This is a genomic window from Undibacterium sp., from assembly GCF_030683615.1.
Taxonomy (GTDB): Bacteria; Pseudomonadota; Gammaproteobacteria; order Burkholderiales; family Burkholderiaceae_D; genus Undibacterium; species Undibacterium umbellatum.
The window spans coordinates 113,235-170,905 of sequence record NZ_JAUXQE010000005.1 but is presented as its reverse complement, the minus strand read 5'-3'; the positions used below and the strand labels follow the sequence as shown (position 1 = coordinate 170,905).

Annotated in this window: 49 protein-coding genes (2 of these 49 cut by a window edge); 23 read left to right on the top strand and 26 right to left on the bottom strand. The window is 48.9% G+C overall.

Annotated elements, in window-relative coordinates:
* From Q8K39_RS02085 to Q8K39_RS02060, 6 genes are all read right to left on the bottom strand, one after another.
* Window positions 1-246 carry the 5' portion of a hypothetical protein gene (locus tag Q8K39_RS02085; RefSeq protein ID WP_305258111.1) on the bottom strand. It extends 159 nt beyond the left edge of the window, so only the first 246 of its 405 coding nucleotides appear in the window; its start codon is at window positions 244-246; its stop codon lies off the left edge, out of view.
* A gap of 259 nt (window positions 247-505) precedes the next feature.
* Window positions 506-958, bottom strand: a complete 453-nt coding sequence (locus Q8K39_RS02080; protein ID WP_305258110.1) for a DIP1984 family protein — start codon at window positions 956-958, stop codon at window positions 506-508.
* 13 nt (window positions 959-971) lie between these two features.
* Window positions 972-2,003 carry an RNA 3'-terminal phosphate cyclase gene (gene rtcA / locus Q8K39_RS02075; protein WP_305258109.1) on the bottom strand — a complete coding sequence of 344 codons (1,032 nt, stop codon included), beginning with the start codon at window positions 2,001-2,003 and terminating at the stop codon, window positions 972-974.
* Between the two features lie 181 nt (window positions 2,004-2,184).
* Window positions 2,185-3,420: an RtcB family protein gene (locus Q8K39_RS02070; RefSeq protein ID WP_305258108.1), complete on the bottom strand. Its 1,236-nt coding sequence runs from the start codon at window positions 3,418-3,420 to the stop codon at window positions 2,185-2,187.
* A 356-nt stretch (window positions 3,421-3,776) separates the two neighbouring features.
* Window positions 3,777-4,151: a zinc-ribbon domain containing protein gene (locus Q8K39_RS02065; protein ID WP_305258107.1), complete on the bottom strand. Its 375-nt coding sequence runs from the start codon at window positions 4,149-4,151 to the stop codon at window positions 3,777-3,779.
* 667 nt (window positions 4,152-4,818) lie between these two features.
* Window positions 4,819-6,384, bottom strand: coding sequence for an RNA-binding protein (locus Q8K39_RS02060; RefSeq protein WP_305258106.1), 1,566 nt, complete (start codon window positions 6,382-6,384; stop codon window positions 4,819-4,821).
* Between the two features lie 223 nt (window positions 6,385-6,607).
* Between Q8K39_RS02060 and rtcR the strand changes: the two genes are divergently transcribed.
* From rtcR to Q8K39_RS02045, 3 genes are all read left to right on the top strand, one after another.
* Window positions 6,608-8,212 carry an RNA repair transcriptional activator RtcR gene (gene rtcR, locus Q8K39_RS02055; RefSeq protein WP_305258221.1) on the top strand — a complete coding sequence of 535 codons (1,605 nt, stop codon included), beginning with the start codon at window positions 6,608-6,610 and terminating at the stop codon, window positions 8,210-8,212.
* Window positions 8,213-8,404: 192 nt separating this feature from the next.
* Window positions 8,405-9,196 carry a DNA/RNA non-specific endonuclease gene (locus Q8K39_RS02050; protein WP_370868541.1) on the top strand — a complete coding sequence of 264 codons (792 nt, stop codon included), beginning with the start codon at window positions 8,405-8,407 and terminating at the stop codon, window positions 9,194-9,196.
* 239 nt (window positions 9,197-9,435) lie between these two features.
* The gene (locus tag Q8K39_RS02045; RefSeq protein ID WP_305258104.1) at window positions 9,436-10,665 is read left to right on the top strand and encodes a Yip1 family protein; all 1,230 of its coding nucleotides are present in this window, start codon (window positions 9,436-9,438) and stop codon (window positions 10,663-10,665) included.
* A 137-nt stretch (window positions 10,666-10,802) separates the two neighbouring features.
* Here Q8K39_RS02045 and Q8K39_RS02040 read toward each other — a convergent pair whose 3' ends face one another.
* Window positions 10,803-11,390: a sterol desaturase family protein gene (locus Q8K39_RS02040; RefSeq protein WP_305258102.1), complete on the bottom strand. Its 588-nt coding sequence runs from the start codon at window positions 11,388-11,390 to the stop codon at window positions 10,803-10,805.
* Between the two features lie 327 nt (window positions 11,391-11,717).
* On the opposite strand from Q8K39_RS02040, the gene Q8K39_RS02035 reads away from it, so the two are divergent.
* Window positions 11,718-12,758 (top strand): OmpA family protein, encoded by a 1,041-nt coding sequence (locus Q8K39_RS02035; protein ID WP_305258101.1) that lies wholly within the window; start codon window positions 11,718-11,720, stop codon window positions 12,756-12,758.
* Window positions 12,759-12,855: 97 nt separating this feature from the next.
* Here the strand turns inward: Q8K39_RS02035 and Q8K39_RS02030 are convergent, their stop codons facing one another.
* Together Q8K39_RS02030 and Q8K39_RS02025 are read right to left on the bottom strand one after the other, a co-directional pair.
* Window positions 12,856-13,167 carry a BON domain-containing protein gene (locus Q8K39_RS02030; protein ID WP_305258100.1) on the bottom strand — a complete coding sequence of 104 codons (312 nt, stop codon included), beginning with the start codon at window positions 13,165-13,167 and terminating at the stop codon, window positions 12,856-12,858.
* A gap of 95 nt (window positions 13,168-13,262) precedes the next feature.
* The gene (locus tag Q8K39_RS02025) at window positions 13,263-13,805 is read right to left on the bottom strand and encodes a hypothetical protein (RefSeq protein ID WP_305258099.1); all 543 of its coding nucleotides are present in this window, start codon (window positions 13,803-13,805) and stop codon (window positions 13,263-13,265) included.
* Window positions 13,806-14,119: 314 nt separating this feature from the next.
* On the opposite strand from Q8K39_RS02025, the gene Q8K39_RS02020 reads away from it, so the two are divergent.
* From Q8K39_RS02020 to cls, 6 genes are all read left to right on the top strand, one after another.
* A complete protein-coding gene (locus tag Q8K39_RS02020) occupies window positions 14,120-14,587 on the top strand; it encodes a hypothetical protein (RefSeq protein ID WP_305258098.1) in 468 nt (155 codons plus the stop codon).
* 39 nt (window positions 14,588-14,626) lie between these two features.
* Complete coding sequence (locus tag Q8K39_RS02015) at window positions 14,627-14,923, top strand: hypothetical protein (RefSeq protein WP_305258097.1); 297 nt, start codon at window positions 14,627-14,629, stop codon at window positions 14,921-14,923.
* A 92-nt stretch (window positions 14,924-15,015) separates the two neighbouring features.
* Complete coding sequence (locus tag Q8K39_RS02010) at window positions 15,016-15,168, top strand: DUF3309 family protein (protein ID WP_186957034.1); 153 nt, start codon at window positions 15,016-15,018, stop codon at window positions 15,166-15,168.
* A 32-nt stretch (window positions 15,169-15,200) separates the two neighbouring features.
* On the top strand, window positions 15,201-15,527 hold the full coding sequence (locus Q8K39_RS02005; RefSeq protein ID WP_186957033.1) for a hypothetical protein: 327 nt from the start codon (window positions 15,201-15,203) through the stop codon (window positions 15,525-15,527).
* Window positions 15,528-15,546: 19 nt separating this feature from the next.
* Window positions 15,547-16,602 carry an NAD(P)-dependent alcohol dehydrogenase gene (locus tag Q8K39_RS02000; protein ID WP_305258096.1) on the top strand — a complete coding sequence of 352 codons (1,056 nt, stop codon included), beginning with the start codon at window positions 15,547-15,549 and terminating at the stop codon, window positions 16,600-16,602.
* A 73-nt stretch (window positions 16,603-16,675) separates the two neighbouring features.
* A complete protein-coding gene (gene cls, locus Q8K39_RS01995; protein WP_305258095.1) occupies window positions 16,676-18,049 on the top strand; it encodes a cardiolipin synthase in 1,374 nt (457 codons plus the stop codon).
* A gap of 34 nt (window positions 18,050-18,083) precedes the next feature.
* On the opposite strand, the gene Q8K39_RS01990 is transcribed toward cls, so the two are convergent.
* The 4 genes from Q8K39_RS01990 to Q8K39_RS01975 form a co-directional block, all read right to left on the bottom strand.
* Complete coding sequence (locus Q8K39_RS01990) at window positions 18,084-18,275, bottom strand: hypothetical protein (protein ID WP_186957031.1); 192 nt, start codon at window positions 18,273-18,275, stop codon at window positions 18,084-18,086.
* Between the two features lie 99 nt (window positions 18,276-18,374).
* Window positions 18,375-18,950, bottom strand: a complete 576-nt coding sequence (locus tag Q8K39_RS01985; protein WP_186957030.1) for a BON domain-containing protein — start codon at window positions 18,948-18,950, stop codon at window positions 18,375-18,377.
* Window positions 18,951-18,984: 34 nt separating this feature from the next.
* Window positions 18,985-19,917, bottom strand: coding sequence for an OmpA family protein (locus tag Q8K39_RS01980; RefSeq protein WP_305258094.1), 933 nt, complete (start codon window positions 19,915-19,917; stop codon window positions 18,985-18,987).
* 102 nt (window positions 19,918-20,019) lie between these two features.
* Window positions 20,020-20,409 (bottom strand): DUF4398 domain-containing protein, encoded by a 390-nt coding sequence (locus tag Q8K39_RS01975; RefSeq protein WP_305258093.1) that lies wholly within the window; start codon window positions 20,407-20,409, stop codon window positions 20,020-20,022.
* Between the two features lie 333 nt (window positions 20,410-20,742).
* On the opposite strand from Q8K39_RS01975, the gene Q8K39_RS01970 reads away from it, so the two are divergent.
* A complete protein-coding gene (locus Q8K39_RS01970; RefSeq protein WP_370868540.1) occupies window positions 20,743-29,508 on the top strand; it encodes a GH36-type glycosyl hydrolase domain-containing protein in 8,766 nt (2,921 codons plus the stop codon).
* A 97-nt stretch (window positions 29,509-29,605) separates the two neighbouring features.
* On the opposite strand, the gene Q8K39_RS01965 is transcribed toward Q8K39_RS01970, so the two are convergent.
* Window positions 29,606-30,412 carry a beta/gamma crystallin-related protein gene (locus Q8K39_RS01965; protein ID WP_305258092.1) on the bottom strand — a complete coding sequence of 269 codons (807 nt, stop codon included), beginning with the start codon at window positions 30,410-30,412 and terminating at the stop codon, window positions 29,606-29,608.
* A 337-nt stretch (window positions 30,413-30,749) separates the two neighbouring features.
* Here Q8K39_RS01965 and Q8K39_RS01960 point away from each other — a divergent pair, with 337 nt between their 5' ends.
* From Q8K39_RS01960 to Q8K39_RS01945, 4 genes are all read left to right on the top strand, one after another.
* Window positions 30,750-31,064 (top strand): four-helix bundle copper-binding protein, encoded by a 315-nt coding sequence (locus Q8K39_RS01960; RefSeq protein ID WP_305258091.1) that lies wholly within the window; start codon window positions 30,750-30,752, stop codon window positions 31,062-31,064.
* Window positions 31,065-31,211: 147 nt separating this feature from the next.
* Window positions 31,212-32,786: an oleate hydratase gene (locus Q8K39_RS01955; protein ID WP_370868539.1), complete on the top strand. Its 1,575-nt coding sequence runs from the start codon at window positions 31,212-31,214 to the stop codon at window positions 32,784-32,786.
* Between the two features lie 738 nt (window positions 32,787-33,524).
* On the top strand, window positions 33,525-34,577 hold the full coding sequence (locus Q8K39_RS01950) for a sensor domain-containing diguanylate cyclase (RefSeq protein ID WP_305258089.1): 1,053 nt from the start codon (window positions 33,525-33,527) through the stop codon (window positions 34,575-34,577).
* Between the two features lie 172 nt (window positions 34,578-34,749).
* Window positions 34,750-35,007 (top strand): hypothetical protein, encoded by a 258-nt coding sequence (locus Q8K39_RS01945; protein ID WP_186957024.1) that lies wholly within the window; start codon window positions 34,750-34,752, stop codon window positions 35,005-35,007.
* Window positions 35,008-35,107: 100 nt separating this feature from the next.
* Here Q8K39_RS01945 and Q8K39_RS01940 read toward each other — a convergent pair whose 3' ends face one another.
* Entirely contained in the window at window positions 35,108-35,611 is a 504-nt protein-coding gene (locus Q8K39_RS01940) for a PTS sugar transporter subunit IIA (protein ID WP_305258088.1), read from the bottom strand.
* Between the two features lie 332 nt (window positions 35,612-35,943).
* Here Q8K39_RS01940 and Q8K39_RS01935 point away from each other — a divergent pair, with 332 nt between their 5' ends.
* Window positions 35,944-36,141: a hypothetical protein gene (locus Q8K39_RS01935; protein WP_305258087.1), complete on the top strand. Its 198-nt coding sequence runs from the start codon at window positions 35,944-35,946 to the stop codon at window positions 36,139-36,141.
* Window positions 36,142-36,372: 231 nt separating this feature from the next.
* Window positions 36,373-37,005, top strand: a complete 633-nt coding sequence (locus Q8K39_RS01930) for a transglycosylase SLT domain-containing protein (protein ID WP_305258086.1) — start codon at window positions 36,373-36,375, stop codon at window positions 37,003-37,005.
* Between the two features lie 386 nt (window positions 37,006-37,391).
* Here Q8K39_RS01930 and pstS read toward each other — a convergent pair whose 3' ends face one another.
* The 4 genes from pstS to Q8K39_RS01910 all read right to left on the bottom strand — a co-directional run bounded on the left by pstS (window position 37,392) and on the right by Q8K39_RS01910 (window position 43,928).
* Complete coding sequence (gene pstS / locus Q8K39_RS01925; RefSeq protein WP_305258085.1) at window positions 37,392-38,564, bottom strand: phosphate ABC transporter substrate-binding protein PstS; 1,173 nt, start codon at window positions 38,562-38,564, stop codon at window positions 37,392-37,394.
* Between the two features lie 87 nt (window positions 38,565-38,651).
* On the bottom strand, window positions 38,652-40,703 hold the full coding sequence (locus Q8K39_RS01920; RefSeq protein WP_305258084.1) for a methyl-accepting chemotaxis protein: 2,052 nt from the start codon (window positions 40,701-40,703) through the stop codon (window positions 38,652-38,654).
* A 309-nt stretch (window positions 40,704-41,012) separates the two neighbouring features.
* Window positions 41,013-41,243, bottom strand: a complete 231-nt coding sequence (locus tag Q8K39_RS01915; protein ID WP_305258083.1) for a hypothetical protein — start codon at window positions 41,241-41,243, stop codon at window positions 41,013-41,015.
* A gap of 159 nt (window positions 41,244-41,402) precedes the next feature.
* Window positions 41,403-43,928, bottom strand: a complete 2,526-nt coding sequence (locus Q8K39_RS01910; protein WP_305258082.1) for an EAL domain-containing protein — start codon at window positions 43,926-43,928, stop codon at window positions 41,403-41,405.
* Window positions 43,929-45,284: 1,356 nt separating this feature from the next.
* Between Q8K39_RS01910 and Q8K39_RS01905 the strand changes: the two genes are divergently transcribed.
* Complete coding sequence (locus Q8K39_RS01905; protein WP_305258081.1) at window positions 45,285-45,677, top strand: hypothetical protein; 393 nt, start codon at window positions 45,285-45,287, stop codon at window positions 45,675-45,677.
* A gap of 186 nt (window positions 45,678-45,863) precedes the next feature.
* Entirely contained in the window at window positions 45,864-46,199 is a 336-nt protein-coding gene (locus Q8K39_RS01900) for a metalloregulator ArsR/SmtB family transcription factor (protein ID WP_186956132.1), read from the top strand.
* Between the two features lie 53 nt (window positions 46,200-46,252).
* On the opposite strand, the gene Q8K39_RS01895 is transcribed toward Q8K39_RS01900, so the two are convergent.
* The 6 genes from Q8K39_RS01895 to Q8K39_RS01870 form a co-directional block, all read right to left on the bottom strand.
* On the bottom strand, window positions 46,253-47,029 hold the full coding sequence (locus Q8K39_RS01895; RefSeq protein WP_305258080.1) for an enoyl-CoA hydratase: 777 nt from the start codon (window positions 47,027-47,029) through the stop codon (window positions 46,253-46,255).
* A 222-nt stretch (window positions 47,030-47,251) separates the two neighbouring features.
* Window positions 47,252-48,448 carry an acetyl-CoA C-acyltransferase gene (locus Q8K39_RS01890; RefSeq protein ID WP_305258079.1) on the bottom strand — a complete coding sequence of 399 codons (1,197 nt, stop codon included), beginning with the start codon at window positions 48,446-48,448 and terminating at the stop codon, window positions 47,252-47,254.
* A 15-nt stretch (window positions 48,449-48,463) separates the two neighbouring features.
* Window positions 48,464-50,851 (bottom strand): 3-hydroxyacyl-CoA dehydrogenase/enoyl-CoA hydratase family protein, encoded by a 2,388-nt coding sequence (locus Q8K39_RS01885; protein ID WP_305258078.1) that lies wholly within the window; start codon window positions 50,849-50,851, stop codon window positions 48,464-48,466.
* Between the two features lie 57 nt (window positions 50,852-50,908).
* On the bottom strand, window positions 50,909-52,699 hold the full coding sequence (locus Q8K39_RS01880) for an acyl-CoA dehydrogenase C-terminal domain-containing protein (RefSeq protein WP_305258077.1): 1,791 nt from the start codon (window positions 52,697-52,699) through the stop codon (window positions 50,909-50,911).
* A gap of 81 nt (window positions 52,700-52,780) precedes the next feature.
* Entirely contained in the window at window positions 52,781-53,383 is a 603-nt protein-coding gene (locus Q8K39_RS01875; RefSeq protein WP_162061746.1) for a TetR/AcrR family transcriptional regulator, read from the bottom strand.
* Between the two features lie 230 nt (window positions 53,384-53,613).
* Window positions 53,614-53,997 (bottom strand): RNA-binding S4 domain-containing protein, encoded by a 384-nt coding sequence (locus Q8K39_RS01870; protein ID WP_186956139.1) that lies wholly within the window; start codon window positions 53,995-53,997, stop codon window positions 53,614-53,616.
* 273 nt (window positions 53,998-54,270) lie between these two features.
* Between Q8K39_RS01870 and Q8K39_RS01865 the strand changes: the two genes are divergently transcribed.
* Genes Q8K39_RS01865 through Q8K39_RS01850 form a run of 4 tightly spaced genes read left to right on the top strand, consistent with a single transcriptional unit; the run spans window position 54,271 to window position 57,027 of the window.
* On the top strand, window positions 54,271-54,909 hold the full coding sequence (locus Q8K39_RS01865; RefSeq protein ID WP_186956140.1) for a TetR/AcrR family transcriptional regulator: 639 nt from the start codon (window positions 54,271-54,273) through the stop codon (window positions 54,907-54,909).
* A gap of 51 nt (window positions 54,910-54,960) precedes the next feature.
* Complete coding sequence (locus Q8K39_RS01860; protein ID WP_305258076.1) at window positions 54,961-55,401, top strand: AAA family ATPase; 441 nt, start codon at window positions 54,961-54,963, stop codon at window positions 55,399-55,401.
* Window positions 55,398-56,165, top strand: a complete 768-nt coding sequence (locus Q8K39_RS01855) for a tRNA(His) guanylyltransferase Thg1 family protein (protein ID WP_305258075.1) — start codon at window positions 55,398-55,400, stop codon at window positions 56,163-56,165. The genes Q8K39_RS01860 and Q8K39_RS01855 overlap by 4 nt, the downstream gene beginning before the upstream one ends.
* Window positions 56,155-57,027 (top strand): hypothetical protein, encoded by an 873-nt coding sequence (locus Q8K39_RS01850; RefSeq protein ID WP_305258074.1) that lies wholly within the window; start codon window positions 56,155-56,157, stop codon window positions 57,025-57,027. Before Q8K39_RS01855 ends, Q8K39_RS01850 begins: the two co-directional genes overlap by 11 nt.
* 11 nt (window positions 57,028-57,038) lie before the next feature.
* Here the strand turns inward: Q8K39_RS01850 and Q8K39_RS01845 are convergent, their stop codons facing one another.
* On the bottom strand, window positions 57,039-57,671 hold the 3' portion of the coding sequence (locus Q8K39_RS01845) for a DUF429 domain-containing protein (protein WP_305258073.1). The gene runs 168 nt beyond the window's last position; the window shows 633 of its 801 coding nt (coding positions 169-801); its start codon lies off the right edge, out of view; it ends in the stop codon at window positions 57,039-57,041.

The following is a 57,671-nucleotide window of genomic DNA, read 5'->3' as shown; positions in this document are numbered from 1 at the left end:
TTCAAACAGGCAGTATCCAGGCTCAAATACTTTACTTTGCCAATAAGGAATAAGATCGCCTTCGTCAAGAACTCGAAAACCTCTCGCCTCCTCAAAATGAATTTCTATCAAGGTACGCTTCTCATTAGTCTCATCAGTAGCAGCAACAACAATGCGAAGACCAGTAGCGCCGAGCGATAACTCACTAACGCCAGTGAACACTTTTCCTGAATACGATTTAGATTTTGGTTCGACAGTTATTTTCATGTTGAGAGAAATATACGTATAAGTACTTTTGACGCTCGATTCAAGGCATCGTAAATAAAAAAAATAAAATGGAACATAGCCAGCGTGTGGTGGTTAAGTTTGCAGTATGCAATTTCAACAGTGCGATGTGATGGGCTGAGTTGTCATTTGTTGGCGCTGCCCATCGCGCTCGGTCAGCGATCCCAGTATATTTTCCACCCCCTGTCATCGGGCCGGGGTTCCACGCTCGCTCTATGTTCCGAAAACTTTACAAGCTCAGCTACAACACTACCTGCCAGTTACTTTCCTGAATCTTCGCATTCAATTCGCGCAATTTCTTGGCCAGGTCTTCTGACTGCTTCTGCAATTTCTTCGCATCAAATACGGACACCCATTTTATTTCACGAGCACTATAGCGATCTGGTTCTTTCTGTGTTGATCCTATGGCTGCCTGCAACAAGCCATGGCGCTGTATCAAACTATCGCGCTCGGCGATGGCGGCTGTCAGGATACGGCCATCCGGCAACTTGTTGCTCATGTTCGCGGCATTAATCGCCAATACCAGTTTTTCCAGCTCTGTGGTCACGGCATAGGCTTCCAGCAATAGAGCCTCAGGATCTTCCTGTGGCGTATTGCCTTCTTGTACCAGTCCATTGCGCACTATCCGCTCACGCATGGATGCCAGTTTTTTCTGTAAATCGCCTCGCAATAACAAGGCTTCTGCAAGCTTCATCTTGTTCTCCTTTTTAATTTTGCTTCATCGTGCAGACGAAGCGCTTATCCTGTGGTGTAAACTCTGTACTCACAGGCAAGAACCGTCCAATCACATCCGCATTAGTCTTCGCATGTTGCGATATGACGCTGCATGTAAAACTTCCCCCACCCGCCAGGGCAAAGGGCAACATGACCTGGTCTGCCAGGTGCTCGCCCAGTGCTGCACCAGATGCGACATACTCACGCAATTCCTGCACAGTACGTTTGGCGACATTTTCTGCCTTGACGGCTTTTTCACCAAAACCGCAAAATACTTCGGTAATATGTTCATGCTCCAGAGTAATCAACAGTACATTGCCTGGCCCCTGGTCATTGCTCAGGCCACGTACCAGTAATTGATCGGCAGTCCAGCCCATGCCTGCGCCTACGCATTCAAGTTCACGTTTGGCGACATCGACAGGTACACCAGCGACAAAGCTTTCGGCGTAGCCTTTGATTCTTTCGCCACGTTCCAGCAAGTCCAGTTGCTTCAACTGCTTGCATGGGTGTATTTGGGCGATAACTTCACCACCACCAGCAGGGACGAAGCCGTAACGCTTCAATTCAAAACTGACATCTGCCCCCATTTGCTGCAATACACGGCCATAGGCCTTTTGCAAGAACTGTGCAGGCGGTGCCATGTCATTGTGAGTACCGCCAGTGATCTTGATGGTCGATGGTTTGTCGGCATAAAGCAAGGCAGGTATCAGGGTCTGCAACACCAGGGTACAACTACCGGCACTACCTATGGCGAACTGGTAAGTGCCGCCATAGATGCCCGATGGAATAAACTCCAGCGTAGTCGAACCCAGTTCTGCGCCAGTAACCTGCGCACTGCTGACGGCAGCAGCTGATTGCACTGCCACCAGATGCTGGCGCAGCAAACCAGGCTTGGCGCGGCCAGCACGGATATTGATGATACGAAACGGTTGCCCAGTAATCATGGACAGACTCAAAGACGTACGCAATATCTGTCCACCACCCTCACCCAAAGAGCCATCCAGCTCTATCAATTTCTTATTCATTATTTTTATTTTCAATTCAAACAAGTTCAAGACCATTAACCACAGAGGCACGGAGACACAGAGAAAGGCAGGAAAAAATCTTTTGGAAATTTGACTGTCTCGAATTTTATGAAAAAGAGATCCCTCTTGCTTTTCCTCTGTGTCTCTGTGCCTCTGTGTTGAGAGGTCTTGAATTTAAAAATCAACCCTTAACGCACACTACCTGCTTCAAAACGTGCACCACATCTACCAGCGCACTTTGGGCCAGCATTACGGCGTCGATGTCTTTATATGCCATAGGGATTTCATCAATAACATCGGCATCTTTACGGCATTCCACACCCTCGGTTGCGGCGATCTGATCGGCGACGGTGTATAGCTTTTTCGCGGCGGTACGGCTCATAGTACGTCCTGCACCGTGGCTGCAGCTATTGAAGCTTTCTTCATTTCCTTTACCACGCACGATGAAGCTTTTCGCGCCCATGGAACCAGGGATAATCCCCAATTCACCGGCACGCGCAGATACTGCACCTTTACGGGTTACCAATACATCTTTACCGAAGTGATGTTCTTTCTGCACATAGTTATGATGACAATTAACCGCCTCAACATGGGTCTCAAACGGTTTGCTGATCACAGTACGCACGGCAGCAATCAAGTTCTGCATCATCACTTCACGGTTCAAGCGGGCAAACTTCTGCGCCCACCCCACTGCCTGGATATAGTCCTTGTAATGCTCGGTACCTTCAGGCAGATAGGACAAATCCTGATCTGGCAAGTTAATGAAATGGGTACGCATATCCTGCTTGGCCAGTTCGATGAAATGGCTACCAATTGCATTACCTACACCACGTGAACCAGAATGCAACATGAACCATACTGCATTGGCTTCATCCAGGCATACTTCAACGAAGTGGTTACCACCACCCAAAGTCCCCAGGTGACGATAGTTATTGGTGTTTTTTAAACGCGGTGTCTTCAAGCAAATTTCATCGAAACCAACTTTCAACTCTGCCCAGGCATTATCCACAGCAGATGGTGGTGTTTCCCATGAACCCTTATCACGGCCTTTGAAGCTACGGGTCTTCGGTGACATACCATGCGGAATGGCTTTTTCTATCGCAGTACGCAAAGGACCCAGGTTATCAGGCAAATCATGAGCAAACAAAGTGGTCTTGGCAGCCATCATCCCGCAACCTATATCCACACCTACAGCAGCTGGGATCACCGCACCCAGGGTAGGTATCACGCTACCGATGGTAGAACCTTTACCCAGATGCACGTCTGGCATTACGGCTATATGTTTGTAGATGAAAGGCAAACGGGAAGTATTCGCCAATTGTTGCTTGGCTTCTTCTTCAACAGGAACACCTTTGGTCCACATTTTGATAGGACGGCCATCTTTGTACTGCACTACATCGTAATCTTCGTGTTTCATATTTTCTCTTTTTTCTTTTCAAATTGGGGTGGCGACAATATTGGGTGAAATGTATGTGGTTACCCACAGGTGCTCTACCAACTGAGCTACACGAAACCGAGATTTCGTGACGGGCTTCGAACCCGCGACAGCCTCATTAAAAGTGATGTAATTTCACCAGCATTCGCCTTAACTTTTACTTACTTACTCACCACACAAACTCTTTCATTTTCCATTACTTGCGGCGACAAGGGATGGTGAAACGGCACGGCCAGGAGTCTCTGTGAGGAGACAGTACCCAGGTTACACGAGACCGTTAATGCATCTCTTTCGCCGCTTAGGACCGTTGAATGTTCACCAGCATTCGCCTGAAAACTCTATTGTTTGTGTTTTTCTGCCAGGCCACTCAAATGGATGTCCCTGGCCTGCTTCTTTCTTTGTTGCTCTGTCTTGCGACAAGGTCGACATCGTACAGCGACGCTATTGATGTTTCCCTGCATAATCTCGTACCACCACTTCTGTTGCTTGGCCTTCCATATTTGCGCTGTGCCGCAATCCCTGCAGTTGAAGGCGTTGTCCACGTAAAACAAGGGTAACAAGCCATAAGTGTTATTGTGTCTTAGTGTCTCGCGATCCGTTGGAATCGCACCAGCCGGTATTGGCAAGACATAAAAATCAAAACTTTCTTTCATAGGAATGCGGGCGCGCCGCTTTTCCATGATTTCTGTCCGTCTTTGTTTTCCGCTTTTCATCACGTCCATACTTTAAAATAAACCCCGACAAGTGTTACCAGGACTTGCTGATCCATCCTTACGGCGTGAACCAGACTGGAGTCGAACCAATTTAACCGATGTAATCCTGATGGCATTCGGGTAAAACCTGTTTGAGCAACAAGACAAGATTTTGCTGTGACCTCGTCACTTTTGCAAAAAATGTAGTCACAGCTGCATTCTTGTACTGCTCAAAACCTTGACCAAATTTTGAACCACCACATGACAAGTGATAGATGTGAACACCCCATGTAGTCACATGAGCATTCATGTGGCATTCAAAAAACAAGCCCAATGACATTTATTGAATACGGCATGACAAGAATAGAGGGTGATATTACGTTTCAAATGTAATCACATCAGCATTCATGCCATATTCAAAACCTGTACTGCGACATCTGATTGCAGTATTGAGAAATACAGTACGACAAGGTTTGCTTGCGATTTTTTTGGATGTAATCACCAGCGCATTCGTACTGCATTTCAAACTCAAGACTACCTTCAAATGGTCTTTGAAGCACAGCATGACAAGATTTAAAGGTGATTTTACAGTTGGAGGTGTAATCACATTTGCATTCATGCTGTGTTCAAAAACTTTTACTACCTGGACTGGCGAAGCTGTTACTACATTTGCCCCGCCAGCGGTTCTCTAAATATCAATTGCCTTTACTTCACCTACCCAATGCTCTGCACTTAACTGACCAGCAGCAAAGGCAGCGATGATTTTGAATACAGCATCAGAAAAACCACCTACATTCAAAATATCATCTCTTTCTGCCGCCTGAGTCGTACCATATGGTGCGATGTCTATACACACCAGTTTGGCTTGTGGATTGCGTTGTTTGAACACATTCCATTCCGCCATGGTTGCAGTGGTACGACTACGGCTTGCATCCATCCAGGATTCATTGTCAGAGACAAAGATCACCAGGTCAGCCTGCGCCTTGCTCTTGTTCAACTGCACCAGTGGTGCACTGCAATTGGTTCCACCACCACCTATCGCTGCCAGTTTCTGCGCATTGGTCATCACGCTGTCACGTGGGTTCAAATCACATTTCACGACCTGGTTTTCAAACGGCAAAACCAGAGTAGACGGATTCTTGCGCAACATGGCAGCAGCAACCAGGGCAGCGATGTCTATGCAACGTACTGCTGTCGTTGCAGAGCCACGGTAACCGGTGGCTGCAGACGACATGGAACCGGACACGTCAGCACATACCACGACCTTGCCAAATATTTCTGGCACATTGCTCAAGGCAATTTCCATCGCATCTTGCAAGGCGTTCTTGATCGGCAACGGCACTTCTTCATTCGCTGCCTTGTAAGCCGCCATCAACTGGTAAGGAAATACCTTGGCTTTGGCAATCGCCTCTGCATTACTCAATTTAGCGGCGATCAAGTCCACCATGCCTGGCAAGGCATATACGCCATGCCGTGCAAAGGTGTTCAAGTTCATACGCAACATCTGCCAGCCAGCCTGACGGGCAATTTGTGCCCAGTCTTCTGTCGTTAAATCCATCGCTGTCAGCATCTGGAAAGGCACATCTGGCAAAGCCAGGCTGCGGTCTTTCTTGTATGCTTCAAACGCTGACACGACAGGTGGCAATGCTTCTGCCTTGTATGGTTTGCCTATCAACCAGGCGAAGAAGGCTTCACGCCATGCTTCTGTTGGCTTTGGATGCACCATTTTCACGACATCGGCCAGTGATGGTGTCGTACCCACCGCTGCTGACAGCAATTCTTTTTCGCTGGCAGTATTCAACCAGTTCTGCACCAGTTTTTTAGGACGTGAACCCAGCGACTTACGGCCTATCGCACCTGAACGCAGGATCTGCACAAAGTTACGCAGCATCTTGCCATTGTTCATCACACGCTTGAAAGTACGCGGCAACTCAACTGCATTACGCATGGTCAATGCTGCTACCAGCAGCGCTGGCATGTCTTTCATATAACCACGCTCACGGCAGTAAATCGCGGTTTGCGCAACGAACAAAGGTGTTACCTCTTTAGTCAAATCCAGCACTGTCGCCAGTTGCGCTTCTGCACTGGCGTAGTAAGTCGCGTTCAAACAACCAGTGGCTGCATATTGGGCCAACTTGTGTTCCGCAGTGAACTTGTAAGCGGCTACGCCAGAAAAATTTGTTGTATCTGTGACTGGCAAAAATTTGTTTGTCAGTGAGTTTTTTAAACTCTGGAACAAGTGTGTGTTAACCATTTCATTTCCTTTTTTCTTTATTCTTATCAAGAGCTGTTTATTTGCTCGCTCTTGCCCATCTCTATTGCAATGGGCGTGCCAGGTCTGCGCCAACGTCAAACGAAACGACTTAAGTTATTGATTTAAATAGATAAATATAGAACTCACAAGAAAACTATCGAAATGGCCGTCAAAACAAATTTCATATATAATTATCTTAATAGATAAATATTTATCCAAAATGATCAAGAAGAAAAAAGTCGTCATCGGTTTCATAGGCACACAACTCGATAGTGGCCGTGGCAGTGGTCGCTGGGAAAAATGGCGGCCCACGGTCGCTTTGACCCAGCACGAAGATATTGTCATCGATCGCATCGATTTGCTGTACAGCGGTCAGCATGAGCTATTGCTAGCACAATTAGAAAAAGACATTGCCGATACCTCACCCGAGACTAAGGTATGCGCGCATCAGTTAGATATACAAGATCCCTGGGATTTTGAAGAGGTGTATGGCTGCCTGTTTGACTTTGCCCGGTCCTACCCCTTTGATACAGATAAAGAAGAATACTGGGTGCACATCACCACCGGCACCCACGTGGCGCAAATTTGCCTGTTTCTGATGACAGAAGCCAGTTACCTGCCCGGCAAGCTCTTGCAAACTTCACCTCCACGGCGACAGACCAAGGCCAATTTTGGTGAGATGACCATCATTGATCTGGACTTGTCACGCTATGACCAGATTGCCCAGCGCTTTAGCCGCGAGCAGGAAGAAGGGGTGGCCTTCCTGAAGTCTGGCATTGCGACCCGCAATGCACGCTTCAATACCATGATCGATGAGATAGAGCGTGTCGCCATCAAGTCCAAGGCAGCAATTCTGTTGATGGGGCCGACTGGTGCGGGCAAATCCTTCCTGGCGCGGCGTATCTTTGAATTGAAAAAAGCCAGACACAGGCTGGAAGGCAAGTTTGTCGAAGTCAATTGCGCCACCCTGCGTGGTGATGGTGCGGGCTCCACCCTGTTTGGTCATATCAAGGGTTCGTTCACCGGTGCCATGTCAGACCGCCCCGGTTTGCTGAGAACGGCACACAAAGGCTTGCTCTTCCTTGATGAAATTGGTGAGCTGGGTCTGGATGAACAAGCAATGCTGCTCAAGGCAGTGGAAGAAAAACGCTTCTTCCCGGTTGGCGGTGACCATGAAGTACAAAGCGATTTCCAACTGGTTGCAGGCACCAATCGTGATCTGGGTAAGGAAGTGGCTGCGGGCCGCTTTCGTGAAGACTTGTATGCGCGTATCAATCTGTGGTCATATGAACTGCCTGGCCTGAGTGGCAGGGTCGAAGACATCGCGCCGAATATCGATTACCTTCTGTCGCAATACAGTGCGGAGAATGGGCAGATGGTGCGATTCAACAAAGAGGCAAAAGACAGTTATATGGAATTTGCCACTTCCCCTCAAGCAGTGTGGGCAGGCAACTTCCGCGATTTATCTGCATCAGTCACACGCATGGCCACGCTGGCCGATGCGGGACGTATCAATGATCAGAATGCCAGTGAAGAAATCAAGCGCCTGCAACGTCTGTGGTCTTATGCGCAGGAAAGCGGTGAAACAAATGAGCTGGATTTGCATGACTACCTCGATACTGAGCAATTGGCGCAACTGGATTTATTCGATGCCGTGCAATTACAGGCAGTGCTGGCAGTTTGCCTGCGCTCTAAAAACATGTCTGAAGCAGGCCGGAAACTGTTTGCTGCTTCCCGCAGCAACAAAGCCAATCCCAATGATGCAGACAGGCTTAAAAAATATCTCAACAAGTTTGGTTTGCACTGGGATGGATTAAGAGAACGATAGGGTCCCTATTTTATTGTTGAGCGGTTGGTGCAATTATCCAAGGTTTATAAGTTGCCTTGAGAGAAAACATATACACTTCGGGCCTTTCCCGCTTTACTCCGTCGCCTTGAGGCTTAATACAAACTTTCTAGTTCAGTGTTGATGTGGCCCTTGCCACAGAGTAGTCCCGGCCAGACATCAAAACGCACACTCATGATAAAAAAACTCGCAAAACTCAGCCCGATACTCGTTTTTGCTCTCATTAACCTGTCTTTTGTTGATCTTTCAAGTTTTGAAAATCTCTTCCTCGATTCGCCAACCCTGGGCACGGGGGACTTTGCCGGATGCCGTCAGTTTTTTGTAAAAGGACAAATTCCGACGCTAAGACATTCTGGGGACATGCGTCCGCGCGCCCTTTGTTTTTCAGCATTTGCGGTCATGCATTCAGGTAAAAGTCATACCCCCATCTATGTCGCTGAAAGGTTGAACCGTCAAATCATCTTGAAAGCCAGGGACAATGAGCGCAGCAACCAGTTCTATGCCGATGCCAGGTTGCCACGTGCAGAGAGGGCTGAACTCGACGATTACAAAGGTTCTGGCTATGACCGCGGCCATATGGCACCAGCTGCCGACATGATCGATAGCACCGCCATGGAACAAAGTTTCTCACTGGCCAACATGGTTCCGCAAGCGCCACTCAATAACCGGAAAACCTGGGCTGCCATAGAAAAAGCCACCCGCCAGTATGTCTTGCGTGCACAAGGCGATGTATATGTCATCACTGGACCGGTATATGGTCCACGCCCTCCGACAATAGGTAACAACAAGGTCTGGGTACCCAAATACCTTTACAAACTTGTATATGACCCCAATACCGGTCGCGCCTGGGCGCACTGGGTAGAAAACACCGACGATGCCCAGGTCAGCAAACCCATCAGTTATCAGGAACTGACGCAAAAGACGGGCATACAGTTCCTGCCCAATCTCAAACAACATGATATGTAATCGATGCGTCTTATCCAGGCCCAGCCTGGAGTTGACAATGCAGTCCGGTATTGCTGGCTAGCATGAAGAAATCACTTGGAAATCGCTATTTTTTGCCTTACTTGCAAAAAACTGTAATAAACTTAGCCACTTATCCAAAAGTCAAGTAGCCTGTTTTCGCATTAATTCCGTTTTATTGCCGCTTTTTCGTTTTCCACAGCATTTATCCATGTTTCACCTATTAACTGAAGGAAAAGTCCATGAATCTCATTGAACGTGCGAAAAATATCATCCTGACGCCACAAAAAGAATGGCTAGTCATTGAAGTAGAAAACACCGTCACGATAGACTTGTTCAAAAATTATGTTGCGCCTCTGGCTGCCATTCCTGCAGTCGCCAGCTTCATAGGCATGAGCATCATCGGTTTCAGCGTACCCATGCTTGGCACCATACGCTTGCCCATCATTGCAGGTATTTCAGCAATGGTGATGAGTTTTGTATTTGCTTTAATAGGCGTATATCTGATAGCCCTCTTGATTGATGCTCTGGCACCACAATTTGGCGCGACCAAAAACCCCGCGCAAGCCTTGAAAGTCGCCGCCTATTCTTTCACTCCGGCCTGGCTTGCTGGCATCCTGTCCCTTTTGCCTTCGCTAAGCATGCTGGGTGTGCTGGCGGGTTTGTATGGTATTTACCTGCTTTATCTGGGCTTGCCTGTGCTGATGAAGGTGCCTCAAGAGAAAGCTGCAGCTTACACCGCAGTTTCAGTCGTCTGCTCCATTCTGATCATGATTGTGTTTACGATGGTGGTAGGTTCTGTCGGTGGCGGTTCAATTTATGGCATGGGCGGCATGCCTACTGCAAGCCGTACATCTGAAACCGCCGGTACACTGAACGAGCTTGAAAAAATGGGCAAGAAGATGGAGGAAGCCAGCAAGAAAATGGACGATGCAAAAAAATCTGGCGACCCACAAGCAGAAATGAAAGCAGCAACCGAAGCCTTGGGAGTAGCCTTGGGCGGCAGCAGCCAGGCCGAAGTGGTTGACAAGGACAAGCTAAAAGCCTTGCTCCCTGAAACCATAGGCGATTTGAAACGGAACAGCCTGGAAGGTGAGAAATCGGCCATGGGTGAATTCAAGGTCGCCAAGGCCGAAGCTCGCTATGCCGATGAAAATAATCATCAGATTAAAATCAGCATCACTGATACAGGTGGCAGCAAAATGTTTGGTGCCATGTTCGCCTGGGGCATGATGGAGCAGGACAAGGAAACCGATGCTGGTTATGAAAAAATGGGAAAGGTCAATGGCCGTCCTACGCATGAAAGATTTCAAAAGGATGGTTCAACTGGTGAGTATAGCCTCCTGGTTGGCGGTCGCTTCCTCGTAGAAACCCGTGGCGAGAATGTCGACATGGCCACCATCAAGACCGCATCGGCAGCAGTTGCTTACGATAAACTGGAAGCGATGAAAAATGAGGGAGTAAAACAGTAAGCGTCGATATTCATGCAGCTATGCTGCACCTTAAAACTTTACCGTCAATAATGCATTGATAGCCAGAACTACCTATCAAACCTGTCCTGTTACTGCCTGCTTTTCACCTATCCGCAACAACCGCCCATCTGCGGGTGCTACTCCTCCGACATACTGTCTTTTCTGCCATTACTGCCCTTGCTTCCATTACTGCGAAAAACCACATCCCAGAAACTGGTACTGACACCAAAGCATACCGAATTTCCATCCGCATGATGATGACGTGCATGCCAGATCTTCCTTTGCTTCAACCAGGAATGCCTGGCCGGCCAGTGATGGGCAGCATGATGTGTGATGGTGTAAAACAAGTAGCCTCCCGTCAATCCCAAAGTCAGCGCGCTGGCACGTAATACGTCACCCAGCAAAAACGCCGGTGTAAACACCAGGAAGATAATCAAGGTCGTGCTTAATATGGTCGGTGTACCTATCAAAGCAGCCGGACGCGCGTGATGCAGTTCATGCCAGCGCTTGAACGGTTGCAGGCCATGAAGGATGAAGCGATGCAAAAAATATTCTATTCCGGTAGATGCAAACAACCCCGCCAACACAAATACCGCAACCTCCAATAAGCGTGCATAGGGAGTAAGCACGCTCAAAAAAATCAGTAAGCAAGTTACCGCGACGCCATACAGGACAAAGTCGGTCAAATAAGCTGCTTTACTATGCTCGAGAGAAAAAAATGCCATGCCCCTCCTGATAATGTTGAATTCAAGTCTTGATCTACTACAAGAATAAAACGATTTCCAATCCAGCTCCGTACGTAAGCACACACAGTCCTTCATGCAATCACCAGATGGACCTCCTGGCTGCATGACGATGAATATGGAAAGCTGACTAGCATCAGACCTCCACGTTGTTTCCCTGACCCTGCCCAGGAAGACGACATTTGTGCGCCAACGCACCGATGAAAATTCGCATTTCACTTAGTCTCCCAAACAGGAATTACTGTTCCAGTCACATTCCGGTTTTTGCAATACATCTCCCTCCTCTTTTCACATCCAGAAAGAATATTCATGAATAAATTACGCGCTATACCTGCCGCCCTGGCCTGCCTGTTTTTCGCTGGTGCGGGCAATGCCATGGCTGAAGATTACAACCCATCCTGGTATATCGGTGGCAGCATCCATGCGGCAGAGACTGATGAAACTTTCGGTGCGGGCAATCGCGGCTATGGCGTTGGGCTACGTCTGGGCAAGCCTTTGTCTGAAAGCTGGGATGCGCAAATCAATACCAATTACACGCGGGCGTCAGACAATGGCAAACGCTATCAGCAAAATGCTTTGGGAATAGACCTGCTCTATCTATTTTCGCGCAGCACAGTTCGCCCTTACCTGGTCATGGGTATTGCGGCAAACCGTGACAGGAGTAATGCAGGCTTAAAAAGTGGTGACAGCACGTCACCCGCGGCCAGCGGCGGCGTCGGTGTACAGCTCAGCTTGAACGATCAGTGGTCGGCCCAAGCAGAGTGGCGCAAGGTACATGGCTATTTGCATGGCAATGATTTTGGTTTTAGCCAGGCTAGCAATTCCCATCTTTCCGTTGGACTGAACTATAGCTTTGATAAACCAAAAGTGGCCGCCAGAACAGTCAGCTTCGCCCCTACACCACCACCCGAGCCGGTAATGGTACAAGCACCACCGCCAGCACCTGCGCCGGCTCCACCACCGCCTGTGTATCAAAAAATCACTTTGTCTGCGACAGAATTGTTTGCCTTTGATAGCGCAGTATTGAGCACGCCACAGCCAAAACTGGATGACATCGCTAATGCGCTGAATGCCAATATGCAGATCAATCAGGTTGTTATTACCGGGTATGCAGACCGCTTGGGTTCAGATAAATACAATTTGAATTTGTCCGAGCAGCGTGCCAATTCAGTCAAATCCTATCTAAACAACAAAGGCGTCGCTACACAAAGGTTGAATGCCATCGGCAAAGGTGAAAGCAATCCTGTCGTTGTCTGCAACAACAAAAAACGTGTCGATCTTATCGCCTGCCTGGAACCTAACCGCCGCGTTGAAATTGAACAATTTACTGTTGAACAGCGCGTCAGGTAAATGTAAATAGAAAAAAGAGAGCCAAGCTGGCTCTCTTTCTTATGGTCTCCAATGATGCTGTCAATTCACATCGACAACATCATTGGCAGAACAAATTTTACTTCAAACGCATATCGTTCTTCACAGAACGTACACCCTTGACATTGCGGGTAATGGCAACTGCTTTATCAATATTGGCATTGGAAGTCACAAAGCCACTGAGCTGCACTGTGCCTTTGAATGTTTCGACATTGATTTCCATGGATTTCAAAGTCGGTTCATTAAAAATTTCAGCTTTTACCTTGGTCGTGATGACGGAATCATCGACATATTCGCCAGTACCTTCACGTGTGGCTGTTGAAGCACAGCCAGCAATGACCAACAGAGAGGCGGTAAATATCATGGTCATCATGCGTTGAGCGATTTTCATTTTTTTCTTTCGAGAGATTGAGATTTAGAAACTACATTTATACATACAAGACCGCATATCGCTTGGCGCAAGAGCGGCTTTTCCTGACGTTAAAATTACTTGCCGAATTTGGATTTAGCTGCAACAACACAGTTATCCTTACCCTGACCGGTCAAGGCATCGCACTTTTCCAGCGCAACCTTGTATTCAGCTTTAACTTTGTCATCATTGGCATCAACGCGCGCATCGACAACTTTTTTATCTGCTTTTGCGTTTGCCAATGCGGCAACTTTATTCGAATTGGCTTGCTTGACGCATACGTCTTTTTCATTACCAGCCATGCTGCCGCATTTGGCTTTTTCCACATCATAGTCAGCGTTGGCGATATCTTTTCTGGCGCTGGTACGTGCCGCCACAGTATTTTTATACTCCGCAGTAGCGTTGGCCTCTGTATGAACGCGCGCTGCTTTTGCCTCTGCTATGCAGACATCTTTCGGATTGCCTGCGACGGTGTCACATCGGCTCTTGGCCAGTTTGAATTCTGTAGTGGCAGCGTCTTTAGCCGCTGTGTAAGCAACTTTCTTTTCGTCGGCAGCGGCCAAAGCTGCCGTGCTAAATGTGGCTGTGCAAACCAGGATCATAACTAAATTCTTATTCATATTTTTCCTCTTAAGTGTGAGTAACGAACGAAACTTATTGGACGAAGCTGATTTCGCCTCAACGATTGCTGCGTCGGAAAAGCCCGATGCCTGAGTGTGCTGCCTGCTCACGTGTCCATCTGTGCGGTATCGAACATTGGTCAATATATATTTATCAAGTCAAATTCTTTACAGAGTGTGCCAGCGCACAGATGTCAAACCAGGATTAGCATAAATTTGTAGTACTTGATCAGATAAAGCCATTCATCAAAAAATTTGGTCATCCTTTGGTTTACTGCCATTAGCGGTGAGCCTCATTTTTCAGGGAGCCAGACATGATCGCAAGCAATGACACTTTATTAGTGAGGAAATCATCGGCACGTCCCTCAACCAGGCACGGTGACTTCAAAAAGCCAGCCTTGGAAGACATCTCACTGATTCAGCGTTGGAGCAATGGCTATTATTCCGACACCAGCACGGGTACCGCTATAGGCATGGCGGTAGGCTGTATCCTAGGTGCGGTCAATGCAGCGCTTGCAGTCATGATTGCTCCATTTAACGTCCCCGTTCTTGGCTTGCTGGTGACGCATCCTTTGCAAGCGGCCTTGGTGGGTGCAGCACTGGGCATGATCATGGGTTCTGTCATCGGCTCTTTACTGGGTTGGGGAATATCCAGCCAAATAGTCGAGCAACTGGACACTGATCTTGATTCAAATACCAAATTTTGTCCGATATCCAGAGCCGATGACCAGCAAAAAGTTGATGCCTGGAAGGATCAACACGGTGAATACGCCAATATCTGACCCAGTGTCTATCTATTTTTTAACAAAGGGAGAAAAACCATGATGGCCAAACGCGAGGCTTATATAGCCAGTATCAAAGCTCAGCTGGATGAATTAAATATCAGCATGACAGTGATGGAAGCAAAAGTTGCAGCTTCAAAAGAAGCGATGAAAGAGCAATATGCCAAAGAAATACAAAAACTCCATGTGCAATCGCAGCAAGTGCGCGACAAGCTCGATGAAATCAAGTCGGCCAGCGAAAGCAACTGGGAAAGCATGATCAACACGACGGAAAAAGTGCGCGATGCTTTTGTCAACTCTTGCCACTATTTCAAAGCGCAATTAAAGGAAGATTGACATCCTTTCGCAAGCTGCAATCCGGACCAGAAACATCCATCAAGCTGATAAATACCTGCAGCCTTGCTTAAACTGACTTTATAGGCCACACCATGAGCACCATCTTACTCGTCATACTTATCCTGGTCCTGATTGGACTCTTTCCCTCGTGGCCGCATAGCCGCTCCTGGGGTTACGGCCCTAGCGGGGTTACCGGCCTCATTGTGATTATCCTTATCATTCTTTTGCTGACTGGTCGTTTGTAAAGCACTACGCATTTTCACTTTTTGGAGTTATCATGAAAACGACTAAACAAAGGTTGATAGCAGGAATTTTCTGTGCATTGTTCAGTAGTGGAGTCTTGAGCCCGGCGCTCGCTGCTGATGTAGACCCAACTACCATTGCTCAGCGCGGCGACCCTGAACGCTGGTATCAGGAAGAAACTACGCCCATGGCCTACTTCAAGACCTTAAAAAAGGAAGCGGAAGCCGTGCATCAGTTATCCGTAGTGGCCTGCAAACAAATGGATCGTACGCAACAAAATCAATGTCTGCGTGAAGCCAGAAATACAATGCAGCAAGATATGGCTGACGCCTACAGAAAGTCTGGTATCCGTCCACGTTAATGTCAGAAGAGGAAAAGCAATGTCTACCATGAAAGCCGCCGTCTACCTACGTCCAGGAAAAATTGCGATAGAAGAAAAACCCATCCCGGTTCCAGGGCCGGGTGAGGCGCTCATCAAAATTACCACGACGACGATTTGCGGCACAGATGTCCATATCCTCAAAGGCGAGTATCCAGTCAAACCAGGTTTGACCATAGGGCATGAACCAGTAGGCGTGATCGCCGCACTGGGGGCCGGGGTGAGCGGGTATGAAATTGGCCAGCGCGTTATCGTCGGCGCCATATCGCCTTGTGGACAATGCTATTCCTGCCTGGATGGACAGCATTCGCAATGCGGTGGCAAGCCAGCTGGTGGCTGGCGCTTTGGTAATACGATTGATGGCTGCCAGGCAGAGTACCTGTTGGTACCGTATGCCATGAGCAATCTGGAAGAAATACCTGACGGCCTTACAGATGAACAGGTCTTGATGTGCCCGGACATCATGAGCACAGGATTTGGCGGCGCTGAAAATGGTGATATCAAGATAGGAGATACCGTCGTCATCTTTGCCCAGGGACCAATCGGTTTGTGTGCAACTGCTGGTGCCAAACTACGCGGTGCCAGCCTGATTATTGCGGTGGATAGCGTGGCCAGTCGTTTGGAAATGGCAAGGGCATTAGGCGCAGACGTCACGATCGACTATACAACAACAGATCCCATGACAGAAATCATGCGCCTGACCCATGGTCGCGGCGTCGATGTGGCGATTGAAGCGCTGGGTACGCAAGTCACCTTCGAAAGCTGTTTGCGGGCATTAAAACCAGGCGGCCGATTATCCAGCCTGGGCGTGTACTCTGGCAAGCTGAGCTTACCACTGGATGCCTTTGCAGCTGGCCTGGGAGATCACAAAATCATTACCACATTGTGTCCAGGCGGCAAGGAGCGCATGCGCCGCCTGATGAATGTCGTGAAATCAGGACGAGTAAAACTGGACGCCATGGTCACCCATCGTTTCAAGCTGGATGATATAGAACAAGCCTATGACTTGTTCGCCAATCAGCGCGACGGTGTATTAAAGGTTGCAATTACCTGCTGACCTACCTTACTCAATAACAAGGACTCATATGGCCGTTCATCATGGAATACCATCTCATTCATTGATGACTTCCATGAGCGTGGCCGCAGTCGTCCTGCTCAATGGCTGCAGCTCACTGCCTGACATCAATTACCTCGAACCATCCCTTGATCAACCGCAAAAAACGGTGTTGGAAAAACCTACCATCAATAATGCCAAGGGTGAGTTGGCCATGTCAAAAGCCCAGGCTTTGATGCGGCAACGCTGGAAGAATTCAAGCACCGGCCTGGCGAATATGCAAGCCCTTGCGGCGCTGGAAGAAGCGGTCACTGGCAGCCCGCTGATTGCGGGAAATCAGGTAACTTTGTTATTCGATGGTCCGCAAACCATGGCGGCCATGATGGCTGCCATCAGACAGGCAAAAGACCACATCAATCTGGAAACCTATATCTTTGATCAGGATGAGCTGGGCATGGAATTCGCCAGGCTGCTCATGGAAAAACAACAGGCTGGCGTAGCCGTCAACATTATCTATGACAGTGTGGGCACTATAGGTACGCCACAAAGTTTTTTCGATAATATGAAAGCAGCAGGTATTCAGTTACTGGCCTTCAATCCCATCAACCCTGCCAGATTGCAAGGCCCATGGTCACCAAACCGGCGTGATCACAGAAAGATACTCATCGTCGATGGAGAAATTGCTTTTACTGGCGGTGTCAATATCAGCGCCAGCTATGCTAATAGCTCGCTATTCCGTTCCAAATCAAAAAAGCAGGGCAAAGTTGGCTGGCGTGACACGCATATCCAGATCACAGGCCCAGCTGTGGCGGCATTGCAAGGGGTTTTTCTTGATACCTGGTTGAACGCCGGTCACCAGCCACCAGCGGGCACACTGTATTTCCCAGTGCTGAAAGACCAGGGCAATAAAATGCTACGCGTGCTGGCGAGCGAGCCTGAAGGTAATCCCGCCATTTATAAAGCTTACCTGTTGGCGATACAAGAAGCCAGAGACAGCATCCACATCACGTCTGCCTATTTCGTACCGGATGCCCAGATATTAAGAGCAATGATTGCTGCTGCCCAGCGTGGTGTAGATGTGAAGATCATCATGCCTGGCGTGACTGACAGTGGTTTGGTATTTCATGCTGGACAATCGTTTTATACTGAAATGTTGAAGGGTGGTATCAAAGTCTATGAATTGAATATCGCCGTGCTGCATGCAAAAACTGCCGTGATAGACCAGGTGTGGTCAACCGTAGGGTCCACCAATATTGATACCCGCAGTTTCTTGCACAATAGAGAAGTCAATGTGGTCGTCATTGACACCGAGTTTGCCGTGTCTATGGAAAACGCATTCAAAGAAGATTTGCGTCTCTCCACCCAGGTCACTTTGGAAACCTGGCAACAACGTCCGCAAATCAACAAACTGAAGGAATGGCTGGCCAGACGCTTTGAATATTGGTTATGAGCTTGCGATCATCATTTTCTTTCTGATCAGATGATCACTTTTTATGATCAGATTCAGGTAATTTTTCTACTATGGGCGGGGTAATATTGATTGCTACCGGATCACTAGCGGGAAAACTCTCATCCAGTGCCTCATCCAGGGTATCTTCTTTCTTTTCTATTACTTTCTTCTTTTCTTCTGGCGTGGGTTTGACTGGAACTGGTTTTTCGTTCAATGGATCACTCATGATGTATTTCCCTGACGTTTGTAGAACTCCTTTACCTTGCATTGACCTATCAAATAAGTCAAGGCAAGGAAATGAGTGCGCCACGCTTAATGGCACTATCTATTTTTTTATCTTCAGATTATTGATGACACTCTCCACCCCGGAGATGCCCTTGGCAATCTCCTGAGCATGCGTTGCCTGTACTTCACTGTCGACAAAGCCACTCAGTTGGACCTCACCTTTGCGAGTGACTACAGCAACATCCATGCTTTTCATTTGCGTGTCTGACAGCATGGCAGCCTTAACCTCTGCGGTAATGACACTGTCATCGATCTTGTTGCCGACAGTTTGCTTGCCATCTTTCAAGACTAGCTTATTGTCGACTTTTTTAACACCTTCTACAGCCATGGCTACGGTAGTGCTGCGATCAATTTGTATCTGGTTGTCAGCAAACCCACTGATCAATACTTCACCTTTGCGGGTTTCGATCTTCACGTCCATGCTCTTGACCAGTTCATCAGCCATCAAGGCCGATTTGACCTTGGTGGTGACGACTGAATCATCAATTTCCACACCGATGGTCGTGGCCGCATTTGGCCCATTGGTATCTGGCGCTTTATTACAGGCAGCCAAGGGCAACAGCAGGGATATCGATAAAGCCGGGATAATGAAATTTTTGCGACGAAGGTAGTTCATGATTTTTCCTTTCATTTATTGAAGACTGAAGTAATCAGCGCGGTAATACCTTGCCATTGACGTCAGACAAGATGATCTCTACCCGACGGTTCAACTGACGGTTCTGCGCCGTATTGTTTTCAGTGACCGGAAAGGTTTCGCCATATCCTTTGGTCTCGATGCGGTCCCGCGACACACCCATCAAGACCAGGGCACTGCGCACGGCGCCAGCACGACGTTCTGACAGGTCCTGGTTATGCGCTTGTGTGCCAGTATTGTCGGTATGTCCTTCAATCAAGACTGTCCTTTGCATATTGTTTTGCAAAACAGTTGCCAGTTTTTGTACAGTGCGCATGCCATCCGGGTTCAATTTGGATTGATCGACACCAAACAAAACATCGCCCAACGTGATGACGATGCCGCGCGTGGTAGTCTTGGCTTGCAAGTCAGCCAACTGTGCTTCCAGAGCGGCATTGCGGTTTTGCATTTCCAGTGCTCTGGCTTGTTCTTCAGCTGCTTTTCTTTGGGCATCGCCTGCCTCGCCTTGAGCTATCTGTGCTGCCAGCCTGGCCTGTTCTGCTTGTGCCTTGGCTTGATCGGCTTGCATTTTTGCCTTGTCAGCTTCATTGGTACGCTGCTCCAGACGGATCTGATCACGGGCTTTGGCGGCATCGGCAACACTGGCTTCTGCCAGTTTTTGTTTACTTAACTCTTGTGCCGTTGCGATTTTTCGTTTTGCCAGATAAGCCAGTCGATCAATTTTTTCTGAGCTTTCATTATCTTTGGCCGCATTGTTGGCATCATCCATGGCAACCCCTGCCTGCCGCATTTCCAAAGGTGCCAGGCTCAGGACATTAGGGTTATTTTGCGCTGCCTGATAGTCCATACGCGTCTGGTCCAGCAGGCTGGTGGTTTTTGGAGTCGTGCTACAGGCTGCCAACAGCATTGCTGTCAATAGTAAGGCAGGTGTAAAGATTTTCTTGATCATGATAATTCCCTGTTGTGTAGTTCAAACCTTGCCCCGTTTATGCTCAACTAGTGGCTTGACTGGTGGCTTGGCTTGTTGCTCAATTGCTGAATAGTTGATGACTTATTTGGTCGTGTTTGTGTTTGCGCGTTCCAACTCTTCGCGCAAGATGCGTATATCGTCTTGCAGAGCATTGGCTGCTTTTTCTGCCTTGGCAGAATTGGCTTTGGCTTGTGCCAGCTTGGCGTCGGCCTGCGCCTGGGTAGCCAGCTCACTGGCCAGTTTGTAGTCCTTGGCTTGCATGGCCTTGTTTGCCTGGGCCATTTTTTCGCGGGCAGCATTCATTTCTACCGGTGCAAATTCAGTGCCACCTGCCACCGCAGCATTGTCAACAGCCGCTTTGGAAACCGCGACCTCGGCGGTTGCTGGTGTTTTCATGCTGCTGCAGCCCAGCATCAGGAGCATACCCGCGCTACATACAGCAAACATGCCACTCTTCAAGTTCTTATTCATGGTTTTCTCCGGTAAATTTAAAAGCGCAATCCATGCAGACTGCGCAGTTGTTGCCTAAGCCGCCTTTATATCTTCAGCACTGGGGGGTGGTCTGTACGTTGCCGCACATTTCCAAAGAATGATCATGCCTTCGGCCATAGGGCTATGTGCGCTAACGAACGTACAAAATCATGCTGATGTTTTAGTATCAAAACACTGCCTTTCCCATAGATCACGCCATCCTGTTTACGCTCAGATGTTTGCCTCATACAGATATCCAGGAAATGCCTGGCGACGGTGGATACACCTGTTGCTCGCTGGCAAATTCCAAATTAAAAGAAAGAAGTGTGAGAATTGAATTCAGCCAAAGATATGCTGTCATCCAGCTTGCATCATATAAAGAATGCCCTGAAGTACGGTCAGTTGCGCTTGCGCACCTATGCCGCGCAAACGGCAGCAGAGTTGCCATTGCGGGCAGACTTGTACAGTGCGCTGCAAATGGAACAGCATGGGCGGATACTCGCAAATAGCCATAAACTGAGTTCTATTTTTGGGCAAGACCAGCTTTTGTCACGCCTGGCAGATAATCAAGACGTGATCATGAATGCCTGCACCTTATTGACAGAAGCCATCAAGGATGGGCGGCCAGTGACACCCGCTGCAGCCTGGTTGCTGGACAATTTTTACCTGATAGAAGAGCAGATACGCACAGCCAAACGCCACTTACCTAAAAACTACAGCAAAGAGCTGCCAAGGCTGTTGCGCGGTAGCTCTGCCGGCCGACCCAGGGTATACGACATTGCGCTGGAAACGATCTCACATGGTGACGGCAGGGTTGATCCTGAAAACCTGAGTCGTTTCATCAGCGCCTATCAACTGGTGTCAGTGTTAAAACTGGGTGAACTATGGGCCATCCCCATTATGCTGCGGCTGGCCCTTTTAGAAAACTTGCGCCGCGTCGCCACCAATCTGACGATGACCCACAATCACCGCAATCTGGCAGCCAAATGGGCAGAGGATATGGTCGAAACTGCCGAGAAAGATCCCAGCAATCTAATCTTGCTGGTGGCTGACATGTCGCGCTCACAACCGCCACTTGACAGCTCTTTCGTGGCAGAAATGCTCAGGCGCTTGCAAGGTCAGGGGCCTGCTTTGGCCCTGCCTTTGAACTGGTTGTCACAACGTCTGGCAGAGACCGGACAAACCATAGAACATCTGGTCCATCAGGATTCGCAACAACAGGCTGCGGATCAGATTTCCATCAGTAACAGCATAGGCAGCTTGCGTTTGCTGTCATCCATGGACTGGCGCGAATTCGTGGAAAACATGAGCGTCGTGGATCGCTGTCTGCGCGATGATCCTGCATGCATCTATGCGCGCATGGATTTCGCCACACGTGATCTGTACCGTCATGCAGTGGAAAAAATTGCCAAGGGCAGCAGTTTCTCAGAAGCCGATGTGGCCCACAATGCCTTGCGATTTTCCCGTGAGGCCGCCATCCAGCATGGTCAGGCTGCACGCAAGGCGCATATAGGTTATTTCCTGATAGGAAAGGGCGTCGCAGAACTGGAACGTTCAGCAGCCATGCAACATCCATTGCCGGAGGCCATCAAGCATGCAGCGCGCAATTCTGCCTTGAGCATTTATCTGGGCAGCATCAGCATCGTGAGCCTGCTGACAACGGGATTGCTCCTTAGCCAGACCAGGCACATAGTGATCAATCCATATCTACTGGCTTGTTTCATCATTGCCTGCCTGCTTGCCAGCAGCCAGTTTGCCTTGTCCATGGTGAACTGGCTGGCGACTTTTATTGCCTTGCCACGTCCTTTGCCGCGCATGGACTTTTCAACAGGGATACCGCTGGAATCCAGTACCCTGGTGGTAGTCCCCACCATGCTGTTCAACCCGCAAAATATCGACGCTCTGTGTGAAGCCATGGAAGTACGTTTCCTGGCGAATAATGATGCCAATCTGCGTTTTTGTCTGTTGACTGATTTTGCCGATGCTGAACAGGAAACTTTGCCAGGCGATGAAGAGTTATTGACGCATGTCAGCCATGCCATTCTGGCGCTGAACAAAAAATATCCACGCCCGGACGGTGACAATTTCCTGGTCATGCACAGGCCAAGGATATGGAATCCGCAAGAAAAAATCTGGATGGCCTATGAACGCAAGCGCGGCAAACTAGGCTCGTTGAATGCCTATCTGCGCGGTGCAGGCGTTGATGCATTCATGCGTATCATCGGCAATACGTCTGGCCTGGAGCATATGAAATATGTCATTACTCTGGACACTGATACTGAATTGCCACGGGATACGGCACGCAAGTTTGTTGCCACCATGGCGCATCCACTCAACCGCGCCCACTACGATGAGAAACTGCAAAGAGTGACCGAAGGTTATGGCATCCTGCAACCACGCGTAGCCGTCGGACTCCCAGCCAGCGATGCCTCGTTCTATGAGCTGCTCTGCGGCGGCGAAGCTGGTATCGACCCTTACACCCGCAGCGTGTCAGATGTCTATCAGGATGTCTTCGATGAAGGGTCCTTCATCGGCAAGGGGATCTATGATATCGATGTATTTGAACTTGCCCTGAAAAACCGCATGCCAGAAAACCGCATACTCAGTCATGACTTGCTGGAAGGCTGCTACGCCCGTGCAGGCCTGCTGAGTGATGTACAGCTGTATGAAGAGTATCCTTCCAGTTATCTGGCAGATATGCGCCGTCGTCATCGCTGGATACGTGGCGACTGGCAAATCGCCTCCTGGTTGACACCCAAAGTACCTGGTCCCCGGGATGAGGCCAGCGGGCAATCCAGTCGACGCAGCAATTCATTATCTTTGCTGTCGCGCTGGAAGCTGCTGGACAATCTGCGTCGCAGCATGGTGCCACTTGCTCTTACCGCCTTTTTACTGATCGCATGGAGCAGTTTGCCTAACGCCTGGTTTTGGTCCGCTGCAGCTATCGGGTTTTTTCTCATTCCAGCGGCCAGCGCATTCTTGTTAAATCTCAGTCAGAAGCCGGATGATGTATTTTTTCGCCAGCATCTCTTATCGCTACTGCGCTCCAGCACCCAGCATTTCATCCATGCCTCTTTGAGCCTGATTTTTTTGCCATATGAAACGTGGATCAACCTTGATGCCATACTGCGCACCCAATGGCGTATACTGATTTCGCACAGGCACTTGCTGGAATGGAATCCGTCTACGCTCAGCAATCATCAGTTCAGGAACAGCTTGTGGAATAATTTCCGCAGTATGTGGATAGCACCTGTGTTTTCCATTTTCACATTCTTATTGCTGCAATATGTGAATCCCCTCGCCTTGCAGGCAGCTTTACCCGTGTTGTTGCTTTGGACAATTTCGCCACTCGTCGCTTATCAGATGAGTCGTGCCAAACAAAGGCGCGAATCACAATTAAGTGCGACGCAAGTAGAATTTTTGCAGGCAACCGCCCGTAAAACATGGTTGTTCTTCGAAACCTACGTCGGCCAGGAAGATAACTGGTTACCGCCTGATAATGTGCAGTTCCAGCCGGTAGGCATAGTCGCACACCGGACTTCACCGACGAATATAGGCCTGTCACTGCTGGCCAATCTGGTGGCTTATGATTTTGGCTACATCCCGGCTGGGCAATTCCTGCAACGCACACAAAATACCTTCACCAGTCTGAGCAAGCTGGAACGATATCAAGATCATTTTTACAACTGGTATGACACCAAAAGTCTGCAGCCTCTGTTGCCCTTGTACGTATCAACGGTGGATAGCGGCAATCTCGCAGGTCATTTGCTGACTCTGCGGCCGGGGCTGGCTGGCTTGAATGAGGCACCTATCTGCCAGCCACGCCTGTTTTGCGGTTTGCATGATACCTATTTATTGCTACGCAGCGCTGTTGGCGCGACTGTCGCAGACAAGCTAAAAGAATTTGAAACTGATCTTGATGTGCTGTGTCTGGGCGTACCAACATCGCTGATCGTCATTCACGATTGTCTGAAACGTTTGACACATCATGCTGACACCTATCTTTCCAGCGTGACTGTGGCTGCTGACAACGCCAGCCATATCTGGGCGAGCGCACTGAGCAAGCAAGCTCACGCGCAACTGGATGAACTGCTTTACCTTGCACCATGGCTTAACCTGCCCGATCCGACCAGCTGGATACATGCGTTTCCTGAGCTTGATCGCATCCCGAGTTTGCAGGGTGTGGCAACACTGGCTTATGCGCATGTCACTCCCAGAGAAGACAGTCTCTCGCTTGATCAGGCCACACAAATAGAAAACCACAATAATGACCTGACAACATTGCTCAAAGTTGCCAGCAAACGCGCTACTGAGCGTATCCTGCAGATTGAGCAACTGGTACTGCAAACCAGCGAATTTGCCAGAATGGAATATGAATTTCTCTATGATGCCAGCACGCATTTGCTGACTATAGGTTATAACGTCAATGAGCGCAGGCGTGATAGTGCCTGTTATGACTTGCTGGCATCAGAAGCCAGGCTGGCTACCTTTGTCGCCATTGCCCAGGGTCAAATCCCGCAAGAAAGCTGGTTTGCACTGGGACGCCAGTTGACCATCGCAGGTGGCGAGCCGATGTTGCTGTCCTGGAGCGGCTCGATGTTTGAGTATCTGATGCCCTTGCTGGTCATGCCAAATTTTCAAAACACTTTGCTTGAACAGACTTACCGTTCTGTTGTACAGCGCCAGATTGAATATGGACAACAGCGTGGCGTTGCCTGGGGAATTTCAGAATCTGGCTACAACACTTTCGATGCCCATTTGAATTATCAGTACCGTGCCTTTGGTGTCCCAGGTCTGGGCTTTAAACGGGGACTGGGTGATGATCTGGTCATCGCACCATATGCGTCCATGATGGCCCTGATGATCGCACCTGAACAAGCCTGCAGCAACCTGGAACAATTATCGGCCCAGGGATTTGAAGGTTTGTATGGTTTCTTCGAGGCGATAGACTACACACCTTCACGTTTGCCACGTGGGCAGACACATGCCTTGATACGCTCTTTCATGGTCCATCATCAGGGTATGGGTTTCTTGTCACTGGCTTATCTGCTGCTCGATCAGCCCTTGCAAAAGCGCTTTGAGTCAGACCCGCTGTTCCAGGCCACCATGTCGCTATTGCATGAACGCGTGCCCAAGGCCAGTGCCGTGTATTCCAACACAACTGAACTGGCTGATATACGCAGTGCAGGCAGTGGCCAGGAAATTCCTTTACGTGTCTTGCATCATGTGAATACCCGCACACCGGAAGTGCAATTGCTATCGAATGGCCGCTATCACGTCATGATCAGCAGTGTGGGCGGCAGCTATAGCCGCTGGAATGATCTGGCCATCACCCGCTGGAATGAAGACAGTACCCGCGATCACTGGGGTACTTTCTGCTACGTACGCGATGTCGGCAATGGTCGTTACTGGTCAACTGCATTCCAGCCTTGCCTGGTGAATTCACCAACCTATGAAGTGATTTTTTCTGAAGGCAGAGCAGAATTCCGCCGCAGTGATAATAATCTCGACATGCATACCGAGATCGTGGTCTCGCCAGAAGATGACATCGAATTGCGCCGTACCCGCATCGTCAACCGCTCACGTCATCGCCGCACCATAGACTTCACCAGCTATGCAGAAGTCGTGCTGGCACCGGCAGCCGCCGATGCCATGCATCCAGCTTTCAGCAAGCTGTTTGTAGAAACAGAAATTCTGAACGAGCAGCACGCGATTTTGTGTACCCGTCGCCCGCGTTCCATCGACGAGAAAATACCCAGCATGTTCCATCTGATGGCCTTGCATGGTGCCAGCATGGAAAGCGTTACCTACGAAACCGACAGAGCCCAATTCATAGGTCGTGGCAATACCCTGGAAGATCCCGCCGCCATGCGCGTCAGCCGTTTATCTGACAGCCAGGGTTCGGTGCTCGATCCCGTCGTCGCCATACGCTATCAAATCACACTGGAACCGGAACAGGCTGCCACGCTGGATGTGGTCACCGGCGTGGCAGAAAACCGCGAACTCTGCCTGGCCTTGATCGAGAAATATCAGGACAAGCACCTGGCCGACCGTGTTATCGAGCTTTCCTGGACACATAGCCAGGTAGTATTGCGCCAGTTGAATATCAGTGAAGCCGATGCCCAGTTATATGGGCGCCTGGCAAATTCCGTCATTTACATGAATCCGCTTTTGCGTGCAGATACCAGCGTGCTGAGCCGCAATCACCGGGGACAATCAGGCTTGTGGGGTTACGCCATATCCGGTGATTTGCCCATCGTGCTACTGCAAATCAATCATCAAGACCATATCGAGTTGGTCAGGCAACTGGTGCAGGCGCATGCCTATTGGCGTTCCAAAGGTCTGGCGGTGGATCTGGTGATCTGGAATGAAGATCATGCCAATTACCGCCAAGCGCTGCAGGAGCAAATCATAGGCATGATTTCATCGGTCATCGGCACCCATGCGATAGAACGGCCCGGCGGCATTTTCGTCAGGCTGGCGGAGCAAATTTCACCGGAAGATAAAATCCTGTTCCAGGCAGTAGCCAGGGTGATACTGAATGATCACCGTGGCAGCTTGCTGGAGCAATTGAACCGGCGCGACCTGGTGGAGTTGCGCGCACCCAAGCTGCTGCCATCAAAGCAGATCTATCAACAAACTGGCTATCAATCACTGAGCAACAACAAGCCGAGCCTCCCGCCTGAAAAACTGCAGAACTTCAACGGCATAGGCGGTTTTTCTGAAGATGGCCGCGAGTATGTCATCACCACCAGGGAAGGACAAACGACCCCTGCCCCATGGGTTAACGTATTGGCCAATCCTCATTTTGGCAGTGTAATTTCTGAAAGTGGGCAAGCCTATACCTGGGCTGAAAATGCCCATGAATTCCGCTTGACACCGTGGAATAATGATCCTGTCTGCGACAGTAGCGGTGAAGCATTTTATATACGCGATGAAGACACAGGCGCCTATTGGTCACCCACCGCCCTGCCCTGTCGTGGCAGTGGAGACTATGTCACCCGTCACGGTTTTGGCTATAGTGTATTCACCCACCAGGAACAAGGCATACGTACGGAGTTGACGGTGTTTGTCAGTATCGACACGGCAGCCAAGTATTCAATACTGCGTGTCATCAACGAATCAGATGAGCAAAGAAAATTGTCGGCCACTGGTTATGTGGAATGGGTGCTGGGTGATCTGCGGCCAAAATCCCTGATGCACATCGCCACTGAAGTCGACCCTGCTAGTGGCTGTCTGTTAGCACGCAATCCCTACAATACCGAATTCCCGGCTCGCAGGGCCTTTTTTGATCTGGATGGTGGCAACCGCAGTGTCAGTGGCGACCGCAATGAATTCATCGGTCGCAACGGCAGCCTGCGCAGTCCGGCTGCACTGGACAGACAGCGCCTGTCTGGTAAAACCGGTGCTGGTCTGGATCCCTGTGCAGCATTGCAACAAGAATTTGAACTCAGTCCAGGACAGGAAAAGCGACTGGTGTTTGTGCTGGGCATGGCAATCGCTGAAAACGGCAACGTTCCACAATTCATACAACAGCACCGAGGCATTGTTGCTGCCGAGCAGGCACTGACTAAGGTGCATTCATACTGGCGCAACACCTTGGATACAGTACAGGTCACGACCCCCGATCAGGATTTAAACTTGCTGGCGAATGGCTGGCTGCTATATCAAACCATTGCGTGTCGCCTGTGGGCGCGTAGCGGTTATTACCAGTCTGGTGGGGCATTTGGTTTCCGTGATCAGTTACAGGACAGTATGGCCCTGGTGCATACTGGTCAGGCGCTGGCGCGAGAACAACTACTTTTGTCTGCTACCCATCAGTTTCTGGAGGGCGACGTACAACACTGGTGGCATCCACCAGTGGGGCGTGGTGTACGCACCCATTGCTCAGATGACTATCTATGGTTACCGCTGGCGGTGGCACGCTATGTGAATAGCAGCGGAGACTTTGGTATTCTTGATGAAGAACTGCATTATCTGGAAGGGCGGGCAGTTAATCAGGAAGAAGATTCATATTACGACTTGCCTGGCAGATCAATGCAAATCGGTAGCCTGTATCAGCATTGTGTCAAAGCGATAGAACACGGTTTGCGGTTTGGTAGCCATGGTTTGCCCTTGATCGGCTCTTGTGACTGGAACGATGGTATGGACAAGGTTGGCCATCTGGGCAGGGGAGAAAGCGTCTGGCTGGCTTTCTTCCTGCATCAGGTCTTGACGAAATTTTCGACGATTGCGCTGAACCGTAACGACAAAGAGTTTTCAACACTTTGCCTGAGCCAGGCCAGCCAGTTGTCGAAAAATATTGACGCCAACGCCTGGGATGGTGCCTGGTACAGACGAGCTTATTTTGATGACGGCGGCGCACTAGGCTCGGCACAAAATGCTGAATGCCAGATAGATTCGATCTCACAAAGCTGGGCCATACTGTCCGCTGCAGCCAGCCCGCAAAGGGCAACACAGGCCATGCAATCTCTAGACAAGCGCCTGATGCGGCGTGACAAGCAGATCATACAATTGCTTGACCCTGCCTTTGATTGTTCAGGACAAAATCCCGGCTACATCCGTGGTTATGTGCCAGGCGTACGCGAGAACGGCGGACAATATACCCATGCGGCGATCTGGACTGGCATGGCATTCGCCAAAATGGGTGATGCCGCCCGCGCCTGGGAAGCATTTGACATGATCAACCCCATACATCATGGCAATTCTCCAGATACCATCGCCCGCTACAAGGTCGAGCCGTATGTCATCTGCGCGGATGTGTATGCCGTCGAACCACATACAGGGCGCGGCGGCTGGAGCTGGTATACAGGTTCGGCAGGCTGGATGTATACCTTCATGATGGAATCATTGCTGGGATTAAAACGCGAGGGCAAACATCTGAGCCTGACACCCTGCGTACCTGCAGGATGGACAAGTTTCAGTCTGCGCTACCAACATCTGAGCAGCACTTACCTGATCACGGTCAAGCTCAGGGATGTGGCTTATGGACAGAGCTTGCTGTTCATCGATGATATCGCCATGGGGAACTTATTGATACCCCTGATGGATGATCAGCGGGAGCATGTCGTGGAACTCAATTATGTGCAACTGACGTAAGTTTAAAACAGCAAGACAAGAAAAAGGCCAGATGCTGATGAGCATCTGGCCTTCCTTATTTCAATCTACTTATTTCAATCTACTTGCTTAAATCTACTCATTGCCTGGGTTCGCCATTCCTGTTCACTGCAATGGTAGATCCCGGAGGTGAACTCATCTGCACACGGTGTTCCCTGCCACGGTAGTTATAAGTCACATCCCAGTATTGCGGTGTCGTATTGGCCGTGGTCTGGCAACGGCGGACATCACGCTCATAGGTATTGCCGCCATTGCGGCCTACATTGGCACCCAGTGCCCCACCGGCGACAGCGCCACCAGCAGTTGCCAGGTCACGCCCGGTGCCGCCACCAACCTGATGGCCCAGTATGCCTCCTATCAGGGCTCCGGCAATCGCGCCGCCGACATTTGGTTCGCTGCGTTCACCCTGGCTGACTTGCTGGCGTTCTATCCAGCAACGTTCATTTGGAGGGCCAACTACTGCACGTACTGAAGTTACCTGTGCCTCATAGACACCTTCGTTCGGGCGGCGCCGATACTCATAATTGGGCCTGCTCATCGGCGCTTCCATCTCATTATCGTAACGACGCCTGCTACTGATAGGACGAACGGAAGAAACGCGGTTGTTCATACCCATACCCGAAAGAGTATCGTAACTGCCTTTACTCAAAATCATGCAACGACCACCGAAATTGGCATCATCACAGACTTCCCATCGTCCACTAGAGATCACCACGGAAGAAGCCAGATCATTAAATCCGGCATTTCGAAAATTGCTTTGCTGCGCATTGGTACTAAAGGTACGACCGCGAAAACCTTCACTCTCATAGAACACGATTTCCGCACTTGCATGAGCTACCAGCAAAAGGCTGGACACACCGAGCATGATTTTTACTTGTTGTTTCATTTTTTTCTCCAGGTTTGAAATCTGAACAAAGCCATGGCAGCTAATATGCCACCAATCAGGCTGAGTATGAGAGCCAGCACGAATCATGTATTCATAGCAAGGCACCGTCATGAGCAGCATCCACGTTTCGAAAAATGCAGTCTGTACGCTGACACACATAAAACTTCATGTTGTATGGCATTAATTTCTCAAAAAGAACTGTTCATTCCATCTCGCCTTCATACTGATGTCATGTACGTCAGCGCACATTCATTCTAGTCAATACGACGTATAAATGGGGTCTTGTTTTTATGTACATCAGGAGAACCGACATGAAACTCCCCCCCTCAATGCGAAAATGGAACAATGCCTGGCCAACTGCCTGGCTTGCCATCGCATTTGTACAGCGGCAGCTGCCCATGTCATGCATGGCGATAGTCATCACAGTGAAGTCCTGCATCTGGTAAGCCTGCTGGACTGCGCACAGATTTGCCTGGTGCATGCCGATTTCATGGCGCGTCGCTCACCACACCATAGCCACCTGGCAAGGGAATGTGCGGAAATTTGCCTGTCTTGTGCCTCCTTCTGTGAAGCTCACAGCGATGCAGACGGCATGATGACGGAATGCGCAAAAGCCTGCCGGACATGCGCGGACAGTTGCACCGGGATGTGATACCCCGCTTTCTGCAGACCATGGCACTTACCCATCTGTTTGCAAAAAATTCAAATTGTTTGTCATAGCGCAAAATGCGGCAGCGCACGCCTACCAAAATCACAATACATCACGAGCAACACAATAAACCAACATCTCAAGGAAACCATGAATAAGAACACAAAAGCCTATCTGATAGGCGCTGGCATAGGCTCGCTGGCGGCTGCCGCTTTTATGATACGTGACGGAAAAATCAAGGGCGACAACATCAGCATACTTGAGGCAAACTCCCTCATTGGTGGCAGCCTGGATGGCGCGGGTAATCCAGAAAAAGGCTATTCATTGCGCGGTGGACGTATGCTCACCACCGACAATTATGAATGCACCTGGGATTTATACAAATCCATCCCTTCCCTGCACAACCCAGGAAAATCGGTATTTGAAGAGACGATAGATTTCAATGAACTTCACAAGTCCAATTCCAAAGCCAGGCTGGTTGATAAACGTCGAGCCAAAGTGCCGGTATCGTCCATGGGTTTCTCCATGCAAGACCGTATGGAACTGCTGAAACTGAGTCAGGCAGATGAAGCAGAAATGGGCAATAGTACGATTACCGACTGGCTCTCACCTGCATTTTTTGAGACTGAGTTCTGGTATATGTGGGCCACCACGTTTGCTTTCCAGCCATGGCATAGTGCGGTCGAATTCAAACGCTACCTGCACAGATTCATGATGGAATTCTCGCGCATAGAAACCCTGGCAGGCGTCAAACGCACCATCTACAATCAGTATGATTCACTGGTATTGCCTCTGCAAACCTGGCTGAAACAAAATGGGGTGCAGTTCATCATGGATTGTCAGGTACAAAGACTGACACACACTGAGCGTGATGGGCAGTTCATGATCACTAACCTGCATTGCCTGCGTGGTGGTGCAGAGGAAGTGATCACCATCAACGACGGCGACCTGGTCTTCTTGCAAAATGCGTCCATGACCGATGCATCCAGTTTGGGATCAATGAGCAGCGCCCCAGAAAAACGCAACAAGCTGGACACTGGCGGCTGGAAATTGTGGGAACAGCTTGCTGCCGACAGGCCAGATATTATGGGTAAGCCCGAGGCTTTCAATAGCTGCATTGCACAGTCATACTGGGCTTCATTCACTGTCACGCTAAAAGACCCACGCTTCTTTAATCTGATGCAGAAATTCAGTGGCAATGAAGCCGGCACCGGCGGCCTGGTTACCTTCAAGGATTCCAACTGGTTGATGTCCATCGTGCTGGCACATCAGCCACACTTTATCAATCAGCCAGCCGATGTCCAGGTATTCTGGGGTTATGCGCTCTTTCCTGACCGTATCGGTAATTATGTTGCCAAGCCCATGAGTGAATGCAGTGGTACCGAAATCCTCGAAGAATTGCTGGGTCATTTGCGCTTCGATACAGAAGTATTTGCAAACGCCAATTGCATACCCTGCCGGATGCCCTACATCACCAGCATGTTCATGCCACGCTCAGTTGGGGACCGCCCTTTGCCCGTACCACCAGGCACAAAAAACTTTGCCTTCATCAGTCAATTTGTTGAAGTAGCGGATGATGTCGTCTTCACGGTTGAGTACTCAGTCCGCGCAGCCCAGATGGCCGTCTACCAGTTATTGGGCATCGACAGGCAAGTACCACCAATAACCGCCCACGACAAGATCCTGGGTACGAAAATCGACGCTCTGATCAAAGCGTTTAAATAAATTCGTGCTTGCAATGCAGCCCTCCACACGAAGTGCTGGCTGCATTGCGAAAGATTTTTATGCTTTGAGTCGGTGTAGAAAAAATAGAGTTGCAACATAGCCAAAAAGAAGTATTTGCAAAAGAACACTTTCTCTATTTAGCACTTTTGATCCTACTTAAGCAAGCCCCAAACATTTTGGCCTATGCTTCATCTGTCGCTATCGAATACAGGTGAAAAAACTCGTTCCCTGTTTTATGTAATCAGGGAAGCTGGCATCCTGAATTATCAAAACTCTCTTTATAAATCGAAGTAAGTGCCACCAAGTCGATGCGGGATGCAGTGCAAACGCAGGTACGGAACTGCGCAAAATGGAACAACCGACCCCATGACAGCAGACCAAATTAACAATAACTTACACTTCATATTTGTGTTTTTCAGATCAAGAGGGAGATTGCTCTGAAAACCGAATTGATGATCAATAAGATATCAAAATTCACATTCATCAATAACACACGGTCGGTCTGACTGCCGTGAACTTATTGAAATGAGCCAATACATTTTTTTTAGTACTGCTGATTGCTCAGACCTGTCAACGCCCACGGTGTCTGTCATTGCGCTGATCATGGCGAACTTGCTATTGCAGTCAACTGTACACTAGGCTATAAATCTGAAAGGAGCTAGAAATAACGCATGAAAGAAATATCCGTGCGATCTTGAAAATGGGTATCAGAAACCATTGATACTTTAAGAGGAGAGAATGACCATGGTTCAGGTTGAACGTCATCAAATAGACGAATCCTCTTTGCGCGAACTGGTAGAAACCTTGCGCTTTCGCGCTGAGAGTCTGGAATCGCTGGATAAGCTGGTGTCTTCGCTCAAACAGGAGGCCGAACACCATCATCGCCTGGCGGACTCTTTAAAGCACGGTTTGGAGCTGGTACAGCAAATCGTTGAAGAGCGCGAGGCCTTCTTCAGTCTGTCACTGGACATGCTGTGCATTGCCACTACCAGCGGATATTTTCATAAGGTCAACCGTGCGTTCGAACGTACCCTTGGATATACACAAGAAGAATTATTATCACGCAGTTTTCTTGAACTAGTACACCCGGAAGATCTTGAAAAAACACAACATGAAGTAGAAAAGCTGCGTTTGGGTATAGACACCATCAGTTTTGATAATCGCTACCAGCATAAAAATGGTGACTATCGCTGGTTGAACTGGACTACCCCTGCACCGATACCTGGTTCTCATTTTTTGTATGCTGTTGCGCGTGATGTTACCGAACAGCGCCAACGCGATGAACGTACACTGTATCTCGCTTCTCACGATGACTTGACCGGGCTGGCAAATCGCTGGCGTTTTAACGAAGAACTGAAAGCCAGTTTCGCCAGGTTAAAACGTCATTCGAATAGACAGTTCGCAGTACTGGTACTTGATCTCGATCAGTTCAAACCTGTCAACGATAACTATGGTCATCAGGCAGGTGATATGGTCTTGCGTACTATAGGCGAACGTCTCAATGCAATCAAAAGAGAAACCGACGTCTTATGTCGTCTGGGCGGTGATGAATTTGCCCTGCTGGCTCCAGAAACCGATGCCCGCGAAGCCAGCATGATTGCAGAGCGTATGCGCAAGGAAATCATACGCCCCATCAGCATAGGCGACAGAGACGTGATTGTTGACGTCAGTATCGGCATCGCCTTGGCAGAAGAAAGTATCAGCGATGCAGACAGCCTTATCAAACTGGCAGATGAAGCCATGTATGACATCAAACGCAGTAAGGTAAGTGATGGGCAGCTGACGCCATAGAAAATTTCTAAACAGACAGCTAGTTTTTTTATGTTTCGCATACGTCTATCGCTGCATTTTTTACGAAATTTTTAGCTCTACACTGATACGCTTGCTCTTTCAAAAAATGGCAGTCTTGGTCAGCAAAATGATGTTGCCCAAGCCAGACGTACTCCTGAATGAGCAAGCAACCATGAAACTCCAACATATCATTTACCACTTGTCTGCGATGGTGATTGCGTACGGCATCGTACTCGTGCTGCCTATGCTATTTGATTATGTTTTTGATACTTGCACAGAAATCGCTGTTATTGTCTGGCTTAATATAGGCCTGCTGGTCATGCGAGTGCGAAAGATCCCTTTCCCTTCCCCCGACATGCACCATGTCGATGTCAAAGGAGGCTTGAAGGTACTATGGTGGGCCATCTTTTGGCCTAATTACATGCGTTAGACCCTGCGTGTTATCTCACGCGTAAAAGCTGTCAGATGCGGCCTGCCGCAACCACAGCAGAAGAAAATTTTTGCTGCGTTTTGATAAAAGATCATGGCAATCAGGTGGACGCTGGCGCGATGCTCCAGGATGCAAAGTTATCCAATACAGATGCGATATCCAGTGATTCACTGAGTCGCTTTCTGAATGGCAAATCACAGACAAAGCCGGCGACATCAGCAAGCATTTGCAAATGTTCAGACACTCTTTCACTTGGAAAAAGCAGGACAAATAGTTCTGTCACTGGCAATCCGTCAGGGCTGTCGAAATCAATTGGGGTGGCGAGGCTAACATAGGCCATCATGGGACGATGCAGCTCACTGATTTGCGCATGGGGTAATGCCACACCTTGGCCAAGCGCCGTCGATCCCAATTTTTCACGCGCGCAAAGACCTGCCAAAATCTTCCCGCGATCTAGTTGATGCTGCGTTTCCATTAGCGCAGCAATATGCATCAGCGCCTGCGTCTTGTCTTCCACGCACAAGTTCAGCAGGATGTTTTCAGGATAGAGATATCTGGAAAAAGAATTCATGTGCAAAAAAACGACGACTAACAGGCAGGGCATATTAACTAATCCCCCCTCAACTCCATAACTCGCCCATCTCGACTTGCATGCTGCTCGTGATTCTTTTATGGGCTCGAATTAAAGAAACGATACTCCATTTCACATAAAAATTTCGTAAAAATATGCAGACGCTTTTGTAAAACTTCCACTTTTCTCAAGCTTCCCCTGAGATGTTCAAGCTGGTGATTTCATACTAAAAAAGAGATAAATAATTACTTACTGTTTACGACTATCACCACGAAATTGACAGTTTTTTTACGCAAGACCCGATAGCATTGATCCTTTTGATATGTGCTTCCCCTCCCAGTTATTTTTTGATAAAGGTGATACAAATGAGCCTATTTGGAACCATGGTTGCAACCAGAAGCCATGAAGAATTTGCAGTCAGCCCTGTTCTGACTGAAGACAACAGAGATGTGGCCGACATGGAAGCATCCATGCTAGCGGCGAAGAAAAAAGCGTCACCTCAACGTGGCCCCCTGGCCACACTCGTGTCCAAGACACTGGTACGCCTTCATATCATCAATTAAAGAATCTGGGAATACTCCGTGTGCTGGATACTCTTGGAGGGTGCAGCCAACAAAAAAGAGTTTTCGAGCGCAGACATGACCAGACTGGCAGATCTGGTCAGCTTAACGTCAAACAAAATGGCACATTTACATTTTAATTTTAAGTCTATCAGTTCAGATAACCATGCGTTTACAGATAAGAAGAAAAAGACTGAATCTCTGCCGACATTGGTCCAGTTTATCTTTCTGTCAGTGTGGCTACTTAGCATTGCAGCAGTCAGCCTGCTGTACTTTACACCCCATGTGATCAACGGGTACTGGAACTCATCACCCCTTGCACAGGCAGCGAAACCGCTATTGCCAGCCCCGGAAGCGGCCTTGCCTGGCATGGAGGCGACACGGTCTGGTGCAGCGGAGAAAGTGTCGCCGCAAGAATTGTCTGTCTCAACTGGCGAGAAAACACGGCAGCGAAAATTGCTTAGTACCTGGTTGTCCCGGCGCTATCGCATTGCTGGCGATGCTGGCACTTTACTGGTCGGCGCTGCGTATGATGCGGCAAATAACTATCAAATGGCCCCCTTGCTTATACTTTCGGTCATGTGTATCAAATCCAGGCTTAATCCTTATGCAGAAAGTGAAACAGGAGCGCGCGGCCTGATCCAGGTGGCGACTAAAAACCCCGGAGCGGCAACTGGAGGACAGAAGCAGAGCAAAGACCCGCTGGATCCTGTCGACAACATCCGCCTGGGTGCAAAGTTGCTAAAGGAAGAAATTCTGGCAACAGGCTCAGTGCAAGCGGGCTTGAAAAATTATCTTGACGGCGCAGGGGAGTATGCCAAAATGCTGGTCGAACATAGCAAACTGAAAGCGATGTTAGCGCAATGAATCTTGATAGCTGGGCAGCCAGGCAATCTTGAGCTAGCGATCAAGATTGCGCCGGGCATATTGCTGAAGTCCTTCAATTGTCACAGCCGGATAGTTTTCCAAACTGCCCAGCAAAAACGCAATCGTAACATTATGGTGTCTGCCAGCGGAATTGGCGTCGTTCATCAGTGCCTCACATATCGCTCTGGCCGATAGTCAATACGATAATAGCGCTTTTCATGTCTGGGTCGACTACTGCTTTGACCAGGCCTGGCTAAAAAATATCTGGTATAAAAAAATCGAGATACATACCTACTGGAGACAGAAGCAACTGCCGAAAGTGCTTCTAAAATGAATGCACTCAGAGATGTACCTTGAAAACTCTAATGCGAGTCGCATTTCAACTCTTATTGTGGAATCCATTGCAAAGGCTTTCCACTGGCATCAGCCACAGTCATCATTTCTTTAAAGACGCGCGCTTGTATACTATCTGGAAGGCGCACCATGTCCACGGCGCGAACGAGATGGTCGCTATTCATAAAGCTCCAGGTAAAAAACTTCATGGTAGCAATAGCTTTTTCCGGATTTGCGGCAATTTTCTGGAGAATGACAAACGTGCCCATCGTGATAGGCCAGCTGTTGGCTCCTGGCCTATCAGTCAGCATTTCCTCAAAGCTACCTTGCGTTTTCCAGCCGCTATTGATCATGCTGGCCGCAAATGCATCGGCCGAGGGAGCGACAAATTTTCCGTCGCGATTTTTGAGAAGCACATAGTCCAGATTATCCTGGAGCACGTAGTTATAGTCGATGTAGCTAATCGCATAAGGTGTTTTTTTTATCGCTGCAGATATGCCACTGCTGCCTTTGGCCTGGATAAGTTCAGGGTGCCACTTGATCGTAAAATTTTTCCCATACGCACTCTGCCAATCTGTTTTTTGTTTTGACAGGTAATCTGTAAAATTGTAGGTGGTTCCGGAGCCGTCCTGGCGGACAATCACTTCAATTGCTTTCTTGGGCAGCTTGAGGTCAGGATTCAGAGTTGCAATCGCAGGATCATTCCATTGACTTATTTTGCGAGCAAAAATATCCGTGAGAATATCGCCAGTGAGTTTTAGTTTGCCTGTGGCTATGCCAGGGATGTTAACCACAGCTACAACGCCAGAAATCGCAGAGGGGAATTGAATGAGTCCATCATGTTTTAAGTCCACCAGACTTAGCGCAACATCGCTGGCACCAAAATCGACCGCCTTTGTCTTGATTTGTTTTATTCCCGTAGATGAACCGACTGCTTGATAGACGACGCTTGTTTCAGTTTTCTTGTTGTAGGCCTCAGCCCATTTCGTGTATAAAGGTGCCGCTGCGGAAGATCCCGCACCACTTATCGTCGCCGCAATGGCAGGAGAGAGATTACAGAATAGGAACAGGAAAAGAGAAAATATTCTGGCTTTGTGCATTTTTTGATTGGCAGCAAGCTCAGACATTAATTTTTTCGCGATGTGCTGTTTTTCGGCATATTCCACTGAATACTCCCGGTGTACAGAACGAAATGAGACCTCTGGCAAAAGCAATAATAAAGTCATTTTTACCTCGTTGCGCGCGATACACCAGCGACATGAGTTTAATTGTATAGAAAAATTTCAAAAAAATTCTTTCTATAGCTTGTCGAATTAATTCGAATTCACCGCCCTAAGTGTGGACTTGGCAATTTGCCTGACCTGCGTAGACAAATTTTTTGTCTGCATGATGCGGCGACTCCCTCCATTTTCCAGGTTTGTTGTTTCAACTTCGGAAATTTTAAATACAGCGACCGCTTGTGACAACTTGACTGCCTGATCATGCATACTTTGTGCAGCGGCAGCAGCTTGCTCAACCAGGGCAGCATTCTGTTGCGTAATGTCATCCATTTGTCCAAGTGCTTCATTCACATGTTCGATTCCTGAGCGCTGCTCCGCACTGGCAGTAGTAATTTCTTGCATCGTGTCAGTCACAGACTGAATGGAATTGACAATTTGCCCCATCGTTGCTCCGGCCAACTGTACTTGATGGCTACCGACACTGACTTGCTCGACAGAAGCTGTGATCAGTGCTTTAATTTCCTTAGCCGCACCAGCGGAGCGCTGGGCAAGATTACGTACTTCGCTTGCTACGACGGCAAAGCCCCTGCCTTGCTCCCCAGCTCTGGCGGCCTCTACGGCCGCATTCAAGGCCAGGATGTTGGTTTGGAATGCGATACCGTCAATGACACCGATGATATCGCTGATTTTTTTGGATGATTGCTGAATCGCCCCCATCGTCTCAATCACCCTTCCGACAGCAACTCCACCGTCCTGTGCAATGGCAGAAGCGGAAAGAGCATTGGCGTTAGCATGCTCAGCGCCAGCAGCGTTTTGTTTGACAGCATCCGTCAATTCTTCCATTGAGGCCGAGGTTTCCTCCAACGAGCTTGCCTGCTGCTCGGTGCGGGAAGATAAATCCGCATTGCCGTGCGCAATTTCTTTGGATGCCGTTGCGATTGTTTCCGTGCCTGAACGTATGTCAGCAACCAGTCTGGCCAGGCCGGAGCTCATTCCTTCAAATGCATTCAGCAGTTGTGCTATCTCATCTTTGCCATGGGACGAAATCTGCGTACTAAGGTCGCCTGCGGCAACACGTTGAACTGCCTCGCTCAACTCTCTTACTTCACTAGAAAATGAAACATAGAATCCCATGAGCAGATATGCGGCGATCATCAAGATAATTGAAATCACGGCAATCAGCATATTGCGATGCAGTACATCTTTTTGAAGGCGATCTTCCAATGTGGCATCCAGCAAAGTCCCTGCGACGCTTGCATAAACATACCAACCATCTGCGCTCGCCATACCCGCCTTCAGAAATTCAGTTCCCGAGGTTTGGTTCAGGGCACTCAATACCTCATTTTTTGTCCGCTCCAAAAATTCAAGATTGCTGGTGATAACCGTTTGTTGCGTATCCAATTTCGCTTTGAACCCGGGATTGGCACGATACATGGCTTCAAGCAGTGCCGGGATACGGCCTATGTCACGCTTGGCCAGCATGACGTCTGAACTAATCAACAAGTCCTCGTTGGGCTCCAGCAAACCGGTATCGATATACGAAGCACCACGACCCGAGATATCTGAAATACCATCAGCCAATTCTGGCAAGGTTTTGGCAAACATATTGATCAGATAATATGTATCTACTTCTGGATCCAGAGTCAGGTGCGAACGGTCAGCAATCTGCGTATTCAATTTGTACAGTAGTGCAATCAATGCTGAATGGTCTGCATAGCTCTCTTTGTTTTTTGAAGCCGGAAGCTTTTGTACGACGCCCTCCCAAGTACGCTTAATGTCTGCAAGTGAAGCCTCCAGCCCCATTTGTGTTTGTTCTTTTTGCAGCTTAATGAACAACTCCAATTTGGATGTAATTTCCTGCTGTTTTCTTTGCGCTTCTTCTTTTGCCGCTGCATTGCCTGCCAGGGCCAGATGCCGCAGTGCCCGGTGTTGCTGAGCTATTTTCAACATCTCTTGCGCTGCCAACAATTGCCGCACTCCCTGCCGTTCGCTTTGACTGAAAGAGATCGATTTGTTTAGCTCATGGATCAGCAAGCCGGTAACCAGTAAGGCCGGAACAGAAAACAGCACTGCAACGATCACAAATTTTGGAAATAGACGGAGGCGCTGCATGAGCGCAATGGCTGGACGAAGGAATATGGACATGATCACCCAATAAAACATGCCTCGCTTCAGGATTGAAACGAATTATTGCATTGCAGCAATGATGCGCCTGCTTTATGACATTTTCATGACCCGGCTGTCACAAATGGTTACATGTTTTGATGTGATCTCAACGTTCCGCCCACCAGCATAGAAACACAGCTTTTAAATAAGGAAGTCTCCTCAAGGAAACTACGTGGCAATGCTTAGACACACAATGAGCCAATGCTTTAGTGGGAACAAAAATGAGTGATATTAGCCGTAGAGTGGTGCGCCAGAAAAGCGCCTTTTACTCAAACCGTAGTCTCTGCTTTAGGCGTGGCTTCTACGTCGTTTGGGATCTGTCAAGACACGCTGCGTTACTTGACGTGGCACTCCCTGGCCCATCAAATATTCAATGGCGCAAGCAGTACCTAGCGTCTGCTGCAAAGAGATACCGCGGTCAACTGTATTCTGGGTAATAAAATCCTCTCTGTTACGGGTGCCTGTAGAGGGGAATTCTTTCGTTTCCTGCATTAATTCAAAAAGGCTAATTGACATCATGATCTCCTGGGCTTATCGACAGAACGAAGCAACAAACTCACTTTACAATCTCATTTTGCAGGAAAGAGCTTATACCTAATGAGGCGCTTATTCCATGTCATTAAAGCACTTGTGAGCATTTTTTAAGCAATAAAAAAATAGACAGGTGATACACTTCTTCTATGGGGAAGCAGAAGATGGTAGTAAAAATTGCTTCAACAAGAGTTCAGGCACACAATTTGCTGGAACTGGCCGGGAAATGAAGTATCCTTGAATTTCATCACAGGCAAGGCGCCGAAGCGCATTCACTTGTTCTTGTGTCTCTACGCCTTCTGCGACCACTGTCATATCCAGTGCGTGCGCCATGGACACAATCGCTTTGAAGAATATGTCGCCTTCTTTCGATTTCGTCAGTTCATTTGTGAAAACCCGGTCTATTTTCAACACATCCATATCAAGTCGCTGAAGTTGTGAGAGGGATGAATAACCTGTCCCAAAGTCATCAACCAGCAACTTAACACCCAGTTCGCGTATCTCGCAAAGGTCTGCGATGATTGCATTGTCTTCACCCATCATTGCGGATTCTGTAATTTCGACTTCTAGCAGAGAAGCGTCAATACCCCAATTTTTGATGCAATCAGACAGTTTTTTGGGGAGTGCACCTGCGCTAAATTGTTTTGCTGACACATTGATCGAGATAGGAACGATCGGTAATAGCTCTTTTTCCCAAGCTGCAATTTGCGAGCATGCCTTTGCCATGACCATGTCTCCAAGTCGCAAGATCATGCCATTGGATTCTGCAATTGGAATAAATTCAATTGGAGGAACCAGGCCAAAGTCAGGGCGCATCCACCTTATCAAAGCCTCCATACTGGTCATCTTGCCAGTCTCAGCATTCACACGCGGCTGGTAATACAGCACGAATTGATCCTCTTCTATGGCGAGCTCCAGCGCACGCTCCATATCAACACGTTCTTTTAATTTCTGATATAGCTCGGGTTTAAAGAAATTGTAATGTCCCTTGCCAGTTGCTTTGACCGCATACATGGCGATATCCGCATTCTTCAGCAAAGTTTCCGTCGCATCACCATCAAGTGGGTACATACTGATGCCGATGGATGCGCCAATCTGATGCTTCTGTCCTTCCCACCAAAATGGCTGATTGAAAGCATCACCGATACGTTCGGCAACACGGGCAGGCTGGCTTTCCTTTTCTACAGGCTCGAGCACAACCAGGAACTCATCTCCACCCAAACGGACGACATTGTCAGATGGTCTCAATACCGACTGCAAACGTGAAGCGACCGATTTAAGTAACTGGTCGCCAGCTGTGTGTCCTTGCGAATCGTTCACGTTTTTGAAGCCATCGAGATCAATAAAAAGTAACGCCAGCATTTGCTCTGTCGTTTTCGCCTTTTTGAGTGCTTTAGGCAAATACTCCATTAACCAGTGGCGATTATACAAACCGGTCAACACGTCTTTCGTGGCGAGGCGGCGGAGTTCACGCTCTGCCTCTTTTTTTTCGCTGATGTCCTGTATCGTCACGGCCAAACCAGACCCAGAACGTGTAAGTCGGCGGCGTGCCCATGCCATATTCAAGGGGCTCGAATCTGGCAATTCGTATTCGTCTTCATAAAAGCCGGTTTCCATCGCACGGGTATAAATTTGCATCAACATATTGAAATAAATTTCGCCTTGCAAGGACGACATGTTCATTCCTATAAGTTCTTCTCGATTGAGGCCAAAAAACAATGCGCCACGTGCATTACAGTCGACCACTTGGAAATCGATGATCTTGCCGCGCACATCCCTTAGCGCATTCATCATGTAAAACCCTTCGTCTGTAGCTTCTGTCGCAAGACGGTAGGTGTCACGCACTTGCTTGCTTTGATTCTTTTTCCACGCAAGTCTGGTAGACAGAAAAGTGGCAATGATGGCAAATAAAACAAGTGCGACAATTGTCGTCACAGCCGTTTTCTTGGCTTGTCTCCATATGGGCTCATAAGTATCGAATAGTTCCTGCTCATTCAATCCTACGACCGCAATTAAGGAAAAGGCGTCTAGACTGTGCCAACCCAATATCCGTGATTGCTGGTCAACAAAGCTTGATGGCCCCGGAAAATCAGCCACACCGACCACCGTTTTGAATTGCACGTCCTGGCTAAATACCTGGCTGCCGCCAAACGGGATTGAATCACCTATCCTGGTAGCGCCGACTGTGCCATCACTTGTCAGGATCGCGATTAGTCCGCCCTTACCAAGGCTTTGTCTGTCATAGAAAGAAGAAAAGTAGGATGGCTCTACCGATATGACGACAATGCCGTCGAAGGCATCGTCAGCGTCTTCCAGTCTGCGCGTAAATTGAACAACAAGTTTGCCAGAACTGTTAACAACGGCTGGAAGGCCAATCTGCATCGCACTGGAGTTATTATTTTGATGATAGAAAAACTGCCCCCTCAAAGTCGTATCCTGCCATTTTTCTATTGGCACAGTTGAGGTTACCGGCTTTCCTTTGGCATCAAGGATAGCGACCAGTTCAAACTGGGGTGCAATAAACAGCCCCTGGGATCTTTGTTGTTCCAGTTTTAAAGAACGCCTGGAATGTTCCCAATCGTACTTCACATGCATGCTTACTTGATCTATTTGCTCAATAGTACGGTTGAGGTACTGTGCATAGGCGCGCGAAAGCGATGCCGCGTCTTTCAAGGCATTTGTTCTTACCAGTTTTTTATCCTGCTCGATGCTTGCATAGTACGAACTCCAGACGATCAGACTGAGAACAAGACAGATAAGTGACCATATAAAAACAAACGCAAAGCTATACCTTAAAAAGGCATGTTCGTGCGCCCACTTCCGCATAGAAGTGATTAAAAATGATGTAGTCACAATATTAGACAGGCATTCTAAGTAGTGTCGAAAAAGTGATCGTATTGCAATGGAATTACTATATTTCAGATTATCAAAAACACCAAAACTTCGAACAGAATTTCCAGCTGCCAACAGCGCAAAGATACTGGCTCATTTAATTGAAATTACTTACAGGTAGAGTTGAATGTACAGTGAATTGTCCGCACCATCCAATACTGGAGAGCAAATGTATGCCTTACTTCCCGAAGAACAAATCAGCGGCCTTGCTTACGGCACTCTGTCGCCACAGGTCATTTCCCCCATAGGGGTATATAACAAATATTCCCCTGGTTGGAACAATTTTCTTAAATGAATTACTAAATACCGTTGCATTTATTGCCAATTTACAACGGGGTCAAGAGGTCATTCATCTGTCATACCTAGCTGCTACACTTTAAAAACATCTCCTCGATGTGGATTCGGTTTAAGCAGCATTCAGGCTGCTTTTTTATCTCAAAGACTATTTTCTGGCTTAGTCATTTGCGATATAGTAATTGCACATTGTTATTACATTACTCAAGTCACGCGCATCTTCCCTGGCGAGCAAGATATCCCTGACTTCGATGATCTGACTTCTGCTTGGAATAATCTCAATCGGGCTATGGCACACCCAATCCACCAAGATACTGGTGATTTTCTTGTGGCCCAAGTTAGCGACCTCCTTACGATTAGAAATCGTAGCACTGAAAACCTTGAGCATTCAGTTTTTCTGCCCATTTGTTGGCTGCACGCAGATTCTCTTCCGGAACACCAAAACGCTCTTGACTAGGTTGCATAGCTAACACTCATAAATAGACAAGTTAAAAGTCAATGCACCCGTTGAATATTAACTATATATACATAAAATAACTCATTAAAATACAGACAGCACAGCGTTGCCCGTCGAAATTGAATCCGCCATGCGAATAATTTTCAGCGTTCTTTTAAGCGCTGGACAGGGCTGACACCCAAAACATCAAAAGAAACCTGATGCAAGATTTTCCTGCCCGGAATTTCAGTGCAGGTGTCAATCTTTAAGTAGTCTCATCCCAATTATCACCCCTCATGCCATCTACATGATTTTTCATGCCATTAATAAATATTGACATTAACCAATTCAGCAATTAACATATTAGTTAACTATTGAATTATTGTTCAACCTTGAAGGAGTATGAAATGAGCATGGAACTTAGTTATTTGGTCTATTCAATTGTTTCTATCGTCATGACAATCTGGGTCGCAAGAACCTTGTCAAAAAACGGTGAGGTGTTCCTGGTGAAATGCTTTGGTCAGGATGAAATATTGGCGAAATCCACGAATCACTTATTGGTCGTCGGTTTTTATTTGATAAATATAGGTTTGATCGCCATTCGTCTGGATGGCTGGCAAATATCCCCAGGCAACGGCTTGATACCCTTTGTTGGTAGTAAAATAGGTGTTTCGGTACTCAGCCTTGGTGCAATGCATTTTTTTAATATGATCATGATTGCCAAATTTGGCAGAACTGTCAGCGCTTGGGTAAGAGTGAATGACAAGCGTGAGGCAGAACGTTTTTCTGCTCCCGCATAAGCATTGATGAAATAAACGCTGGGTTATGCTTTAAATATGGAGCTCCCTTTAAGTCGCGGCTCTGATAGCCAGCTCCCAAGAACTGCTTTAAGCTTCAGTCTATGCAATTAGTAAAGCACTGACTGATTTACGTAATACTATTGCCGCGCTCAACTTAGTGCGGCAATCGTCTTTTGAAAATGAATAATGTCTTCTGATAAGATTTTTGAAGCTTTGGCATCATCACCGCGCAGACAGATTCTTGCTTATTTATCTGAGCAGGAATTGACTGCAGGGGATATTGCTGCGCGCTTTAAAATGAGTGCGCCAGCCATTTCCCGCCATTTGTCGGTGCTGGAAAATGCTGGCTTGATTTCTGGTGAACGTCAGGGACAGTTTGTGATGTACAAATTAAATGGCGACAGCCTAGTCAATACCTTGACGCAATTCGCTTTTTCTATTTGCCCTGTCGGCGCTCCTCTGAAGCGCGAAAGCAAGGCAATAGCAAAGTCGGGGGTCAGCAAGGCTAAGAACAAGGGGTAATAAAAGTATAAGAAGGCTGATTCAAGGAACCCCCATCCTGGAGATACTTCTGTCTAATTAAACTGACTAAAGTCTGGCTTGCGCTTCTGAAAAAAAGCCATGAACGCCTCTTTCGCTTCTGGAGCATTCAGCATCGCCGAGAAATGCTTGTTTTCTTCAGTCATCTTGTCGCTGATGGCGGCGGGTTGGTTGCCTTTCATCAGGCGCTTGGTGACACGTATGGATGCGGCTGGCAGGGCCACCAGTTTGGCGGCTTGCCGCTGGGCGTAAGGCAGCAATTCTTCCAGTGGCAATACCTTATTGACGAAGCCCATTTCAAACGCCTCATCGGCGCTGAACGCTTCGCCGAGCATGAGTTTTTCTGCGGCACGCTGATAGCCGACGATTTGCTGGAATATCATGCTGGAGGCAAATTCAGGGCACAAGCCCAATTGCGTGAAGGGCATGGAGAGTTTGGCATTGTCGGCCAGGTAAATCATGTCGCAATGCATGAGCAGCGTGGTGCCTATGCCAACTGCGGCACCGGAGACGGCTGCAATCACAGGCTTGCCTGACTCATTCAGGGCTTGCATGAATTGATAGACGGATGGCACGGCATCAACTGATGCGATACTGCTGGCATTTTTCATGAAATCTTCCAGGTCGTTACCTGCGGTGAAAATTTCTGGCTTGCCGGTGATGAGAATGGCACGTACTGCCACATCAGTTTCTGCATCACGCAGTGCATCTGCCATGGTCTGGTACATGGCCTGGGTGATGGCGTTTTTCTTTTCTGGACGATTGAAGTGGATCGTCAAAATACCGTTTTCTTTTTGGGTCAGGATATCCATGGTGCTAGTCTCTTTTTATTGATCAAGTAGATTGTGGTGCAGTAGTCAACCATTGTAAGGCTTGCTGCCAAAGTGTGTTGCGGAACTGTGGACGGAAAAATCCAAAATGGCCTATGCGTCTTGCGCCCACATCTTTGACATAGCTCCATCAAACCCAGCTCCTTAAAAAAAACCGCGCAGAAATATAGTCTGCGCGGTTAATTTTATGCTCAGACAAGCAACTTACATGCGTTCAAAAATACCTGCTGCGCCCATACCTGTACCTACGCACATGGTGACCATGCCGTATTTGAGGTTGTTGCGATGCAGGGCATGGATAGTCGTTGCAGAACGGATCGCACCAGTTGCACCCAGTGGATGGCCCAGGGCAATCGCGCCGCCCATAGGGTTTACCTTGGACGGGTCCAGACCCAGGTCTTGTACCACTGCCAGGGACTGTGCTGCAAAGGCTTCATTCAATTCAAACCAGTCGATCTGGTCTTGCGTGATGCCAGCGGCACGGCATGCTGCCGGAATGGCTTCTTTAGGACCGATACCCATGATTTCTGGTGGTACGCCACGTACTGCGAAGGAAGCGAAACGTGCCAGTGGTGTCAGGTTGAATTCTCTCAGGATTTTTTCGCTGACGAGGATCAGGGCGCCAGCGCCGTCGGAAGTTTGCGAGCTGTTACCTGCAGTGACGCTGCCTTTGGCGGCGAACACAGGTTTCAGTTTTGCCAGGCCTTCGATGGAGGTATCTGGGCGTGCGCCTTCGTCACGGCTGACGGTGCGGGTTTTCAGTTCGATTTCGCCCGTTGCCAGGTTAGGCACGCGGTCGATGATATCGACAGAAGTAGTCTCTGCATCAAAGTAGCCTGCGTTTTGCGCAGCGATGGCACGTTGGTGCGATTGCAGGGCAAATGCATCTTGTGCTTCGCGGGATACTTTCCATTGCTGAGCCACTTTTTCTGCTGTCAGACCCATGCCGTAGGCCATGCCTACGTTTTCATCCTTGAGGATGTCCATGTTCATCGATGGATTGCTACCCATCATAGGCACCATGGACATGGATTCGACACCACCAGCGATCATCACGTCAGCCTGGCCAACGCGGATACGGTCTGCCGCCATCGCAACGGCAGTTATGCCGGATGCGCAATAACGGTTAATGGTGACGCCACCAATGCTGTTAGGTAAACCGGCCAGCAAAATACCCATACGTGCCAGGTTCAGACCTTGTGCACCTTCAGGGAAAGAGCAACCGATAATCGCATCTTCAGCCAGCTTAGGATCAAGATTAGGCACTTGTGCAAAAGCGGATTGCAGTACACGCACCAGCAAATCATCAGGGCGGGTGTTACGGAACATGCCACGACCAGATTTGCCGATCGGGGTACGGGTAGCAGAGACGATGTAGGCGTCTTGGAGTTGTTTAGTCATGTTAATGTACCTCGATTAGTTACGGACTGGCTTGCCAGTTTGCATCATGCCCATAATGCGCTCTTGTGTTTTTGGATGATTCAGCAATTCCATAAACGCCTTGCGCTCCATGTCGAGCAACCATTGTTCGCTGACCAGGCTGCCATTATCGATGTCGCCACCGCAAACCACTTCAGCAATCATTTTGCCGAGCTTGAAGTCATGGGCAGAAATGAAGCCGCCATCACGCATGTTGATCAGTTGTGCAGCGATCGTGGCGATGCCATGGCGGCCAGTAACTGGTACCAGTTTGCGCATAGGGGCGCGGTAACCGGCGTCAAACATGGCGCGTGCTTCTACCTTGGCAACGTGCAGCAATTCGTAAGGATTGAAGACGATGACATCATCCGCAGACAAATAGCCCATCTTCTGTGCTTCCAGCGCAGATTTGGAGACTGCGGCCGTAGCTGCATTCGTGAAGTAGTTTTTCAGGAATTGCAGCAAATCCGTGCCTTTGGCATCTGCCGCTGCACGTACTGCTGCTTCTTTCAAACCACCACCGCCAGGAACCAGGCCGACGCCCACTTCAACCAGGCCGATGTACGATTCTATGGATGCCACGCGTTTCGCCGCATGCATCATCAATTCGCAACCACCACCGAGTGCCAGGCCAGACACGGCAGCAACTACTGGGATGTTGGCGTATTTCAAAGCCTGATGTGCATCTTGCAGGCGGGAGATTGCTGGTTCAATGGCTTTGACACCACCGGACATGAACAAAGGCAGCATGGCCTGCAAGTCAGCACCTGCAGAGAAAGCACCGCCGTCAGCCGCGTCTGCACTCCAGATGACCAGACCCTTGAAGTTTTTCTCAGCTTCAGCGATGGCTTTTTCCATGCCTTCGATGACGCCTGGGCCAATCACATGCATCTTGGTTTTCAGTGACAGTACCAATACGTCGTCATTCTGATGCCAGATACGGACGGAATCATCTTCAAAGAATGTCGTGCCAGCGTTTGCGCCAGTTGCTACGCCTGTACCCAATACTGGAGCACGGAAGGCTTGGCGTTCGTACACAGCCAGGTCGGAACGCGGCACGTAAGTGCTGCTTGCTGGAGACCAGGAGCCCTCAGCAGTATGCACACCTGTGCGGCCATCAAATACCCATGCTGGCATCGGTGCATTGCACAGTGCCTTGCCTGCGTCGATATCTTCCTTGACCCAGCCAGCGACTTCTTGCCAGCCAGATGCCTGCCATGTTTCGAACGGGCCCACATTCCAGCCGAAGCCCCAGCGCATCGCGAAGTCGATGTCGCGTGCATTGTCGGCAATCGTCGCACCATGAACAGCGATGTAATGGAAGGCATCGCGGAAAATCGCCCACAGGAACTGTGCCTGTACATTGGTCGATTCACGCAGGGTCTTCATTTTCTTGACCGGGTCTTTTTCCTTCAGCATACGGGCGACAACGTCGTCAGCCTTGGCACCGCCAGTCACATATTGCGCTGTAGCGAAGTCCAGACGCTGGATGTCCTTACCGACTTTTTTGTAAAAGCCTGCACCGGATTTTTGACCCAATGCACCTGCAGCAACCAGTTTGGCCAGCACTTCAGGTGTTTTGTAGACAGCAAAGAAAGGATCATCAGACAGATTGTCTTGCATGGTCTTGATGACATGGCCCATGGTATCGAGACCAACCACGTCTGCAGTACGGAAAGTACCGGAAGAAGCGCGGCCCAGTTTTTTACCTGTCAGATCATCGACAACATCAACGGTCAAACCAAATTTTTCTGCTTCATAAATCGTTGCCAGCATGCCGAAGATACCGACGCGGTTGGCGATGAAGTTCGGTGTATCTTTGGCGCGTACCACGCCCTTACCCAGAGAAGTAGTCAGGAAGCCTTCGAGTTGGTCGATGATTTCTGGACGGGTAGCTACGGTAGGGATCAGCTCCACCAAGTGCATATAGCGTGGTGGGTTGAAGAAATGCACGCCGCAGAAACGGGCTTTCAGTTCTACATCAAAACCGTCAGACAGAGCAGTGATAGACAAGCCGGAAGTGTTGGATGCGAAGATCGCATTTGGCGCAATGTGCGGGGACACTTTTTTGTACAGATCATGTTTCCAGTCCATGCGTTCTGCAATGGCTTCAATGATCAGGTCGCAACCAGCCAGCACGTCGAGGTTGTCTTCATAGTTCGCGACTTCGATCAAAGCTGCATCATCCTTGTTACCCAGTGGAGCAGGATTCAACTTTTTCAGGTTCTCGATAGCGCGCAGGACGATGCCGTTCTTAGGACCTTCCTTGGCTGGCAAATCAAACAGGACTACAGGTATCTTTGCATTGATACAGTGAGCAGCAATTTGCGCACCCATCACGCCAGCGCCCAGAACGGCGACTTTTTTAACGATGAAATTGGTCATTTTTAACCTCAAGAGTTTCGCGCCAGCCCATCCACATGGGATGGCGCGAATGTTTGATTAGAACAAGTCAGCTTCGAGTGCCAGCAAATTGGCAGAACCAGAACGTGCCTGGCGGATCAGCATTGCTGTTTCCGGATACAAACGGGCAAAGTAGAAACGCACTGTTGCCAGTTTGGAGATATAGAATTTGTCGCCAGAATCTTGTTTTTCAAGAGCGATTTTTGCCATTTGTGCAAAGAAATAGCTGTAGACCAGATGTCCGACTACGCGCAGGTAAGGCACGGCAGCGGCGCCAACTTCATCTGGATTCTGGAAGGCTTTCATGCCGATTTCCATGGTCAGCTTGGTGACTTTGTCGCCCAATTCAGCCAATGGCGTGATGAATTCTGCCATTGCTTCGTTAGTGCCATTGGCCTCAACAAATGCCTGAACCTTGGCACCGAACTTGCGCAGTTTTGCGCCATTGTCCATCAAAATTTTACGGCCCAGCAAGTCGAGGGACTGTACTGTATTTGTGCCTTCATAAATCATGTTGATGCGGGCATCGCGTACGAACTGTTCCATGCCCCATTCAGCGATGAAACCGTGGCCACCGTAAACTTGCAAGCACTCGGACGTTGCGGTCCAGGCATTGTCGGTGATGAAGGCTTTGATGACTGGTGTCAACAGGGCGACTTCGTCAGCGCAATCTTTACGGACTTGTTCATCAGGGTGATTCAGTTCTTTGTCCAGTTGCAGGGCGACGTAGGAGCAAAATGCACGTGCACCTTCTGCATAGGCTTTTGCCGTGAACAGCATGCGGCGTACGTCAGCATGAACAATGATAGGGTCAGCTGGTTTGTCCGGTGCCTTAGGGCCGGACAGGCTGCGCATCTGGATACGGTCTTTGGCGTATACCAATGCGTTTTGGTAAGCGACTTCCGTCAGACCCAGACCTTGCATACCCACGCCGAGACGTGCGGCATTCATGAACACAAACATCGCATTCAAACCCTTGTTCGGGCCACCAATCAACCAGCCAGTTGCACCGTCCAGATTCATCTGGCAAGTAGAATTGCCGTGGATACCCATTTTTTCTTCGATCGCGCCGCAGAAAATAGGATTGCGTTCGCCATTGCTGCCATCTGCATTTGGCAGATATTTAGGCACGATGAACAGGGAAATACCTTTCGAACCTTCTGGAGCACCTGGCAAACGTGCCAGTACCAGATGGACGATGTTGTCGGACATGTCATGCTCACCGGCAGAGATGAAAATCTTTGCGCCTGTGATTTTGTAGCTGCCGTCATCCTGTGGTTCGGCTTTAGAACGCAGCATGCCCAGATCAGTACCGCAATGTGGCTCGGTCAGGCACATGGTGCCAGTCCAGTCGCCAGAGATCAGCTTAGGCAGGTACAGGGACTTTTGTTCTGGTGTGCCATGCTCGTGGATACATTCATAGGCACCATGCGACAGGCCTGGGTACATGGACCATGCCTGGTTGGATGAATTCAACATTTCATAGAAAGAATTGTTGACCACCAGTGGCAAGCCCTGGCCGCCAAATTCTGGGTCGCAAGACAATGCAGGCCAGCCGGCTTCCACGTATTGCTTGTAGGCTTCTTTAAAGCCTTTTGGTGTTGTGACGGTGTAGTTGGTCTTGTCGTGGTGGCAGCCTTCGCGATCACCGGAGTGGTTCAGTGGAAACAATACATTGGAAGTGAATTTGCCGCCTTCTTCCAAAATCTGGTTGATGATGTCGCCATCAACATCAGCATGCTTAGGCAGCTGTTTCAATTCTTCTTCTACATTCAACAGCTCATGCAACACGAACTGCATATCACGCAATGGAGCGATATATTGACCCATGATTTTCTCCTGACGGCAAAGTTAAAACGGTAAATGTGGATACAAATTGTTTGCGACGGTGTCTATTAAAGCCTGCTAAATTCAGGCTGTGACCTGCACCGGCGCGTAATACTCGATCATTCGTTCAAATCCGACTTCAGCACGGCCCACGCTACCCGGTTTGCGCAAAAATCTCGCATCATGGTGCAGGGCTAATATGAGGCCATACATTTCATACACAATCTGTTCAGGTTCAACATCATCGCGCAAATGGCCAAGTTGTATCGCCTGTGCAGCAGCGCGGTGCAAGGCACCCTGCCACGCGTGGACCATACCAACCAATTCATCCCTGATGGGCCCAGCCCTGTCATCGTATTCGGCAGCACCGCTGATATAGATACAACCAGATGCAATCTCTACCGTGACGCGCTTGACCCATAATGCAAACATGGATTGCAAACGCGGCAAGCCACGTTCTTCTTTCATGCTTGGATAAAACACCTCTTGCTCGAAATGATGGTGGTAAAGCTTCAGCACTTCGATCTGCAAATCTTCACGCGAACCGAAATGGGCGAACACGCCTGACTTGCTCATGTTCATCTTGTCGGCCAGCAAACCTATGGTCAGCCCCTCGATACCATCACGGCTGGCAGCGTCCAGGGCTACATCCAGAATGGCGGCGCGGGTCAATTCCCCCTTGCGCATGAATTTTGATGTCATATTCATATTACATTGATTGTGTTGAAAAGATTCATGTCTGCCCGTAGTGACCATTAAGTGAAGCAAAAAGTGATGCAAACAAATGAATTTATCGAACGCTCGTACTATTATGCACAGCGCCTGAAAAGTCAAACCAGATTGCGTCTTTAGAGGAGAGTATCTATTATGTTTTGCCTCCTGCCATCTCGTTTTTTTGCTTTCCGCTCAGCCCTGGCTTATTCGTGATTATGCGTCTGGTCCAGCTGCCTTCTGTCACGCTTGGTTGGTCTAGTTGTCAGCTTCGCTGTCGGTTCCCGGAAATACTTCCTGTCTTCTGCCACTTTGGCGCGTTTTGCTGCACTCTCAGCGGTTTCTTCATACATGGTCTGGGCGATGGTCGCCGAGCCTCTCGTTTCCAGTATGCGCAATACCCTGACCTGCCACACCTGTTCAGCCTGCTGCACCTCAATCAGGTCGCCAACTTTGACGTTGTGTGCGGGTTTGACGCGCTGCTCATTTTGCAAAGCGCGTCCCAGCTCTATGGCACTGGTTGCCAGGCTGCGGGTTTTAAAGAATCTGGCTGCCCATAGCCATTTATCGATACGGGTGGTGTCGCTCATGAAGGTGTCGCTTTTCTTTACAGGATGTCTGGGTCAATTGATCCAGTATGGACCTAAAAAATACGTTCATTCTATTTTGATGCAATTTATGGCAGCTGTCAGTCAAATCCTAGGCATTTTCGCCCAATGTTTGTGCATACAACAAAGCGTGTCACTAAATTGAGCCATGTTGCAGTGCGCATAGACAATAAACTGAACGACCGTACAATTCGGTAGAGTTTTTGCATTTATTTATGCACTTTCGCATGTTTGCCAATTTGGTCGGATCAGCTCATGAGCTCTGTTGAAGAACTAAGTGGAAAAAAGCGCGCGATTCTCATTGCCGCAGAGAAATGCTTTGCCGCACAAAGCTACGAGGGCGTGTCCATACGCGACATTGCCCATGAGGCTGGGGTGCCCATCGCCCTGATCGGTTATTACTTTGGTGCCAAGAATGAGCTGTACCACGCCATCTACGAGCACCACAGTGGCTATATTGCTGACCGCCTTAACGGCTTGCGTCATGCCCGCACACAAAGTCCGCAAGGCACGACGCTTGATGCCATCATCGCCGCCTTCGTGCTGCCAGTATTGAAACTCAATGAAAAAGCCGAAGGCGCAAACTTCTCGCGCATGGTCATGCGCGGCGTGATTGACCAACACGAAGCCAGCGAACGCATCACCCGAGAATTCTACGATCCCATGGCACGCGAATTCATCGCCGCCTTGCATGATGCACTGCCCCATGCCCCGGCGGACAGTATCTACTGGAGCTATCAGTTCGCCCTTGGGGCATTGCTGCACCACGTCGTCGATACCCGCATAGAACGTCTCTCTGATGGCCTGTGCCCTGCCAGACAGGCTGATGTGGCAGCACCCTATTTACTGCGCTTCATCACCGATGGCATCAAGGCTGTTACACGGTTGGGCTAGTGGCTGACCCGTATGTAATAATGCATGCTAAACGGACTAGCATGCATGCAAATGGAAGCCATCATCTTCATAGGACTACAGGCCAGCGGTAAATCTTCTTTTTACAAAGAACGCTTTTTCAATAGCCACCTGCGTATCAGCAATGACTTGCTGAAAACCAAAAACCGCCAGACTCGCTTGCTGGAGTTTTGTTTTGACACCAGCATGCCCTTTGTCATTGACAACACCAACCCAACAAGAGAAATCCGGGCAAACTATCTGGAGCAGATCAAGGCCAGACAGTGGCCGGTGACTGCATATTATTTCAAAACTGATCTGGACAGAGCGCTGGCATGGAATAGCCAGCGGCAAGGCAAGGACCTGATACCCAAGGTTGGCATACTGGATACCCATAGAAAACTGGAAATCCCGGATTATGATGAAGGCTTTGATCGCTTGTATTATGTCGATTTTATAGATGGCAAACTGACTGCCACTGATTGGAAAAAATGAAGTTTGATGAATTGGAAAAAGTCATGCGCGGCTATGAAACTGCACATGACGACTGTGTCCCAGCCGGGACGTATATGATTGCCCGCATTGATGGACGTGGCTTTACCCGCCTGACCAAAGAAACATGCGCATTTGAAGCACCATTTGACATCAGGTTCCGCGATCTGATGGTGGAAACCTGCAAACATCTGATGAATTGCGGCTTCAAAGTCATTTACGCCTATAACCAGAGTGATGAAATTTCCTTGCTGTTTGACCTGCATATCAATGCCTTTGGCCGCAAATTAAGAAAATACAATTCCCTGTTGGCGGGTGAAGCCTCTGCCAAATTCAGCCTCATGCTGGGCCAAATTGCTGCCTTCGATTGTCGCATCTGCCAGTTACCCACTCAGAATCTGGTCGTTGATTATTTTCGCTGGCGCAATGAAGATGCCAACAGAAATGCCTTGAATGCGCATTGCTACTGGCAGCTCAGGAAAGAAGGTAAATCGCAAAACGAGACCACCAGCTTCATAGAAGGCAAGTCACTTGCAGAGAAAGAAGCATTACTGCAAAGCAGGGATATCAATTTCAAGACCCTGCCGCTATGGCAAAAGCGCGGCACTGGCTTGTACATGGTCGAAGAAGAAAAAGTCGGCTTTAACCCGAAAGAAAATAAAGAGGTCATCAGCACAAGAAAAGTCTTGAAGACGGACTATGAATTGCCGCAGGGGGACACATATAGTGAATTCTTGTGGCAATTATTAAAAAGCGATGCCGACTGATCATCACAACATCAATGCACAGCACATCCCCTTTCAGGCTTATCTGCTGGCACCTGTGTTTGCACCGCTTACCTGGTTGCTTGCTGGTGTGGCGACTAATCTGTATGACCGGGGACTGAGCTTGGCTGGCTTGGTCATGAAATTACTGTTCATGCTGTTACTATTGCTGGGTTCTTATGCGTTGTGTACACCCTTGCTGCATATCTGGGCGGGTCGGTCGCGCTGGCCTCAGAGACACGGATACGCAGGGTTCGTACTTGCCGCAATCACCGCCCTGACCATGGGACTTTTATATGCACAGCCAGGATTTCAGGATGCCCGCAACACCACCCGCAATCTGGTGTATCTCTCATTCATGCTGCTGACCTGCCTTGGCATGTTCTTGAGTTTGAAAAACCTATTCCCAACCACAGATGAAAACAGATGCCCTGCCAGTCTGGCATGGCTAGCTAAGCATCCAAGCCACTGGAGCTTGTTTTCATTGTTCAAAGGTGGCTTGGCGCTGATTCTGGTTTGCTCGGTCACATATGCAAATTCCCTGATTCCACGGCTTGACTTCTCGCGCTTTTTCGCTTTACAGATTGAACAAGACATTTTTCCAGAAGCCGCCTTTGCTGCCTCGGTCTTCGATGTCAATCCGAATCATTTTTTTGACTGGTGTTTTTACAGTGCCATCATCTTGGCAGTAGCGGCGATGGCATCTGCGTTACAGGCAAAAATACAGGGAGAAGATTCCCTGTACCGTGCAACAGGCTGCATTTGCGGCGCACTTGCACTGGCCGTTTTTGACCCCAGGCTGGCTGTCTATGCGGGGCTGGCTTATGGTATCGCTGAGTATGTGATGCGATTAAAAACCAGGTAATAGGAAATTATTCATGCCCCAACTATCCAGCCTTCCAGCGCATCAAATTCTGGCAAGCCATAATTATCTTCCCGCCTCTGCCATGCCCATGCAGCCAGCAACATGCATAGCACCGCATCGAGCAAATCGGCGCTGCCGTCTGCTATGAGTCCTGTCTTATAGCGACCCAGGTCCAGCTTGATTTTCCAGGGTGTTGTTCCCGCCTCCAAAGCGGCAACGATCAGCTCGCGTGCTTGCTGGCGCTCTGGTGTTTGCTTGCTTTTGTCGTCACTTTTATACGAGGCTTTGGTGATGCTGCGTGCCACCATGCCGGGGTAAGCTTCAAGGGCGATGCGTTGAGGGTCGCCTTCATACATACCTGGGATGCTGACACCTGCATCCAGCAAGCGCGGGGCACCTGCGTGCAGCATGTAGGCGACAGGTGGATTGACCCATTTCATGGAGGGAGAAGAACCTGCCGGGATGTCCGTCGCCCTGTGGGCGAATTTATTGCCAACTGCGCGAGCATCGCAAAAGGCCTTGAATTGCAGGCGCAATTCAGCGCGTGTCTGTGTTTGCAAATGACGCATCAGGTCAGGCCAGTTGCTTGGCCAGTGCAGATGTTCTACCAGTTCGCGCGGCAGAGAAAATGGCAAATCAAAACC

Coding starts and splice junctions, on each gene's coding strand:
- Q8K39_RS02080 (WP_305258110.1), bottom strand. CDS start 958: ATGAAGCTTGCAGAAGCCTTGTTATTGCGAGGCGATTTACAGAAAAAA.
- rtcA (WP_305258109.1), bottom strand. CDS start 2,003: ATGAATAAGAAATTGATAGAGCTGGATGGCTCTTTGGGTGAGGGTGGT.
- Q8K39_RS02070 (WP_305258108.1), bottom strand. CDS start 3,420: ATGAAACACGAAGATTACGATGTAGTGCAGTACAAAGATGGCCGTCCT.
- Q8K39_RS02065 (WP_305258107.1), bottom strand. CDS start 4,151: ATGAAAAGCGGAAAACAAAGACGGACAGAAATCATGGAAAAGCGGCGC.
- Q8K39_RS02060 (WP_305258106.1), bottom strand. CDS start 6,384: ATGGTTAACACACACTTGTTCCAGAGTTTAAAAAACTCACTGACAAAC.
- Q8K39_RS02050 (WP_370868541.1), top strand. CDS start 8,405: ATGATAAAAAAACTCGCAAAACTCAGCCCGATACTCGTTTTTGCTCTC.
- Q8K39_RS02045 (WP_305258104.1), top strand. CDS start 9,436: ATGAATCTCATTGAACGTGCGAAAAATATCATCCTGACGCCACAAAAA.
- Q8K39_RS02040 (WP_305258102.1), bottom strand. CDS start 11,390: ATGGCATTTTTTTCTCTCGAGCATAGTAAAGCAGCTTATTTGACCGAC.
- Q8K39_RS02035 (WP_305258101.1), top strand. CDS start 11,718: ATGAATAAATTACGCGCTATACCTGCCGCCCTGGCCTGCCTGTTTTTC.
- Q8K39_RS02030 (WP_305258100.1), bottom strand. CDS start 13,167: ATGAAAATCGCTCAACGCATGATGACCATGATATTTACCGCCTCTCTG.
- Q8K39_RS02025 (WP_305258099.1), bottom strand. CDS start 13,805: ATGAATAAGAATTTAGTTATGATCCTGGTTTGCACAGCCACATTTAGC.
- Q8K39_RS02020 (WP_305258098.1), top strand. CDS start 14,120: ATGATCGCAAGCAATGACACTTTATTAGTGAGGAAATCATCGGCACGT.
- Q8K39_RS02015 (WP_305258097.1), top strand. CDS start 14,627: ATGATGGCCAAACGCGAGGCTTATATAGCCAGTATCAAAGCTCAGCTG.
- Q8K39_RS02010 (WP_186957034.1), top strand. CDS start 15,016: ATGAGCACCATCTTACTCGTCATACTTATCCTGGTCCTGATTGGACTC.
- Q8K39_RS02005 (WP_186957033.1), top strand. CDS start 15,201: ATGAAAACGACTAAACAAAGGTTGATAGCAGGAATTTTCTGTGCATTG.
- Q8K39_RS02000 (WP_305258096.1), top strand. CDS start 15,547: ATGTCTACCATGAAAGCCGCCGTCTACCTACGTCCAGGAAAAATTGCG.
- cls (WP_305258095.1), top strand. CDS start 16,676: ATGAGCGTGGCCGCAGTCGTCCTGCTCAATGGCTGCAGCTCACTGCCT.
- Q8K39_RS01990 (WP_186957031.1), bottom strand. CDS start 18,275: ATGAGTGATCCATTGAACGAAAAACCAGTTCCAGTCAAACCCACGCCA.
- Q8K39_RS01985 (WP_186957030.1), bottom strand. CDS start 18,950: ATGAACTACCTTCGTCGCAAAAATTTCATTATCCCGGCTTTATCGATA.
- Q8K39_RS01980 (WP_305258094.1), bottom strand. CDS start 19,917: ATGATCAAGAAAATCTTTACACCTGCCTTACTATTGACAGCAATGCTG.
- Q8K39_RS01975 (WP_305258093.1), bottom strand. CDS start 20,409: ATGAATAAGAACTTGAAGAGTGGCATGTTTGCTGTATGTAGCGCGGGT.
- Q8K39_RS01965 (WP_305258092.1), bottom strand. CDS start 30,412: ATGAAACAACAAGTAAAAATCATGCTCGGTGTGTCCAGCCTTTTGCTG.
- Q8K39_RS01960 (WP_305258091.1), top strand. CDS start 30,750: ATGGAACAATGCCTGGCCAACTGCCTGGCTTGCCATCGCATTTGTACA.
- Q8K39_RS01955 (WP_370868539.1), top strand. CDS start 31,212: ATGAATAAGAACACAAAAGCCTATCTGATAGGCGCTGGCATAGGCTCG.
- Q8K39_RS01950 (WP_305258089.1), top strand. CDS start 33,525: ATGACCATGGTTCAGGTTGAACGTCATCAAATAGACGAATCCTCTTTG.
- Q8K39_RS01945 (WP_186957024.1), top strand. CDS start 34,750: ATGAAACTCCAACATATCATTTACCACTTGTCTGCGATGGTGATTGCG.
- Q8K39_RS01940 (WP_305258088.1), bottom strand. CDS start 35,611: ATGCCCTGCCTGTTAGTCGTCGTTTTTTTGCACATGAATTCTTTTTCC.
- Q8K39_RS01935 (WP_305258087.1), top strand. CDS start 35,944: ATGAGCCTATTTGGAACCATGGTTGCAACCAGAAGCCATGAAGAATTT.
- pstS (WP_305258085.1), bottom strand. CDS start 38,564: ATGACTTTATTATTGCTTTTGCCAGAGGTCTCATTTCGTTCTGTACAC.
- Q8K39_RS01920 (WP_305258084.1), bottom strand. CDS start 40,703: ATGTCCATATTCCTTCGTCCAGCCATTGCGCTCATGCAGCGCCTCCGT.
- Q8K39_RS01915 (WP_305258083.1), bottom strand. CDS start 41,243: ATGATGTCAATTAGCCTTTTTGAATTAATGCAGGAAACGAAAGAATTC.
- Q8K39_RS01905 (WP_305258081.1), top strand. CDS start 45,285: ATGAGCATGGAACTTAGTTATTTGGTCTATTCAATTGTTTCTATCGTC.
- Q8K39_RS01900 (WP_186956132.1), top strand. CDS start 45,864: ATGTCTTCTGATAAGATTTTTGAAGCTTTGGCATCATCACCGCGCAGA.
- Q8K39_RS01895 (WP_305258080.1), bottom strand. CDS start 47,029: ATGGATATCCTGACCCAAAAAGAAAACGGTATTTTGACGATCCACTTC.
- Q8K39_RS01890 (WP_305258079.1), bottom strand. CDS start 48,448: ATGACTAAACAACTCCAAGACGCCTACATCGTCTCTGCTACCCGTACC.
- Q8K39_RS01885 (WP_305258078.1), bottom strand. CDS start 50,851: ATGACCAATTTCATCGTTAAAAAAGTCGCCGTTCTGGGCGCTGGCGTG.
- Q8K39_RS01880 (WP_305258077.1), bottom strand. CDS start 52,699: ATGGGTCAATATATCGCTCCATTGCGTGATATGCAGTTCGTGTTGCAT.
- Q8K39_RS01875 (WP_162061746.1), bottom strand. CDS start 53,383: ATGCGCAAGGGGGAATTGACCCGCGCCGCCATTCTGGATGTAGCCCTG.
- Q8K39_RS01870 (WP_186956139.1), bottom strand. CDS start 53,997: ATGAGCGACACCACCCGTATCGATAAATGGCTATGGGCAGCCAGATTC.
- Q8K39_RS01865 (WP_186956140.1), top strand. CDS start 54,271: ATGAGCTCTGTTGAAGAACTAAGTGGAAAAAAGCGCGCGATTCTCATT.
- Q8K39_RS01860 (WP_305258076.1), top strand. CDS start 54,961: ATGGAAGCCATCATCTTCATAGGACTACAGGCCAGCGGTAAATCTTCT.
- Q8K39_RS01855 (WP_305258075.1), top strand. CDS start 55,398: ATGAAGTTTGATGAATTGGAAAAAGTCATGCGCGGCTATGAAACTGCA.
- Q8K39_RS01850 (WP_305258074.1), top strand. CDS start 56,155: ATGCCGACTGATCATCACAACATCAATGCACAGCACATCCCCTTTCAG.